At 72.6% G+C, this 57,671-nt stretch carries 37 protein-coding genes; 10 read left to right on the forward strand and 27 right to left on the reverse strand.

Going from position 1 to position 57,671, the window contains the following annotated elements; all coding sequences use genetic code 11:
- The first annotated feature begins 99 nt into the window (after positions 1-99).
- From ADK36_RS31710 to ADK36_RS31725, 4 genes are read left to right on the forward strand one after another with little or no spacing between them, the layout of a single operon-like run.
- Positions 100-1,059, forward strand: a complete 960-nt coding sequence (locus tag ADK36_RS31710; RefSeq protein ID WP_048580747.1) for a TIM barrel protein — start codon at positions 100-102, stop codon at positions 1,057-1,059.
- A gap of 11 nt (positions 1,060-1,070) precedes the next feature.
- The gene (locus tag ADK36_RS31715) at positions 1,071-2,498 is read left to right on the forward strand and encodes a sugar porter family MFS transporter (RefSeq protein ID WP_048580746.1); all 1,428 of its coding nucleotides are present in this window, start codon (positions 1,071-1,073) and stop codon (positions 2,496-2,498) included.
- Between the two features lie 15 nt (positions 2,499-2,513).
- Positions 2,514-3,530, forward strand: coding sequence for a Gfo/Idh/MocA family protein (locus ADK36_RS31720; protein ID WP_053199957.1), 1,017 nt, complete (start codon positions 2,514-2,516; stop codon positions 3,528-3,530).
- The gene (locus ADK36_RS31725; RefSeq protein ID WP_053199959.1) at positions 3,527-4,393 is read left to right on the forward strand and encodes a sugar phosphate isomerase/epimerase family protein; all 867 of its coding nucleotides are present in this window, start codon (positions 3,527-3,529) and stop codon (positions 4,391-4,393) included. Before ADK36_RS31720 ends, ADK36_RS31725 begins: the two co-directional genes overlap by 4 nt.
- 43 nt (positions 4,394-4,436) lie before the next feature.
- Here ADK36_RS31725 and ADK36_RS31730 read toward each other — a convergent pair whose 3' ends face one another.
- Genes ADK36_RS31730 through ADK36_RS31755 form a run of 6 tightly spaced genes read right to left on the reverse strand, consistent with a single transcriptional unit; the run spans position 4,437 to position 26,612 of the window.
- Positions 4,437-5,663, reverse strand: coding sequence for a cytochrome P450 (locus ADK36_RS31730; RefSeq protein ID WP_048580743.1), 1,227 nt, complete (start codon positions 5,661-5,663; stop codon positions 4,437-4,439).
- A 28-nt stretch (positions 5,664-5,691) separates the two neighbouring features.
- Positions 5,692-5,904 (reverse strand): MbtH family protein, encoded by a 213-nt coding sequence (locus tag ADK36_RS31735; RefSeq protein ID WP_048580742.1) that lies wholly within the window; start codon positions 5,902-5,904, stop codon positions 5,692-5,694.
- Positions 5,901-9,830 carry a non-ribosomal peptide synthetase gene (locus ADK36_RS31740; RefSeq protein ID WP_053199961.1) on the reverse strand — a complete coding sequence of 1,310 codons (3,930 nt, stop codon included), beginning with the start codon at positions 9,828-9,830 and terminating at the stop codon, positions 5,901-5,903. Before ADK36_RS31740 ends, ADK36_RS31735 begins: the two co-directional genes overlap by 4 nt.
- A 25-nt stretch (positions 9,831-9,855) precedes the next feature.
- Entirely contained in the window at positions 9,856-17,592 is a 7,737-nt protein-coding gene (locus ADK36_RS31745; RefSeq protein ID WP_053199963.1) for a non-ribosomal peptide synthetase, read from the reverse strand.
- Between the two features lie 6 nt (positions 17,593-17,598).
- The gene (locus ADK36_RS31750; RefSeq protein WP_053199965.1) at positions 17,599-25,320 is read right to left on the reverse strand and encodes a non-ribosomal peptide synthetase; all 7,722 of its coding nucleotides are present in this window, start codon (positions 25,318-25,320) and stop codon (positions 17,599-17,601) included.
- Positions 25,317-26,612, reverse strand: coding sequence for a cysteate synthase (locus ADK36_RS31755; RefSeq protein ID WP_048580862.1), 1,296 nt, complete (start codon positions 26,610-26,612; stop codon positions 25,317-25,319). The genes ADK36_RS31750 and ADK36_RS31755 overlap by 4 nt, the downstream gene beginning before the upstream one ends.
- A 251-nt stretch (positions 26,613-26,863) precedes the next feature.
- Between ADK36_RS31755 and pdhA the strand changes: the two genes are divergently transcribed.
- The gene (gene pdhA / locus ADK36_RS31760) at positions 26,864-27,985 is read left to right on the forward strand and encodes a pyruvate dehydrogenase (acetyl-transferring) E1 component subunit alpha (RefSeq protein ID WP_048580738.1); all 1,122 of its coding nucleotides are present in this window, start codon (positions 26,864-26,866) and stop codon (positions 27,983-27,985) included.
- A 1-nt stretch (position 27,986) separates the two neighbouring features.
- On the forward strand, positions 27,987-30,083 hold the full coding sequence (locus tag ADK36_RS51605) for a 2-oxo acid dehydrogenase subunit E2 (protein WP_048580737.1): 2,097 nt from the start codon (positions 27,987-27,989) through the stop codon (positions 30,081-30,083).
- A 13-nt stretch (positions 30,084-30,096) separates the two neighbouring features.
- On the opposite strand, the gene ADK36_RS31770 is transcribed toward ADK36_RS51605, so the two are convergent.
- Both ADK36_RS31770 and tgmA read right to left on the reverse strand, forming a co-directional pair.
- On the reverse strand, positions 30,097-31,053 hold the full coding sequence (locus ADK36_RS31770; protein ID WP_053199967.1) for an MvdC/MvdD family ATP grasp protein: 957 nt from the start codon (positions 31,051-31,053) through the stop codon (positions 30,097-30,099).
- Positions 31,054-31,067: 14 nt separating this feature from the next.
- Positions 31,068-31,259, reverse strand: a complete 192-nt coding sequence (tgmA, locus tag ADK36_RS31775) for a putative ATP-grasp-modified RiPP (RefSeq protein WP_048580735.1) — start codon at positions 31,257-31,259, stop codon at positions 31,068-31,070.
- Positions 31,260-31,478: 219 nt separating this feature from the next.
- On the opposite strand from tgmA, the gene ADK36_RS31780 reads away from it, so the two are divergent.
- Positions 31,479-33,473 carry a GDSL-type esterase/lipase family protein gene (locus ADK36_RS31780; protein ID WP_048580734.1) on the forward strand — a complete coding sequence of 665 codons (1,995 nt, stop codon included), beginning with the start codon at positions 31,479-31,481 and terminating at the stop codon, positions 33,471-33,473.
- A gap of 9 nt (positions 33,474-33,482) precedes the next feature.
- Here ADK36_RS31780 and ADK36_RS31785 read toward each other — a convergent pair whose 3' ends face one another.
- The 5 genes from ADK36_RS31785 to ADK36_RS31805 all read right to left on the reverse strand — a co-directional run bounded on the left by ADK36_RS31785 (position 33,483) and on the right by ADK36_RS31805 (position 39,554).
- Entirely contained in the window at positions 33,483-33,917 is a 435-nt protein-coding gene (locus ADK36_RS31785; protein WP_048580733.1) for a hypothetical protein, read from the reverse strand.
- A gap of 39 nt (positions 33,918-33,956) precedes the next feature.
- Positions 33,957-35,435, reverse strand: coding sequence for an MFS transporter (locus ADK36_RS31790; protein WP_048580732.1), 1,479 nt, complete (start codon positions 35,433-35,435; stop codon positions 33,957-33,959).
- A 199-nt stretch (positions 35,436-35,634) separates the two neighbouring features.
- Positions 35,635-37,047 (reverse strand): cytochrome P450, encoded by a 1,413-nt coding sequence (locus ADK36_RS31795; RefSeq protein WP_053199970.1) that lies wholly within the window; start codon positions 37,045-37,047, stop codon positions 35,635-35,637.
- A 131-nt stretch (positions 37,048-37,178) separates the two neighbouring features.
- Positions 37,179-38,576 (reverse strand): FAD-binding oxidoreductase, encoded by a 1,398-nt coding sequence (locus tag ADK36_RS31800; RefSeq protein ID WP_199830287.1) that lies wholly within the window; start codon positions 38,574-38,576, stop codon positions 37,179-37,181.
- 252 nt (positions 38,577-38,828) lie between these two features.
- A complete protein-coding gene (locus ADK36_RS31805) occupies positions 38,829-39,554 on the reverse strand; it encodes an ankyrin repeat domain-containing protein (protein WP_048580730.1) in 726 nt (241 codons plus the stop codon).
- Between the two features lie 354 nt (positions 39,555-39,908).
- Between ADK36_RS31805 and ADK36_RS31810 the strand changes: the two genes are divergently transcribed.
- From ADK36_RS31810 to ADK36_RS31820, 3 genes are read left to right on the forward strand one after another with little or no spacing between them, the layout of a single operon-like run.
- Positions 39,909-40,931 (forward strand): FecCD family ABC transporter permease, encoded by a 1,023-nt coding sequence (locus ADK36_RS31810; RefSeq protein ID WP_048580860.1) that lies wholly within the window; start codon positions 39,909-39,911, stop codon positions 40,929-40,931.
- Position 40,932: 1 nt separating this feature from the next.
- Positions 40,933-41,715, forward strand: coding sequence for an ABC transporter ATP-binding protein (locus ADK36_RS31815; RefSeq protein WP_048580729.1), 783 nt, complete (start codon positions 40,933-40,935; stop codon positions 41,713-41,715).
- Positions 41,700-42,707 carry an ABC transporter substrate-binding protein gene (locus tag ADK36_RS31820; protein ID WP_053199971.1) on the forward strand — a complete coding sequence of 336 codons (1,008 nt, stop codon included), beginning with the start codon at positions 41,700-41,702 and terminating at the stop codon, positions 42,705-42,707. The genes ADK36_RS31815 and ADK36_RS31820 overlap by 16 nt, the downstream gene beginning before the upstream one ends.
- A gap of 11 nt (positions 42,708-42,718) precedes the next feature.
- Here ADK36_RS31820 and ADK36_RS31825 read toward each other — a convergent pair whose 3' ends face one another.
- The 14 genes from ADK36_RS31825 to ADK36_RS31890 all read right to left on the reverse strand — a co-directional run bounded on the left by ADK36_RS31825 (position 42,719) and on the right by ADK36_RS31890 (position 57,553).
- Positions 42,719-43,678 (reverse strand): L-tyrosine/L-tryptophan isonitrile synthase family protein, encoded by a 960-nt coding sequence (locus tag ADK36_RS31825; protein ID WP_053199974.1) that lies wholly within the window; start codon positions 43,676-43,678, stop codon positions 42,719-42,721.
- 126 nt (positions 43,679-43,804) lie between these two features.
- A complete protein-coding gene (locus ADK36_RS31830; RefSeq protein ID WP_053199976.1) occupies positions 43,805-45,070 on the reverse strand; it encodes a cytochrome P450 family protein in 1,266 nt (421 codons plus the stop codon).
- A gap of 12 nt (positions 45,071-45,082) precedes the next feature.
- On the reverse strand, positions 45,083-46,909 hold the full coding sequence (gene asnB, locus ADK36_RS31835) for an asparagine synthase (glutamine-hydrolyzing) (protein WP_053199978.1): 1,827 nt from the start codon (positions 46,907-46,909) through the stop codon (positions 45,083-45,085).
- A gap of 22 nt (positions 46,910-46,931) precedes the next feature.
- The gene (locus tag ADK36_RS31840; RefSeq protein WP_234329951.1) at positions 46,932-48,287 is read right to left on the reverse strand and encodes an MFS transporter; all 1,356 of its coding nucleotides are present in this window, start codon (positions 48,285-48,287) and stop codon (positions 46,932-46,934) included.
- 130 nt (positions 48,288-48,417) lie between these two features.
- The gene (locus tag ADK36_RS31845; protein WP_048580724.1) at positions 48,418-48,642 is read right to left on the reverse strand and encodes a hypothetical protein; all 225 of its coding nucleotides are present in this window, start codon (positions 48,640-48,642) and stop codon (positions 48,418-48,420) included.
- Between the two features lie 29 nt (positions 48,643-48,671).
- Complete coding sequence (locus tag ADK36_RS31850; protein ID WP_053199981.1) at positions 48,672-49,523, reverse strand: ABC transporter ATP-binding protein; 852 nt, start codon at positions 49,521-49,523, stop codon at positions 48,672-48,674.
- Complete coding sequence (locus ADK36_RS31855) at positions 49,520-50,605, reverse strand: FecCD family ABC transporter permease (protein ID WP_048580722.1); 1,086 nt, start codon at positions 50,603-50,605, stop codon at positions 49,520-49,522. Before ADK36_RS31855 ends, ADK36_RS31850 begins: the two co-directional genes overlap by 4 nt.
- A complete protein-coding gene (locus ADK36_RS31860; protein WP_053199982.1) occupies positions 50,602-51,699 on the reverse strand; it encodes an ABC transporter substrate-binding protein in 1,098 nt (365 codons plus the stop codon). Before ADK36_RS31860 ends, ADK36_RS31855 begins: the two co-directional genes overlap by 4 nt.
- 113 nt (positions 51,700-51,812) lie before the next feature.
- Positions 51,813-52,523 carry a sigma-70 family RNA polymerase sigma factor gene (locus ADK36_RS31865; protein ID WP_199830288.1) on the reverse strand — a complete coding sequence of 237 codons (711 nt, stop codon included), beginning with the start codon at positions 52,521-52,523 and terminating at the stop codon, positions 51,813-51,815.
- A 278-nt stretch (positions 52,524-52,801) separates the two neighbouring features.
- On the reverse strand, positions 52,802-53,524 hold the full coding sequence (locus tag ADK36_RS31870) for a hypothetical protein (protein ID WP_053199994.1): 723 nt from the start codon (positions 53,522-53,524) through the stop codon (positions 52,802-52,804).
- A gap of 159 nt (positions 53,525-53,683) precedes the next feature.
- Positions 53,684-54,274 carry a copper chaperone PCu(A)C gene (locus ADK36_RS31875; protein ID WP_078942767.1) on the reverse strand — a complete coding sequence of 197 codons (591 nt, stop codon included), beginning with the start codon at positions 54,272-54,274 and terminating at the stop codon, positions 53,684-53,686.
- Positions 54,271-56,649, reverse strand: a complete 2,379-nt coding sequence (locus tag ADK36_RS31880; protein ID WP_053199984.1) for a heavy metal translocating P-type ATPase — start codon at positions 56,647-56,649, stop codon at positions 54,271-54,273. The genes ADK36_RS31875 and ADK36_RS31880 overlap by 4 nt, the downstream gene beginning before the upstream one ends.
- Positions 56,649-56,867, reverse strand: coding sequence for a hypothetical protein (locus ADK36_RS31885; protein WP_053199986.1), 219 nt, complete (start codon positions 56,865-56,867; stop codon positions 56,649-56,651). Before ADK36_RS31885 ends, ADK36_RS31880 begins: the two co-directional genes overlap by 1 nt.
- Before the next feature lie 86 nt (positions 56,868-56,953).
- Positions 56,954-57,553 carry a DUF998 domain-containing protein gene (locus ADK36_RS31890; protein WP_048580718.1) on the reverse strand — a complete coding sequence of 200 codons (600 nt, stop codon included), beginning with the start codon at positions 57,551-57,553 and terminating at the stop codon, positions 56,954-56,956.
- Positions 57,554-57,671: the final 118 nt, after the last annotated feature.

Here is a 57,671-nt window from a genome sequence, read left to right on the forward strand (position 1 = left end):
CAGCACATCCGTGAACACGTTCGCCGGCATCCGTCCCTCCCCTACCCTCCCCTCCCCTCCCGTCCCGTCTTCTCCCGTCTTCTCCCCGAAGGACTTGTCATGGCAACGGTGCCAACCTCGCTCCGCACCATCGCGGGCAACCTGTGCCTGGGCTCGGCCCCCGACTCCTGGGGCGTCTGGTTCCCCGAGGACGACCAGCAGGTCCCGTACACGCGCTTCCTCGACGAGCTGGCCGCGGCGGGGTACGAGTGGCTGGAGCTCGGCCCGTACGGCTACCTCCCCACCGACCCGCAGCGGCTGGCGGAGGAACTCCGGGCGCGCGGCCTCAAGGTCTCCGGCGGCACCGCCTTCGGCGCGCTGCACCGGCCCGGCGCATGGGACGGGATGCTCGCGCACGTCCGGCAGGTGGCGGAGCTGACCGCCGCCGCGGGCGCCCAGCACCTGGTCCTCATCCCGCCCATGTACCGGGACGAGAAGACCGGCGCGTTCACCGAGTCGCCGGAGCTGACCGCCGAGCAGTGGGCCGGCTTCGGCAAGGCCGCCGACCGGCTCGGCAAGCTGCTGCTCGACGAGTACGACATACGGCTCGTGATCCATCCGCACGCCGACAGCCACGTACAGACCCAGCCGGAGATCGAGCGGCTGCTCAACGAGTCCGACTCCCGCTGGACGAACCTCTGCCTGGACACCGGGCACGTCGCCTACGGCGGCGGCGACAACGTCGACCTGATCCGGCGCTTCGGCGAGCGTGTCGGGTACGTCCACATCAAGCAGATGGACCCCGGGATCCTCGGCCAGGTCGCCGCGGAGAACCTGTCGTTCGGCGAGGCCGTCAAGCGAGGCGTGTGCGTGTCACCGCCCGCCGGCGTGCCGAATCCGGCCGACGTGGTGGCCGAACTCGCGCAGCTGGACGCCGAGTTGTTCGTGATCGTCGAGCAGGACCTGTACCCCTGCGCACCCGACGTACCGCTCCCGATCGCCGTGAGTACCCGTGAGCACCTGGCGGGCTGCGGCCTGTCGGGTACCCGGCGCCCGGCGCCCACGACTCTCGACCGGTGAGGAGAGCGCCCATGGACGTCAGGGACGACGACGCGACGCAGACCCCCGCCCCTCTCACGGACGACGCTCCGCCCGCGGTGTCCCGCAGGCTGCGGCTCATCACCGTCATCGCCACCTTCGGCGGACTGCTCTTCGGCTACGACACCGGTGTCATCAACGGCGCCCTGCCGTACATGACCGAAGACCTCGGCCTGACCGCGGTCACCGAGGGCATGGTCACCAGCTCGCTGCTCCTCGGTGCCGCGCTCGGCGCGGTGGCCGGCGGCCGGCTGTCGGACGCGCGCGGACGGCGCCGTACGATCCTCACCCTCGCGGTGCTGTTCTTCGTCGGCGCGCTCGGCTGCACGCTGGCACCCACGACCGCCGTCATGGTCGTCGCCCGGTTCGTACTCGGCCTCGCTGTGGGCGGTGCCTCGGTGACGGTGCCGGTCTACCTCGCGGAGGTCTCCCCCGCCGAGCGGCGCGGCGCGCTGGTCACCCGTAACGAACTCATGATCGTCAGCGGCCAGTTGCTGGCGTTCACCTCCAACGCGATCATCGCGCGGGTGGGCGGGGAGTCCGGCGGGGTGTGGCGCTGGATGCTGGTGATCGCCACCCTCCCGGCCGTCGTGCTCTGGTTCGGCATGCTCGTCATGCCGGAGAGCCCGCGCTGGCTCGCCTCCCGGACCCGCTTCGGCGAGGCCCTGGAGGTTCTCAAGCAGGTCAGGTCCCGGCAACGGGCCGAGGCGGAACTCGCGGAGGTGTCCGCGCTCGCCGTCAAGGAGGAGCAGGAGAAGCTCGGCGGCTGGCAGGACATGAAGGCCACGCCGTGGATCCGCAAGCTGATGTTCGTCGGCTTCGGCATCGCGATCGTGCAGCAGATCACCGGCGTCAACACGATCATGTACTACGGCACCCAGATCCTCACCGACGCCGGATTCGCCGCCGACAGCGCGCTGACCGCCAACATCGCCAACGGCGTGATCTCGGTGCTGGCCACCTTCGTCGGCATCTGGCTGCTCGGCCGGGTCAACCGCCGGCCCATGCTGATGGCCGGTCAGATGGGTACCACCGCCGCCCTGTTGCTGATCGGCGTCTGCTCCCTCGCGCTGCCCTCCGGCGACGGCCGCGCCTATGCCGTGCTCGCCATGACCGTCACCTTCCTCGCCTTCCAGCAGGGCGCGATCTCACCGGTGACCTGGCTGATGCTGTCGGAGATCTTCCCGATGCGGATGCGCGGCTTCGGTATGGGTGTCGCGGCCGTGGTGCTGTGGCTGACCAACTTCGTGATCGGGCTGGTCTTCCCGTCGCTGGTCTCCGGCATCGGGATCTCCAACACCTTCTTCCTGTTCGTGGTGGCGGGTCTCTTCTCGCTCACCTTCGTCAAGCTCTACGTCCCCGAGACGAAGGGCCGCTCGCTCGAAACCCTCGAAGCCGAACTCCGGGCGCGCTACTCCTAGTTAGGACAGAGAACCATGACTGTACGTGTAGGCGTCATCGGCGCCGGCTGGATCGGCAAGGAGCACATCCGGCGCCTGACCGACACCGTCACCGGCGCCCGTGTCACCGCGGTCACCGACATCGACGCCGTACGCGCCGAGGAGGCGGCGGCACCGGTCGGCGCCCGAGTGCTGCCCGACGGCGCAGCCGTGGTCGCGGCCGAGGACGTGGACGCCGTCCTCGTGACGTCCTGGGGCCCGACCCACGCCGAGCACGTGCTGAACGCGATCGCCGCCGGAAAGCCGGTGTTCTGCGAGAAGCCCCTGGCCACCAACGCCGAGGACTGCCTCAGGATCGTCGAGGCCGAGACCGCCCACGGCCGCCGCCTGGTCCAGGTCGGCTTCATGCGCCGCTACGACACCGGTTACCGGCAGATGAAGCAGGTCGTCGACTCCGGCCGGATCGGCGAGCCCCTGATCGTGCACTGCGCCCACCGCAACCCGACCGTCCCGGAGTCCTACACCTCCGGCATGGCCGCCCTGGACACGGCCGTGCACGAGGTGGATGTGCTGCGCTGGCTACTGGACGACGAGATCGTCTCCACGCAGGTGGTCACCCCGCGTGCCACGAGCAAGCGGTTCGCGCACCTCAAGGACCCGCAGATCATGCTCTTCGAGACCGCCAAGGGCGTCCGCATCGACCTGGAGGTCTTCGTCAACTGCCAGTACGGCTACGACATCCAGTGCGAGGCGGTGGGTGAGGACGGCCTCGTCCGGCTCCCCGACCCCGCCGCGGTCGGCGTGCGCACCGCCGCTCAGCACAGCACCGAGGTGCTCACGGACTGGGTGGGCCGCTTCTCCGCGGCCTTCGACACCGAGTTCCGCGAGTGGATCGCGGGCATCGCCGCGGGCGACGAGCCCACCGGGCCCTCCGCCTGGGACGGCTACGCCGCCACCGTCATCACCGCCGCGACCGTCGAGGCCCTGGAGTCGGGCCGCGTCGTCGCCACCGACCTCAAGCCCCGTCCCGCCTTCTACGGAGGTGCCGCGTGAAAATCGCCCTCGACCCGTACATGCTCCGCACGCTTCCCATCGACGAGATGGTGCGCACGGTCGCCGAACTCGGCTACGAACACATCGAGTTGTCGCCCCGCGACGACTTCATGCCGTTCTTCCTGCATCCGCGCGCCGACGACGAGCGGATCGCCGGGCTGAAGAACTCCCTGCGCACCCACGGCGTCCAGCTGTCCTCCGTGCTGCCGCTGTACAAGTGGTCCTCGCCCGACGAGACCGAGCGACAGGCCGCCGTCCGCTACTGGAAGCGGATGATCGAGATCACCGCCGAGCTCGAATGTCCGCTGATGAACTCGGAGTTCAACGGCCGCCCGGAGCGCGCCGCCGAGAGCGAGGCGGCCTTCTGGCGCTCGCTGGAGGAACTGCTCCCGGTGTTCGAGCGCGAAGGCATCGCTCTGAACCTGGAGGCGCACCCGGACGACTTCTGCGAGGAGAACATCCCCGCGGTCGACCTGGTCCGCGCGATCAACAAGCCCTGGGTGAACTACCTCTACTGCGCCCCGCACTCCTTCCACCTCTCGGGCGCGGACCCGACGGCGGACATCGCGGCGATGATGCGCTACGCCGGCGACAAGCTCCAGCATGTGCACATCGCGGACTCCTTCAACCACAAGGGCTCGTCCGGCCTGCGCTACATCCTCAACCCGCCCGGCACCCCGGCCCGGATCCACCAGCACCTGGACATCGGGCAGGGCGAGGTCGACTGGGACGCGTTCTTCGGCACACTGCGCGAGCTGAACTTCGACGGCGTGGCCACGGCCTGCGTCTTCGCCTGGGAAGAGCGGGCCGTGGAGTCCTCGGCGTTCATGCTGGACCGCATCCGCAAGGAGCTTGCCGCGTAAGCGGTACAGGAGTCAGCGGTGCAGAAGTCGGCGGCGCAGGGGTTCAGGCCGCCTTGAGCGCGAGCGGCAAGGCGCTGAGGCCGCTGAGGAAGTTGGAGTAGACGGGCTTCGCGGGGCCGGTCTGCTCCAGCTCCGCCACCAGATCGCGCAGGCCGGTCAGTACGGCGCCGATCTCCGCCCGTGCCAGATAGGCGCCGAGGCAGAAGTGGGGGCCGTAGGCGAAGGTCACGTGCTTGTTGGGCGTGCGGTCCAGGCGCAGTTCGCCGGGGGTGTCGAAAATCCGCTCGTCGCGGTTGGCGGAGGCGTTCCAGACGGTCACGATCTCTCCCGCCCGCACCGCATGCCCGCCGACCTCGGCGTCGGTCGTGGCGGTGCGTCCGGAGTGCAGGGCGGGGGTGGTCCAGCGCAGGATCTCCTCGACGGCGGTGTCGATGCCGGCGTCGCCCCGTTTGAGGGCCTGCCACTGGTCGGGGTGGTCCAGCAGGGCGAGGGCGGCGCCGACCATGGACAGGCGGGCCGTCTCGTCTCCGCCGAGGATCAGGCTGTAGCAGTTGAGCATGATCTCGTCGTCGTCCAGCGGCAGCCCGTTCACCTCGCTGCCCGCGAGCAGCGCGATGACGTCCGCGTGGCCGCTGTCGCGCCGGTCGCGGGCGAGGTTGGCGAAGTAGAGCAGGATCTCGTTCTTGGCGATCCAGGCGTCCGCCGCCGTACTGTCCGCCTCGTGCGAGCCCAACGCGGAGGACGTCAGGCTCAGCACGTAGGCCCGGTCCCGGTCGGGCACGCCTAGCAGGTCGCAGATCGCGCCGAGGGGTATGCCCGCCGCCACGTCGGCGGCGAAGTCGCAGGTGCCCCTCTCCAGCGCGTCCTCCAGCAGCCGTGTCACGGTGCGCCGCACGCTCTCCACGATCGGCTCCAGGGCCCGTGGCGAGAACGCGGACATCAGGAGGCGGCGCAGCCCCGTGTGCTTCGCCCCGTCGGTGATGGCGAGCATGCGCCCGGCCGCGGTGTCGCCGCCGGCGAGCAGGGTCTCCAGGACGTTGCCGCCCTCGGAGGTGAAGCGTGTGCTGTCCCGGTACACGGAGGTGACGTCGGCATGCCGGGACACCACCCAGAAGCCCGGGGCGGTGTCGGTCGCCGGGTTCCAGTGGACCGGCCGATGCTCCCTCAAGTGGCGCCACACGGCGGACAGGTCACTCTCGGCGTGCAGCCGCGGATCGGCCAGATTCAGCGTGTCGAGCTCTTCCGGCGCGATCGTCCGCCGTGTGGTCATCCCGTTTTCCTCCCGTTTCCGCTGTTCCCTATGCGCCCATGGCCCGGATGAGGCTCTTGGGACGCATGTCGGTCCAGTGCTCCTCAACGTAGTCCAGGCAGGACTGCCGGCTCGCGGCACCGTGCACGACGGTCCAGCCGGCCGGTACGTCGGCGAAGGCGGGCCACAGGGAGTGCTGGCCCTCGTCGTTGACGAGGACGTAGTGCTCAAGCGTGTCGTCGTCGAAGGGGTTGGTGCTCATGCGGGGTTCCTCCTGTGGGTGGGGTCGGGTGCGGCGGTGCGCAGTTGTCGGGCGAGCCGGGGGCCGATCAGGTCCAGCGGTCCCGGGCGGGTCATCTCACCATGGGTGCAGGGGATGTCGTGAGAGTGGACGCGCCCTCGCACGTACGGCTGCCAGGCCGTGTGCCGGTCCGGGTGCGCGTCGGGATCCCGGGCGGCGGAGAAGAGCAGCAGGTCGCCGTCGTACGGCAGGGGGTCGAACTCCTCCAGCAGGCGCCGGTTGTTCGCCGTCACCTCGACCAGGGCCGCGAGTTCGGCATCGTCGAGGCTGCCGGGGAGGTCGGGTACGCGGCGCACGAGCTCGGCGAACCGACGGTCCGTCAGTTCGTCGTCCTGCGCGGGGACTTCTCGTCCGAGGATGGCGAGGAGACCTCGGAGCACCGCGGGCCGGTCGGTGGGGCGCGGGCCCTGACTCGTCCACGCGCCGGGGAAGGAGTCGAGCAGGGCCAGCAGCGCGACCCGCTCCCCCGCCGCCTGCAGCGTCGTGGCGACGGCGTGGGCGACGAGGCCGCCCATGGAGTAGCCGAGCAGGTGGTACGGGCCCGCGGGCTGGATCTCGCGGATCCGCGCCGTGTGTGCGGCGACCGTCTCGGCGAGGCTCTCCGACCGCTTCTCCCCCGGCACCAGACCACGGGACTGAAGTCCGTACAGCGGGCGGTCGGTGTCGAGATGCCGGGTCAGCCCGGCGAAGCCCCAGGCCAGGCCGGAGGCCGGCGGGAGGCAGAAGAGCGGCTCGCGGTCGCCGCGGGTGCGCAGGGGCAGCAGAGGGCCGAGAGCGGCCGTTCCGCCGCCGGTGCCCGTCTCCCGGTCCGGGCCGCCGGTCGTCCGGCGGGCCAGCGCGGCCACGGTCGGTGTCTCGAACACGGCCGGCACGGGGAGTTCGACGGCGAGCTCGGTCCGGATCCGGGTGGTCAGCCTGGGGACCAGGAGGGAGTGTCCGCCGAGGTCGAAGAAGCTGTCGTGGACGCCGACCCGGGCCGGGTCGAGGCCGAGGACGTCGGCGACGAGCGCGCGCAGCTTCTCCTCGCGCTCGGTGCGCGGGGCGCTGCGGGCGGGGGCCGGGGTGCCGGGGGCGGGCAGGGCGGTGCGGTCCAGTTTGCCGCTGGCGGTGAGCGGCAGTGCGTCGAGGACGACGATCGCCGAGGGGACCATGTGGGCGGGCAGGTGCCGGGCCAGGTGCGCCTTCAGTACGTCCGTCTCGGCGGCCCCTCGCGCGGCCGGTACGGCGTACGCGATCAGTTGCTTCTCGCCGCGCGCGTCCTCGTGCACGGTCGCCGCCGCCTTGGTCACGGACGGATGGGCGGCCAACTCCGCTTCGATCTCGCCGAGTTCGACGCGGAAGCCGCGGACCTTCACCTGGTGGTCGGCCCGGCCCAGGAAACGCAGCTGTCCGTCGGGGTCGCGCACCGCCAGATCGCCCGTGCGGTACATGCGCTCCCCCGGCCCGCCGTACGGGTCGGCCACGAAGCGCTGCCCGGTCAGGCCGGGTCGGCCGAGGTAGCCGCGGGCGGGTCCGCCGCCCGCGATGTACAGCTCCCCCGTCATTCCGTCGGGCACCGGCTGAAGGGCCTGGTCAAGGAGGCGGAGGCGGTTGCGGGCGAGCGGGCCGCCCAGGGGCGGCGAACCGTTCTTGGGGTGGGGGTCGAGGTCGGACTGCCAGGCGGTCGCGTAGATGGTGGCTTCGGTGGGTCCGTAGAAGTTGACGATCCGGGCCTCGGGGAAGGCTCTTTGAAGGTCGGCGAGGAGTCGTTCGGGGATGGGCTCGCCGCCGAGCGCGACGACTCGGGGAGAGATGGCGGGCCGGTCGGCGACGACCGTGGCCATGACCGAGGGCACCCCGCTGACGAGGGTCGCGTCCCGGCCGCCCGACGTGGTGAGCGCCAGCAGGTTCTCGACGATCTCGATACGGCCCCCGCACAGCAGCGGGGAGAAGATCTCGAACACGGACACGTCGAAGTTGAGCGAGGTGGAGAGCAGCACCCTGGACAGCCGCTCGGGTCCGAACGCGTCGTGCGTCCACTCGACGAACTCGACGATGCCGCCGTGGGTCTCCGCGACGCCTTTGGGGCGACCGGTGGAGCCGGAGGTGTAGATGACGCAGGCCAGGGCGTCGGGGGACAACGCCGGTGAGGCGGAAGGCATTTGATGGTGCGTTGCGTCGCCCGTGAAGACGGGCGTTTCCCCGGGCAGTACCCCGGCTGTCTCCTCCGTGGCGAGGACGACCACCGGCCGGGCGTCCCCGACGATGTACGCGAGGCGCTCGCGCGGATAGGCGGGGTCGAGCGGGAGATAGGCGGCTCCGGACTTCAGGACGCCGAGGACGGCGACGACCAGGTCCGCCGTGCGGGGCAGCGCGATACCGACGACCCGCTCGGGCCCGGCGCCCAGGGCCGCCAACCGCCGGGCCAACCGTGCCGCCCGGTCGTCGAGTTCGCGGTACGTCAGCCGGACCTCGCCGTCCAGCACGGCCTCCGCGTCCGGCGTGGCCGCGACCTGGGCCGCCCACAGGTCGGTGAGGGTGCGGGTCGCCGGGGCGGGGGACGGGCCGGGGTGCTCCTCGTGCCGCGCGAGTGCGACGCGACCGAGCGGGAGGTCGGGGTCGGCCGCCATGGCCTCCAGGAGGCGTACGAGACGGTCGAGGGTGGCGTGGGCCCAGTCGGCGTCGAAGAGGTCGGGGCGGTAGGCGAGTCGGAAGCGCGGGCGGGGCCCCGGCACCGCCACCAGGGTCACGGGGTAGTGGGTCGCGTCGCGTCCGCCCGTGCCCACGACCCGCATACGGCCGGCGTCGTCCGACTGCTGCCGGTCCATCGGGTAGTTCTCGAACACGACGAGTGTGTCGAAGAGTTCGGACGTGCCGGCCGCGCGCTGGATGTCGGCGAGGCCGAGGTGGTGGTGGTCGAGCAGGCGGACGTATCCCTCCTGGACCCGGCGCAGCAGTCCGGCCAGGGGTTCGTCGGGGCGGAGGCGTATCCGCGTGGGAATGGTGTTGATGAACAGGCCGACCATCGACTCGACGCCCGGCAGTTCGGCGGGGCGCCCGGAGACGGTGGCGCCGAACACGATGTCGTCGCGGCCTGTCATCCGGCTGAGCAGGATCGCCCAGGCACTCTGGACCAGGGTGTTCACGGTGACGCCGAGGCGGGCGGCCAGCGCGGAGAGGGCCGTGCCGGTCTCCTGGGAGAGCTCGGTGCGGGCCTGTGCCAGGTCGCCGGAACCCCGGCCGTCCGGGGCGTGCGGGGCGAGGCGGGTGGGTTCCGTGACTCCGGCCAGCGCCTCCCGCCAGGCGGTCTCGGCGGCCGTACGGTCCCGGGCGGCCAGCCAGTCCAGGAAGGTGCGGTAGGGCGGGGCGGGCGGCAGCGCGGTGGGGTCGCCGTCGGCCTCGTACAGGGCGAGGAGTTCGCGCAGCAGGACGGAGACCGACCAGCCGTCGAGCAGGATGTGGTGGTGGGTGAGGAGCAGGCGGTGCCGTCGCTCGCCGGTGCGGGCCAGGGTGCAGCGGATCAGCGGGGGCGTGGCCGGGTCGAAGCCGCGGGCCAGGTCCTCGTCCAGCAGGTGGGCCCACTCCTGCTCGGTGTCGATGCCGGGGCCGGTCAGTTCGGCCTCGGTCCATGGCAGGGTCGCCCGGCGCGGCACGACCTGGACCGGCTGGCCTGCGCGGCGGCGCCGGAAGGCCGCCCGGAGCGTGGGGTGTCGGTCCAGCAGGGCCTGGGCGGCTGTGCGGAGCCGGTCGGGGTCCACGGTGCCGTCGAGTTCGAAGACCAACTGGACCAGGTAGACGTCCCGGGCGTCTCGGGCGTTCCGCTCGTGCTCGTACAGGGCGTGGAAGAGCAGACCTTCCTGGAGGGGGGTCAGGGGGAGGACGTCGATCTGCGCGGGCTGGGTGGTCATGTGCTGTGCTGTCCTTCTGGTCGGGCTAGCCGTCGAGGCCCGCGGCGAGTTCGTCGAGTTCGTCCAGCGAGAGCTCGTCGTCGGTCGGCGGCACGGCCCGCGCGCCGGAGGCGGCCCGCTCGGCGAGCGCGGCGAGCGCCACGAACCAGGCGTCCGCCAGGTCCCGTACCTCCGCCTCGGTCAGCACCCCGTCGGCCCAGGACCAGTCGGCCACCAGCCGGGGCCCGTCGTCGGAGTCCTGGACGACGGCGTTGAGGTCGAGGGCGTGCGCGGCGCCGAGGCCGGGGTCGACGCCGCCGCCGAGCGCGGACGACTCGGGGGCGAAGGTCCACTCGCCCGTGTTGTCGGGTGCGGTGAACCGGCCCAGGTAGTTGAAGCCGATCTCCGGGGCGGGGTGTTCGGCGAGGCCGGGTGCCGTCTCGGGGTTGAGGTGGCGCAGGAGGCCGAACCCGGCGCCGTGGTCGGGCAGTTCGCGCAGCCGCTCACCGATGCGCCGGGCCGCCGTCTCGGCGGCGGGGCCCGCGGTGAGGGCGTCGGGGAGATCGATGCCGTCCAGGTCGAGGTGGACCGGGTAGAGGGAGGTGAACCAGCCGACGGTGCGCGACAGGTCGAGGCCGGGCGCCAGTTCCTCGCGTCCGTGTCCCTCGATGTCGACGAGGACGTGCGGGGCGCCCTGCCGGTCGGCGACGGCCAGGGCGAGGCCGGTGAGCAGGACGTCCTGGGTGCCGGTGCCGAACGCGGACGGGACGGTCGTGAGCAGCGGCGCGGTCGCCTCGGGTGGCAGGGTGCGGCGCAGCGAGCGGGTGGTCGCGGCGGTGTCCCGGGCGGGGTCGAGCGGACGGGTGCCGAGCGCGGTGCGAGGGGCGGCGAGCATGCGGCGCCACAGCGCGGCCTCGGCGACCCGGGCGGGCCTGCGCGCCTCCTCGCCGAGGAGCGCGGACCAGCGGCGGAACGACGTGCCGACCGGCGGCAGCTTCGGCACCCGCCCCGCGGATACCGCCGACCACGCGGCTTCGAGGTCGGGTACGAGGATCCGCCAGGACACCCCGTCCACGGCCAGGTGATGCACGACGAGCAGCAGGCGCCCGGCGCGCTCCGGTCCGGGGTCGAACCACACCGCCCGCGCCATCGCCCCGGCAGCCGGATCGAGCAGCCCCACGGCCCGCTCGAACTCCTCCCTCACCGCCGAGTCGAGGTCACCACCGGCGCCGTCCCGCGCGTCCCGCACGTCCCGTCGGTCGAGCAGCTCGGCGGCGCGCAGGCGGCCGGCCGGGCCGACGTCGAGTTCACCGGACGCGGTGAGACGGGACCGCAGCATGTCGTGGTGGTCGATCAGGGCCTGCAACGCCTCGGTCAGGCGCGGCAGTTCGGCGCCCGCCGGGACGGTCAGGAGGACGGACTGGCTGAGCCGGTCGATGGGCCCGCCGCGCTCCAGCAGCCACCGCATCACGGGGGTGAGCGGCAGGGCGCCGACTCCGTCGTCCTCGGCGCGGGCTGCCCCCACCGGGCCCCGGGCCACCGCCGCGAGCCCGCTGACGGTCTGATGCTCGAAGACGTCCCGCGGGCTGATCACCACACCCGCCTCAGCCGCCCGGCTCACCAACCGAATCGACGAGATGCTGTCCCCGCCCAGCGCGAAGAAGCCCCGGTCGAACGGAACTTCCGACAGCTTCAGCAGATCACGGAAGAGCTCGGCGAGTACCTGCTCGGCAGGTGACGCGGCGGACTTGCCGGTGGGCGGCGCGGCCGGCGCGGGGACGGGCAGGGGCAGGGCCTTGCGGTCGAGCTTGCCGTTGGGGGTCAGCGGCAGTGCGTCGAGGACGACCACGGCCGACGGCACCATGTAGTCGGGCAGTGCCTGCTCGGCGTGCTGCCGCAGCGTCGCCGGTTCCGGGGGCGATGCGGGGGCTTCCGGTACGACGTACGCGACCAGGCGTCGCTCTCCGGGCTCGTCCTCCCGTACGACGACGGCGACGTGCCCGACCTGCGGGTGCCGGGACAGTACGGCCTCGATCTCGCCCGGCTCGATGCGGAAGCCGCGGATCTTGACCTGGTCGTCGGCCCGGCCCGCGTACTCCAGCTCCCCGTCGGCCGACCAGCGCGCCAAGTCGCCCGTGCGGTACATGCGTTCACCCGGGCCAGCGAACGGGTCCGCCACGAACCGCCCGGCCGTCAGGCCCGGCCGGCCCAGATAGCCGCGCGCCACACCCACGCCCGCGAGATACAACTCGCCCACCACACCCGGCGGGACCGGTCGCAGCCAGGCGTCCAGCACATGGGCTCGGGTCCCGGTGACCGGGCGGCCGATGGGCGGCGCCTCGTCGCCGGAGAGGGGCACGCTGATCGTGGCGCACACCGTCGACTCGGTCGGACCGTAGGCGTTGGCCATGCGCCGGCCCGGGGACCAGCGGGCGACCAGCTCTCCCGGGCATGCTTCGGCACCGACGACCAGGGTGCGCAGTTCGGGGAGGTCGCTCGCGGGCAGTGTCGCGAGGGCGGCGGGCGGGATGAGGGCGTGGGTGATCGACTCGTCCGTCAGGATCCGCTGGAGCGGCGCGCCGACCAGTGGGCCGGCCTCGGGCGGGACCACCAGCGTCCCGCCCGAAGCGAACGCCATGAGCAGTTCCATCACCGAGGCGTCGAATCCGGGCGCGGAGAACTGCAGCACCCGGGACGCCGCGTCGAGGCCGAAGCGCTCGATCTGGGTCCGGGCGAGGGCGGCGAGGCCCCGGTTCCCGACGACGACGCCCTTCGGCACACCCGTCGAGCCGGAGGTGTAGATGACGTACGCGGCCTGGTCCGGGTGATACGTGTCCGGAATCTCGCCCGGTGCGCCGTCCGGGGCGATGTCGTCGAGGACATACGCCGGCCGGGCGTCGTCGAGCATGAAGTCGATGCGCTCACGCGGCAGCCCGGGGTCCACCGGCAGAAACGCGGCACCGGTCAGCGCCACGGCCAGGATCGCGACGATCCGGTCCACGGAGCGCGGCAGCACCACCGCCACCACGTCACCCGGGCCGATGCCGCGCCCGGTGAGCAGGCGGGCCAACCGATCGGCACGCGCGTCCAGTTCGGCGTACGACAGCTGGTTGAGGGCGGGGGCTTCGGGCGTCCGGCGCACCTGCTGACGGAACAGCTCGGCCACGGACGCGGCAGGCGGCTCGGTCTGCGTACCGTTTCCCTCGGTCCGCGTACCGTTCCACTCGTCGAGGCGCCGCACTTCCTCGGCGTCCAGGAGGTCGATGTCGCCGAGGCGCCGGTCGGGGTGCGCGGCGACGGTGGACAGGACCCGGACGAGTCGGTGGACGAGGTGCTGGGCGGTGCCGGGGTCGAACAGGTCGGTGCTGTACTCGGCGACGCCGTCGATGCCCGCCGCGGAGCCGTCGGCGTGGCGGTGCTCGGTGAGGTACAGGGACAGGTCGAAGCGGGCGGCACCCGTCTCGACCGGCTCGCGGGCGACGCGGAGTCCGGGCAAGGAGAGGGCGGGCTCGGTGGTGTGGCCGGTGAAAGCCAGCATGACCTGGAAGAGGGGGTGGCGGGCGAGGGAGCGTTCGGGGCTGATCGCGTCCACGAGGAGGTCGAACGGCACGTCCTGGTGGGCGTAGGCGGACAGGTCGAAGTCCCGGGTGCGGTTCAGGAGTTCGCGGAAGGTGGGGTTGCCGGAGGTGTCGGTACGCAGGGTGAGGCTGTTGACGAAGAAGCCGACGAGGTCGTCGAGCCTGTCGTCGGTCCGTCCCGCGACGGGCGTGCCGACGGGGATGTCGGTGCCAGAGCCGAGCCGGGTCAGCAGCGCGGCGAGCCCGGCCTGGAGCACCATGAACAGGGTGACGCGTGAGGAGGCGGCGAGATCGGCGAGGCCGGCGTGCAGGTCGGCGTCGAGGGTGAGGGCGACACGGCCGCCTCGGCCGCTGGGTTCGGCGGGCCTGGGACGGTCGGCGGGGAGGGGGAGTTCCTCCGGAGCACCGCTCAACGACTGCTTCCAGAACTCGATCTGACGCGACATCAGGCTGTCCGCCGCGCCCTCCGGTCCGAGCAGGTCACGCTGCCAGCAGGCGAAGTCGGCGTAGCTGACCGGCAGTTGGGGCCATTGCGGGGCGTGACCCGCGCACCGTGCCGCATACGCCGTCTCCAGGTCGCGCATCAGCGGTGCCATGGACCAGCCGTCCACCGCGATGTGGTGGGCGAGGAGCAGCAGGACGTGGGTGTCGGGTGCGAGGCGGTACAGGGTCGCGCGCAGGGGGAGGTCGGTGGCGAGGGCGAAGCGGTGTCCGGCCGACCCGGTGAGCAGGGCGGGGAGTTCGGCCTCGGTGGCGGGGACGACCGGCAGGGGCGGCCGTGTCCCGTCCGGGGGCAGGATCCGCTGGTGCGGGGTGCCCTGGACGTCCGGGTACAGCGTGCGCAGCGGCTCGTGGCGGGCCACGACGTCACCGAGGGCCGCCCGCAGTGCCTCGTGGTCGAGCGGGCCGGTGACGCGCAGCGCCCATGGCACGGTGTAGGTGGTGTGTCCGCCGTCGAGGCGGCTCATGAACCACAGGCGCTGCTGGGCGTACGACAGCGGCAGCGGGCCGGGACGCCGGTCCCGGCGGGCGAGTTCGGGGCGTCGCTCGTCCTGGACGTCGCTCGCACGGGCCGCGAGTCCGGCGGGGCTCGGGGCCTCGAAGACCGCCCGTACGGGCAGTGCGGTGCCGAGCACGGCCCTGATCCGGTCGACCAGTCGCATGGCGAGCAGGGAGTCACCGCCGAGGGCGAAGAAGCCGTCGTCGGCGCCGACCTGGTGCGGGTCGAGGCCGAGGACGTCCGCGAACAGACCGCACAGGATCTCCTGCTGCGGGGTGCGCGGCGCGCGCCCGGCCCCCGTCGCGGAACCCGACGCGGGGGTGGGGGCGGGCAGGGCGGCGCGGTCGAGCTTGCCGTTGGCGGTCAGCGGCAGTCGGTCCAGGACGACGACGGCCGAGGGCACCATGTGGTCCGGCAGCGACCGGGCCGCGTGCCGGCGCAGTTCCGTGGGGTCGAGGACGGTGGGGTCGGTGTCGGCGACGACGTGGGCGACCAGGCGCCCGTCCCGGACGAGAACGACCGCCTGTGCGACGTCGGGGTGATCGGCGAGCGCCGCCTCCACCTCACCGAGTTCGATGCGGAAGCCGCGGATCTTGACCTGGTCGTCGGCCCGGCCCGCGTACTCCAGGTCCCCGTCGGCCGACCAGCGCGCCAAGTCGCCCGTGCGGTACATGCGTTCACCCGGGCCAGCGAACGGGTCCGCCACGAACCGCCCGGCCGTCAAGCCCGGCCGGCCGAGATAGCCGCGCGCCACACCCGCGCCGGCCACGTACAACTCGCCTGTCACGCCCGGCGGTACGAGGCGCAGGGCACCGTCCAGGACGTAGGCGCGCAGGTCGGGAATGGTCCGGCCGATCCCGTCCGGCCTGCCCGGCGTCAGCGGGAGTCCGGTGACATGGACGGTGGTCTCCGTGATCCCGTACATGTTCACCAGGACGGGGGCGCCGTGCGGGTGCCGTGTGTACCACTCGGCCACCAGGGCGGGGTCGAGTGCCTCGCCGCCGAAGACGACGTACCGCAGGGTCAGGTCGTCGGGGACGCCGACGCGCAGCAGTTCCCCGAAGGCCGACGGCGTCTGGTTCAGCACCGTGACCCGTTCGCGGGCGAGCAGCCGCAGGAACGCCTCCGGTTCACGGCTGACCTCGAACGGCACGACCACGAGCGTGCCGCCGTGCAGCAGCGCTCCCCACAGCTCCCAGACGGAGAAGTCGAAGGCGTAGGAGTGGAACAGCGTCCACACGTCGTCGGGACCGAAGTCGAACCAGTGCCGGGTCGACTCGAACAGTCGGACCACGTTCCGGTGCGGTACGGCGACGCCCTTGGGCTGTCCCGTGGAGCCGGACGTGTAGATGACGTAGGCGAGGTGATCGCCCGTCACGTGCGGGGTGACGGGGACCGCTTCGGGGATCGGTTCGTCGAGTGTGAGCACCGGGACCTGCGAGGCGGGCAGGTCGGCCGCCCTCTCGCCGGTCGTCAGGAGCAGGACCGGTGCCGCGTCGGCCAACATGAAGGCCAGGCGGTCCGCCGGATACTCGGGGTCCATCGGCAGGTACGCGGCGCCGGTCCGGAGCACCGCGAGGATGGCCACCACCAGCTCGGCGGAGCGGGGCAGCGCGAGCGCCACCAGTCGTTCGGGGCCCGCGCCGTGTGCCGCGAGCACCCGGGCCAGGCGCTCGGCACGGGCGTCGAGTTCGGCGTAGGTGAGGCGGGTGCCGTCGTGCACCACGGCGGTGGCACCCGGGGTGCGGGCAGCCTGGCGCGCGAACAGCTCGGGCAGGGTGGCGGCCTCCCCGGTCTCCCTGGCCGGAACCGGATCCGGAACGGGGACCGCCGCCGGATCCGGAGCCTCGCCGAGCAGTCGCTCCCGCTCCCCCGGCAGCAGGACCTCCACGTCGCTCAGGCGCCGGGACGGGTCCGTGGCCAGGGTTTCGAGGGTGAGGGCGAAGCGGTCGAGGAGGGTGCGCGCGCCGGTCTCGTCGTACAGGTCGGGGCGGTACGACAGCCGCAGGGCGAGGCGTCGGGCGGGCAGGACGGCGAGGGTCAGCGGGTAGTGGGTGGCGTCGCGGCCGGGCAGCTGGGTGACCGGGGAGGAGGCGGCTTTGGGGCTCGCGGCGCCGGGGTGGTTCTCGAAGGCGAGCAGGGTGTCGAAGAGTTCGCCGCCGGTACCGGTGGCCCGCCGGATGTCGGCGAGACCCAGGTGCTGGTGCGTGAGCAGGCCCGTCTGCCGGTCTTGGAGGGCGGTGAGGAGGTCGGCGACGGTTCCGCTGTCGTTCCAGCTCACCCGGGTGGCGACGGTGTTGATGCAGAAGCCGACCATCGTGGCGATGTTCCGCAGCTCGGGCGGGCGGACGGACACCGTCTGCCCGAAGACGACGTCGGTGCGGCCGGTGAGGCGGCCGACCAGCACACCCCAGGCGCCCTGGACGAGAGTGTTGAGGGTGATCCCGAGGGAGCGCGCCGTGGTCTCGGCGGCCCGGGTCAGCTCTTCGGGGAGTTCGACGACGAGTTCGGCCGGCAGGAGGGTCGCGGGGTTGGCGACATCAGCGGTGGCCGGGGCATGTGCGGCGGGAGCGAGGAGGCTGGGCTCGGTCACGCCGTCCAAGGCGTCACGCCAGGCCGCCTCCGCCGCGTCCCGGTCCTGCCGGGCCAGCCAGGCGAGGTAGTCGCGGTAGGCGGGCGCAGCGGGCAGGGACGTCGGGTGCTCGCCCGCGTACAGGGCGCTGAACTCACGTACCAGCAGTTGCTTCGACCAGCCGTCCAGCAGGATGTGATGGTTGGTGACGGCGAGGCGGTACCGGTCGGCGTCGAAGCGGACCAGCAGGTATCGGATGAGCGGGGGTTTCGCCAGGTCGAAACGGCGGGTGCGCTCCTCGTCCAGCAACCGCTCCCATTCCTTGTCCCGCTCGTCCTCGCCGAGCTCCGACAAGTCCGCCTCGGCCCAGGGGAGTTCGACGTCCGTCGGCACGATCTGCACGGGCGCCCCGGTCTCCCGGCGGCGGAAGCAGGCGCGCAGGTTGGGGTGCCGGTCGAGCAGGGCCTGCCCGGCGGCGCGGACGGCCGCCGGGTCCACGGGGCCGGTCAGCTCCAGGATCTGCTGGGCGGCGTAGACATCCGGGCCGTGCTCGTCGTCGTACAGCGCGTGGAAGAGCAGGCCTTCCTGTAGCGGCGACAGGGGCAGGATGTCGGCGATTCCGGACCGCGTCACCGTGGGTTACCTCCACTCGCTTCCGAACTCGGCTTCGAGTTCGTCGATCTCTGCTTGGGACAGGGCCACCAGGGGCAGGTCGGACGGGGTGTGCCCGCCCGCCGGACGGCCGTCGGCCTGAGCGGCCAGTTCCGCGCACCACAGGTCGGCGAGGGCACTGACGTCGCCCTCGGACCAGATGCCGGGGGCCCACGACCAGGTGGCGGTGAGCCTGCCGTCGCCGGTGGTCACGGCGGTGATCTCCAGGCCGTGGGCGACGGGCAGGGCGGGGTCGTGGGCCGCGCCCAGGCCCGGGGGTGTCTCGGGGGCCACCGACCAGTCGGCACCGGCCTCCCGGTTCGTACGGCCCAGATAGTTGAAGCCGATCTCGGGCGCCGGGAGCGCGGCCAGGACCGGGCCGGTGTCGGGGTTGAGGTGCCGGAGCAGTCCGTGTCCGATCCCGTGGTCGGGTACGGACCGCAGCTGCTCCTTGACGCTCTTCAGGACCTGGGCCCGATCGTCCAGGTCCACGTCGGCGAGGTCGAGCCGGGCCGGCACGACGCTGGTGAACCACCCCACCGTGCGTGACAGGTCCACGCCGTCGGTGATCTCCTCCCGACCGTGCCGCTCGATGTCGAGCAGGACGGCCCGGTGGCTCGTCCGGCGGGCGAAGGCGGCGGCCAGCGCGGCGAGCAGCACGTCCTCGGGGCCCGCGTGGAAGGCGGCCGGGACGGTGGTGAGCAGCTCGGCGGTGACGTCGGCGGGGAGTTCCCGGGAGAGGTGGCGCATGGCGCCGACCGTGTCCACCGCCGGGTCGGGCCGTCGGCTGCCGAGGAGTCGCCCGGCGTGCGCGTCAGGGGTGCCCAACCCCCGTTGCCATAGGTCGAGTTCGGCCGCCCGCTCCAGTGCCGCGCGCTCCAGCAGCAGGGCCCACTGCCGGAAGGACGTACCGGGCGGGGGCGGCTCCTCCGCGCGCCAGGCGGCCACCAGGTCGGTGCGGAGGATGTTCCAGGAGACGCCGTCCACGGCGAGGTGATGGATCGTCAGCAGGAGGCGTCCGGATCGGGCGGGTCCGGCGTCGAACCACACGGCTCGCAGCAACTGGCCCTCAGTCGGGTTCAGTTGAGGACCGACCCCGGGGCCGGGCATGGCGTCGGACGAGGGAACCCGCTCCAACAGCGCGCCCGCGTCGACACTGCCCGGCGGCATGATCTCGGCCGTCCAGTCATCAGCGCTCAACCGCGTCCCTGTCCGCATACGTATCCGCATCCGCAGGGCGTCGTGGCGGTCCACGAGGGCCTGGAGCACGCGTGTCAGTCGCTGCTCGTCGGCGTCGGCGGGCGTGACGAGCAGGACGGACTGGCTGAACGAGCCGATCGGACCGCCGCGTTCACGCAACCGGTGCAGGGCCGGGGTGAGGGGCAGCTCACCGAACGCCGGTTCCCGGTCCGGGGGCGGAGTGCCGGGCGCGGGGCGGGCCGCCGCCAGCGCCGCGAGCGCGGCCACGGTCCGCTGCTCGAACACATCACGTGGGGTGAGGCGCAGCCCCGCGGCGAGCGCGCGGCTCACCAGATGGATCGAGGTGATGCTGTCGCCGCCGAGGTCGAAGAAGCCGTCCTCGACGCCCACGTCCGCCACGCCGAGGACCTCGGCGAAGAGTTCCCGGAGCGCCCTCTCCTCCGGGGTGTGCGGCGCGCGGCCCGTACCCGCCGCCGCCGAGGCACGGGCGGGCTCGGGCAGGGCCGCGCGGTCCAGTTTCCCGTTGCCGGTCATCGGCAGGGCGGCCAGCGGCACCAGCGCCTCGGGCAGCATGTGGGCGGGCAGGTGGCGGGCGCAGTGAGCGCTCACGGCCGGGAGGTCGGCCTCGCCGGCGCCGACGACGTACCCGACGAGACGCCGGACACGGCCCGCGTCCTCCTCCCGCACGACCACTGCGGCCTGGATGACGGCCGGATGGGCGGTCAGCACACCCTCGATCTCCCCGGGCTCGATCCTCAGCCCCCGGATCTTGAGCTGGCCGTCGGCACGCCCCCGCAGCTCCAGGGTTCCGTCGGGGCGACGCACGGCGAGGTCGCCGGTGCGGTACATGCGCTCACCGGCGGGCCCGAAGGGGGCGGCGACGAAACGCTCGGCGGTCAGGCCCGGACGATTCCAGTAGCCGCGCGCCACATGGTCGCCGGCCACATACAACTCGCCCTCGACGCCGGCCGGTACCGGGTTCAGGTGTGTGTCGAGCACGTAGGCGCGGGTGTTCCACATGGGCCGGCCGATCGGCACGGGTCCCGTCGGGAGGTCGTCGCCGGGTTCGATGCGGTGATCGGTGCAGCCGACGGTGAGTTCGGTGGGACCGTAGTGGTTGATCAGCCGTACATGCGGGTGCGCACGGCGCCACTCGCGCAGGGCCTCTCCCACGAGTGCCTCGCCACCGAGCATGAACTCCTCGCCGGGCGACAGGTCGTGCGGGAGCGCGGAGAGCAGGGGGAGGTGGCTGGGCGTGGCCTTGAGAAAGCCGTAGCCGCCGGGCAGGGGCGCGGCACCGGCCTCGTGGAAGGCGGCGATGTGCACGCGCCCGCCGGCCGCGAGTGCCCCGTGCAGGGTGGTCACGGTCGCGTCGAACGACATGGTGGCGTGCAGGAGCGAGGCGCCCCGCAGACTCGGGTACGCCTCGACGCACCGGGCCACGTAGGTGGTGAGGTTGCGGTGCTCGACGACGACACCTTTGGGGCGCCCGGTGGTGCCGGAGGTGTAGATCAGGTAGGCGGGGTCGGCGGGCCGGGCGTCGACGAGGGGCAGGCCCGCGTCGGCGTCCTCCGGTACGGCGTCCGGGGATACGACGGGACAGTCCACGGAGTGCGGCCGGTCCCGGGTGATCAGGCACACCGGGGCGGCGTCGGAGAGCACGTAGGCGGTGCGCTCGGCCGGGTGCTCGGGATCCAGCGGCAGATAGGCGGCGCCCGCCTTGAGGACGGCCAGCACGGCGACCGCGAGGTCGACCGAGCGAGGCAGCGAGAAGGCGACGAATCGCCCCGGCCCGGCACCGCACGAGGTCAGCACCCGCGCCAACCGCTCGGCCCGCTCGGCCAATTGCCGATACGTCAGGCGAACGCCGGCGTCCTCGACCGCCACCGCGTCCGGCGTCCGTGCGGCCTGCTCCTCGAACATCCGGGGGAAGGTGGTGTCCGGGATCTCCCGTGCCGTGTCGTTGCACTCGGCGAGCAGCCGGTGCCGTTCGCCGACCGCGAGGATGTCGAGCGCGCCGATCGCCCGGTCCGGGTCGTCGACGGCGGCCCGCAGCAGCCGCTCCAGACGGGCGGCCAGCTCCTCGGCCGTACGGCGGTCGAAGAGGTCGGCGCTGTACTGGAGGACGCCGTCGATGCCATCCGGGGATCCGTCGGCGGTGCGCCGCTCGCCGAGGTTGAAGGTCAGGTCGACCTTCGTCGCTCCGGTCTCGACCGACAGGTTCCGAGCGCGCAGACCCGGCAGGTCGAGGCCCGGGTCGGTGGAGGGCCGGAAGGCGAGCATCACCTGGAAGAGCGGGTGCCGGGCGAGCGAGCGCGGCGGGTTGAGGGCTTCCACCAGGTGCTCGAACGGCAGGTCCTGGTGGGCATAGGCGGCCAGGTCGGTCTCCCGGACCCGGTCCAGCAGCTGGCGGAAGGTCGGGTCGCCGGAGGTGTCGGTGCGCAGCACCAGGTTGTTGAGGAAGCAGCCGACCAGGTCGTCGAGCGTCTCGTCGGCCCGTCCCGCGACCGGGGTGCCGAGCGGGATGTCGGTGCCCGCGCCGAGGCGGGTGAGCAGGGCGGCGAGCCCTGCCTGCACGGCCATGAACACGGTCGTTCCGGTGGCTGCGGCCAGCCCGCGCAGGCGCCGGTGCAGGTCGGCGTCGAGACGCACCGGGATGTCGCCGCCCCGGTGGGTGGCGCGGGCCGGACGGGGGCGGTCGGCGGGGAGGACGAGTTCGTCGGGGAGTCCGGCGAGCGCCTCATGCCAGTGGGCGAGCTGACGGTCCTGGTCGTGTCCCAGGAGGTCCTGTTGCCAGGCGCCGTAGTCGGCGTACTGGAAGGGCAGTGGAGCCCAGTCCGGCTCCCGCCCCGCGGCCCGGGCCCGGTACGCGGTCGCCAGGTCCCGGAGCAGCGGGTCCAGGGACCATCCGTCCGCGGCGATGTGGTGCAGCACGAGGAGGAGTACATGGTCCTCGGGGCCGAGGACGAGGAGGTGCGCGCGGAGCGGGGTCTCGTCGGCGATCCGGAATCCCGCCGACGCCAACTCCAGTAGTGCCTGTGGCAGTTCGGGCTCAAGGACGGCGCCGGTGTGCAGCTCGGGCCGCACGGCATCCAGCACCCGCTGACAGGGGAGCCCGTCCGCGTCGGGGTACACGGTACGCAGGATCTCGTGCCGGGCGACCAGGTCGGCGAGCGCGGCGCGCAGGGCGTCCGCGTCGAGCGGCCCGCCGGTCAGCCGTACGGCGAGGGGGATGTTGTAGGCGGCGCCGGGCCCTTCCAGCCGGTGCAGGAACCACAGCCGCCGCTGGGCGGAGGACAGCGGCGCCTCGGCGTGTGCCGTCCTTCGAGGTCCGGGTCGTGGTCGTACGGCCGTCCCCGCGTGGACCAGCCGGGCGAGCCCGGCCGGTGTGGGTGACCGGAACACGTCGCGCAGGGTCAGCTCGGCGCCGAGCGCGGCGCGGACACGGCCGAGGAGCCGCAGCGCGAGCAGCGAGTGGCCGCCGAGGGCGAAGAAGCCGTCACCGGCTCCCACCTCGGGCAGGCCCAGCACGTCGGCGAACAGTCCGCACAGGACCTCTTCGCAGGGCGTGCGGGCGGCGGCAGCGTCCGCGGGTGCCGAGGCGGCCGTCACGGCCCGCGGGGCCGGCAGCGCGGCCCGGTCGAGTTTCCCGTTGGCCGTCAGCGGCAGTCGCTCCAGGACGACGACGGCCGACGGGACCATGTGGTCGGGCAGCCGGGCGGCGAGGCGGTCACGCAGGGCGTCCGGTGTCGGTGCCGCGCCCTCGGCGGGGACGGCGTACGCCACCATGCGCCGGTCGCCGGGCCGGTCCTCGCGGATGACGGCGACCGCCTGGGCGACGCCGGGGTGTTCGGCCAGGGCCGTCTCGATCTCGCCGAGCTCGATGCGGAAGCCGCGCAGCTTGATCTGTCCGTCGGCGCGGCCGTGGAACTCGAGTTCGCCGTCGGGCGTGAGGCGGACACGGTCGCCGGTGCGGTACATGCGGGCGCCGGGCGGGCCGAGGGGGTCGGGGACGAAGCGCTCGGCGGTCGCGGCCGGTCGGTGCAGGTAGCCGCGCGCCACACCGGGGCCGGCGACGTACAACTCCCCCACCGTGCCCGTGGGGACCGGCCGGAGGGCGCCGTCGAGGACGTGGGCGCGCATGCCGTCCAGCGGACGGCCGACGGGGAGCGGGTCGGGCACGGGAACGCCCGGCGGGCACGGTCGGTACGTGGCGAAGGTGGTCGTCTCGGTCGGGCCGTAGCCGTCGGTGACGGTCAGCCCCGGGCAGGCGGCGAGCACCCGGCGTACGGCGGCGGCCGGGACCGGCTCGCCGCCCGTCCACACCTGACGCAGTCCCGTGAAGCAGCCCGGGTCCTCCTCGGCGGCGAGCCGGAACAGCCCGGCCGTGAGCCACAGCGCCGTCAGTCCGTGCCGTCCCGTCAGGCGCGCCACAGCCACGGCGTCCACGTCCTGCTCAGGGTCGGCGACCACGGCGGTGCCGCCGGTCAGCAGCGGCACCCACAGCTCGTAGGTGGACGCGTCGAAGGCGGTCGGCGAGTGCACCAGCACGCGCGCGTGGGCGCCTCCCTCGAACGCCGCGTCGGTGGCGAGGGCGGTGACGTCGCGGTGGGTGACGGCGACACCCTTCGGGGTGCCGGTGGAGCCGGATGTGTAGCTGACGTAGGCCAGTTGAGCCGGGTGTATCGGAAGTCCGGGGTCGGTGTCCGGCTCGGTGGCGAGCGACGGGTCGGTGACGGTGACGAGGACGGGGCCGTCGTAGGCGTCCGCGGTCGACTCGGCCTCCGCCGGAGCGCCCGCCCCCGCCCCTGCCTCCGTCTCCGGCTCCGTCAGCAGGACCGCCGCACGTGTCTCGGCGAGGATCCGCCGGGTGCGGGCGCCCGGGGCCCGTGGATCGAGGCCGACGTACGCGCCGCCCGCCTTGAGGACGGCCAGCAGCGCGACGACCAGGTGGTCCGAACGGCCCATCAGCACCGCGACGCGGTCCTCCGGGCGGACACCGAGGCCGATCAGCCGGTGGGCGAGGCGGTTGGCGCGGGCGTTCAACTCCCCGTAGGTGATGTCGTGTTCACTCTGGCCGAGGGCGGATCGCAGCGCCGTGCCCGTCGGGTCTGCGGTGACGCGGGCCGCGAACAGGGCGGGCACGCTCACCTCGCCCCGGCTCGGGTCTGCGCCGACAAGTCGTGAGTGCTCTCCGGCAAGGGCCGTCTCGACGCGGCCGACCGGGGTGCCGGGACCGAGCACGGCCCCGGCGAACTGTTCCAGGAAGTGCGTGAACCGCCGGTGGTGGGAGGTGAGTTCGGCGTCCGTGTAGTGCGCGGGGCTCGCGTCGAGGTCGACGCGGATGCCGTGGCCGTCCGCGCGGTCGTACACGTTGAAGGCCAGGTCCTCGATCGGGCCCGTGGAGAGGTTGTGGCGGGTGGTCGGGTGCCCGGCGAAGCGCAACTCCGGCCCGAACGCCATGATGTTGACGACGGGCCCGAAGAACCGCCGCCCGCCCTGTGGCCAGTCCAGCTCCCGCCGCAGGTCCTCGCCGCGCAGCCGCTGGTGGGCCAGCAGTTCGCGGGTGGCCGTCGCGGTCTGGCGTACGAGGTGGAAGGCGGCCGTGTCGGGGCGTACGGACACTCGCAGCGGGAGCACGTTGGATGCCATGCCGGGGGTGGCGAGTTCGGTCTCGCTCTCGCGGGCGGTGACGGCGAGGCCCAGCACGATGTCGCGGGCTCCGGTGAGCCGGTGCAGATAGGCGGCGGTCGCGGCGAGGACGACGCGCGACCAGCGGGTGCCCGCACGCCGGGCGGCGGCGTGGACCAGGTCCCCTGCCGCTTCGGGGAGATGACCCGTGCGGCGCAGGAAGCGGGCGGCGACCTGGGGTGGGCGTGCGGACAGGCCCACGGTGTCGGGGCGGTCGGTGAGAGCGCGGGTCCAGTAGGTCTGGTCCTCGGTGTGTCGTTCACCGGACCGGTAGGCCCCGTCGGCGGCGACCAGTGGGGCGAGCGGCGCGGCGGGCGGGGTGTGCGGGGTGCCGGCGAGCCGGGCGGTGTAGGCGTCGGCGACACGGGCGGCGATGAGGGAGCAGCTGTAGCCGTCGACGGCGATGTGGTGGTAGCGCTGGTACCAGATCCAGTGGGCGTCCCCGAGCTTCAGCAGCGCGTACCGGAAGAGCGGGGGCCGGTCGAGGTCGAACGGCGTGGCGAAGTCGGCGGCCATCCACGACCGGGCGGCCGTCCGGGCGTCGGGCTCGTCCGTGAGGTCGATGACGGGCAGGTCCCAGTCGGGCTCGGCTTCGACGCGCTGGCGCACGGTGTCGTCGTCGGCCGTGAAGCGGACCCGCAGCGTCTCGGTGGCGTCCACGACCTGACCTGTCGCGGCCCGGAAGTGCCGGGGGTCGAGGGGCCCGTGGATCTCGGTGTACTCGCCCACGTTGTAGGCGGCGCCCGCCGGGTCCAGCCGGTGGCCGAACCACATCGAGCGCTGCGCGGCGGAAAGGTCCAGGTCCGGTGCGTCGGTCATCGGCCCTCCGCCACGGCGACGGCGCCGGTCAGCAGGAGGCGCACCTGCTCGGCGACGGACAGGGGACCCGTGTCACGGCCCGGCCAGGGGACGCGCAGCCAGGGTTCGGCGGGGGTCAGCGTGAGGTCGTGGGCCTGGCGGGCGCGGCCGCCGCCGGTGATGTTGAGGAGCACGAGTTCGTCCCGGCGGACCTGTCCGTCCCGGACCGCGTCGGCCAGGGCGGCGAGGGCGACTCCGGCGCCGGGCTCGATGTCGATGCCCTCGATCTCCTCGAAGAGCGCCATGGCGGCGAGCGCGGACTCGTTGTCGGTACATCGGATGGCGCCGCCGCTCTCGGCGAGCACGTCCCGGACGCCGCCGCGGACGGTGAACGGCGGGCGGCGGTTGGTCAGTTCGCGGGCCAGCGGCTCGTGTTCGCGGTGGGCCGGGGCCGGGCCCGCGTCCCGCCAGGCGTCGTACAGCGGCGTGAAGGGGGTGTTCTGGCACATCAGCAGGCGCGGCAGCGGCTCGCCGTCCGCGCGGACGCGGCGCGCCGCCTCATGGGCGCCGATGGCCCCGGTGCCGCTGCCCACGGCCTGGACGTACGTCTCCGGCAGCCGGCCCAGCGCCTCGGCGGCGGCCAGCATGACGGTGCCGAGGCCGTCGCGGCGGCCGACGTTGCGGCAGCCGCCCTCGGCGTGGTGGCCGGGGAGTCGCGCGAGGAGGTCGGCGCAGGCGATGGCGTCGCTGTAGGTGGCGGCGCCGTCGAGGACGACGAGCCGGACGCAGGGGTCGAGCGGGGCCGGGAAGCGCATCCGCTCCAGGGCGGGGGCGGGCACGACGAGCAGACAGGGCACCCGGTGCCGGGTGGCGGCCCAGGCGAAGGCGGCGGCGGTGTTGCCGGCGGAGGGGATCACCAGGACGGGCGGATCGACGGGCAGCCGGCCCAGCACCGTGTACGCCTCCAGGTCCTTGAACGTGCAGGTGGGCAGCTGCGCGCCGCGCTCCGGCCAGTACCCGTTGAAGGCGACCCAGAGCCGGTCGAGGCCGATACGGCGGCCGAGGCGTTCGGCGCGGTGGACGACCGGGCCGGGCACACCGGGGAAGGTCTCCGCCACCGGCAGCAGCGGGGCGTGCCGGAACAGCCCCGTGCTTTCGCCGACACGCGTTCCGGTTCTCTCGTACTCGGTGCGCAAGAATGCCGGTTCGTGCCGACGGGAGCAGTCGAGGAGGAGGCCGTCGTCCTCGTATCGGGTTCCGCATGAGGAACAGACGAGTGTGTAGTGACGTGTTCCCGGGCGTACTCCGGACATGTTCACTTGCCTTCCGCAGTGCCGCGTTTCGCTGATCAATTTGACCCGGCGCTTCGGGAAGGGCGAGCGACGTACGAATTACCTTTTCACGACGCCCGGTTGACAGATAGGAAGCGCTTACCAACCTCTTACCGAGAACGTCGGAGTGTTCAGTTCCGCTTCACTTTCCCTTATCTGCCGGACAGTTGAGAAAGCACATGCCCTGGAGATCATCCGAGCGCCACAAGCCGTGAGGAAGGGGTGGCGGAAACATGGGTCATACGCCGACGCATACGACTCCGGGGAATGGGGTGGAGCTCTCGCCCTGGCTCCCGTCCCAGGTTCCGGTTTCCCTTCTGTCACCGCAAGACAGAACAGCGAACGAAGCGAACCGGACGTACCGGGAGCCGTCGTCCGAGACCCTGCTGACGGCGTACCGGAGGATGGTCCTCGGGCGCCGCTTCGACGAGCAGGCGACCGCGCTCGCCCGGCAGGGCAGGCTGGCGGTCCACCCGTCCAGCCTCGGTCAGGAGGCCTGCCAGGTCGGCGCCGCGCTCGCGTTGCGCGACACGGACTGGCTGTTCCCCACCTACCGGGACTGCGTCGCGCTGATCAGCCGCGGGATCGACCCGGTCGAGGCGCTGACGCTGCTGCGCGGCGACGCCCACTGCGGCTACGACCCGCTGCACCACCGCACCGCGCCGCAGTGCACCCCGCTCGCCACCCACGCCGCGCACGCCACCGGACTGGCCCACGCGGAGCGGCTCAAGGGCACGGACACCGTCGCCCTCGCGCTCGTCGGCGACGGCGCCACCAGCGAGGGCGACTTCCACGAGGCGCTCAACCTGGCGGGCGTGCTGCGCGCGCCGGTGGTCTTCCTCGTGCAGAACAACCGGTACGCCATCTCCGTCCCGCTGTCCGCCCAGTGCGCGGCCCCGGGCCTGGCCTACAAGGGCATCGGCTACGGCGTCCGCTCGGAACAGGTGGACGGCAACGACGCCGCGGCCGTCCTCGCCGTGCTGAGTACGGCGGTCGAGGAGGCGCGGGCGGGCGGCGGACCGTGGCTGGTGGAGGCGCACACCTACCGCCTGGGCCCGCACACCAGCGCCGACGACCCGTCCCGCTACCGCCCGGCCGAGGAGGCCGAGCACTGGCGCCGGCGCGACCCGATCACCCGCCTGGAGTCAGCCCTGCGCGAGCGGGGCGTGCTGACCGCCGCGGACGCCGACGCCGCGGCCGCCGAGGCGGAGGCGTACGCCGCCGACCTGCGCGCACGACTCGCCGCCGACCCCGAGCTCAACCCCGAGACCCTGTTCGACCACGTCTTCGCCGAGCCGCCCCCGCACCTGACCGAACAACGCGCCGCCCTACGGGCCGAGTCGGAGGGCCGCTGACATGACGACCAGCGTGACGATGGCGCAGGCCCTCAACGCCGCCCTGCGGGACGCGCTCGGCGCGGACGAACGCGTCGTGGTCTTCGGCGAGGACGTCGGCCGCCTCGGCGGCGTCTTCCGGGTCACCGACGGACTCACCGACGAGTTCGGGGACCGGCGCTGCTTCGACACCCCGGTCAGCGAGGCCGGCATCGCGGGCCTCGCGGTCGGGATGGCGATGGCCGGGTTCCGGCCGGTGGTGGAGATGCAGTTCGACGCGTTCGCCTACCCGGGGTTCGAGCAGATCGCCTCCCACATGGCCAAGATGCGCAACCGCACCCGGGGCATGCTCCCGCTGCCCCTGGTCGTCCGCATCCCGTACGGCGGCGGCATCGGGGGCGTGGAGCACCACAGCGACTCCAGCGAGGCGTACTACGCGCACACGGCGGGGCTGAAGGTGGTGACACCTGCGACGGCCGAGGACGCCTACTCCCTGCTGCGCGAGGCGATAGACGACCCGGACCCGGTGATCTTCCTGGAGCCGAAGCGCCACTACTGGACCAAGAAGACGGTCCAACTCCCCATCCGCACCGAGCCGTTCGGCACGGCCGCGATACGCCGCCCCGGGAGCGACGCGACGCTGGTGACGTACGGCCCGTCGGTCGCCGTCGCCCTGGAGGCGGCCCGCGAGGCCGCGGCCGAGGGCCTGGACGTGGAGGTGCTGGACCTGCGCAGCCTCGTCCCGCTGGACGACCGTACGCTCACCGCGTCGGTCCGCCGCACCGGCCGCTGTCTGGTGGTGCACGAGGCGCAGGGCTTCGCCGGGGTCGGCGCCGAGATCGCGGCCCGGGTGCAGGAGCGGTGCTTCGACGCGCTGGTCGCGCCGGTGCTGCGGGTCACGGGGTTCGACATCCCGTATCCGCCCCCGCTGCTGGAGGGCGCGCATCTGCCGGGTACCGGGCGGGTGCTGGAGGCGCTGCGTCGGCTGCTGCCCGAGCTCGACGGAACGGAGCGGTCGGCCCGTCAAGTCGTCCCCACCGCAACCGAGTCGACCGAACGGACCTTCCATCTGCCCGATCTGGGCGAGGGGTTGGCGGACGCCGAAGTGCTTGAGTGGACGGTCGCGGTAGGTGACACGGTCGAGCAGGACCAGGTCGTCGCCGAGGTGGAGACCGCCAAGTCGGTGGTGACACTGCCGAGTCCGTACGCCGGGACGGTGACGGCCCTGCACTGCCGGGCGGGCGAGGTCGTGCGGGTGGGGGCGGCGCTGCTGACGGTGGCGGACCCCGCGTCGGAGGAACCGGCATCCGGGGCCGTACTCACGGGCTACGGGACGACCGGGGCACGCCGGTCCTCACAGGCGCCTTCACCGGCCGCCTCAGGGACGTCCTCACCGGCCCCCTCGGGGGCGCCCTCAGGGGCGTTCTCGCAAACCTCCTCACGAGCCTCCGCAGCGCCCCGCCAGCCGGATCCGGGCACCCGCACCCCGCTCGACGCCACCGCCGAGAAATACCTCCGCGGTCACCGCGACACCCCCGCCGTGACCATCTGGGCGGACGCCGACGCCACCGGCCTCCTCGCCGCCCGTGCCACCCGCGGCACCAGCCTGCTGCCGCTGCTCGCGCGGGCGTGTCTGGCGGGGCTCGCCGCCTTTCCCGACCTCAACTCCCGTGTCGACACGGGCCGCAGGGAGATCGTGCGCCTGCCCGAGGTGCATCTCGGCTTCGCCGCGCAGACCCCCCGCGGTCTGGTCGTCCCCGTGGTCCGGGACGCGCACCGCCTGGGCCCCGACGAGCTCGCGGCCGAGCTGGGCCGCCTGACCGGCCTGGCCCGTGAGGACGCCCTCCCCCTGGAGCACCGGACCGGCGGCACCTTCACGCTGAACAACTACGGCCCGCTCGACGTCGACGGGGCCACACCGATCCTCAACCACCCCCAGTCCGCGATGCTCGGGGTGGGCCGCATCACCGACCGCCCCTGGGCGGTGAACGGCCGCGTGGAGGTGCGCAAGGTCGTCACGCTCTCGCTCACCTTCGACCACCGGGTGTGCGACGGCGGCACCGCGGCAGGATTCCTACGCCATGTCACCGACCGTCTCGTGGGCGACTCCGGGACCTGACCCACCGCCCGACTCACCCGCGGCCGTCCGACGTGCGGCGGTCCGCCCTGCCCTGGGCCAGCCACAGCGCGACCGCCTCCGCGATCGGCTGCCCGGTCTCCAGCTCGACGAAGCCGAACTGGCCGCCCTGGTTGCACTCCAGGAACCACCAGATGCCGTCCTCGTCCTCGGCGAAGTCGAAGGCGGCGTACGCCAGTCCGGCCAGACCGACGTACTCGTGCACCGACTTGCCGATGCGTTCGGGGACCGGAACCGGTTCCCAGCCGTGTCCCGTGTCCCCGTAACGCCCGTCGACCTGGTCGGGTTCGGCGGTCTTCCGCGCGGCGAACAGCCGGGAGCCGACGCAGGTCAGCCGGATGTCGGCCCGCTTGGGGATGTACTTCTGGAGCAACGCCGGCCCGGCGGCCACGGCGCCGAAGTCGGCGTCGGGGCCGATGAGGGTGGTGGGCAGGGCCAGCGCGGGGTCACCGGGCGGCGGCCCCGAGGCGGACTTCACCACCACGTCCCGGTACTCCTCGGCGAAATCACGCGCCAGCCGGGGTGCCGTGGTGATGACCGTCGGCGGCACGGCGAAGCCGCTGAGGTGGGCGACCCTCAACTGCCAGGGCTTCAGCCGGGCCTGGTCGGCGTTGCGCGGATGGTTCATCCACCGTGCGGCGGCGGAGTGGAGCATCCCGTACAGCGCCTGCCTGGTCTCGGCGGTCAGCCACGGTGAGGGGTCGACCGCGTGCGCGGCCGGTTCGCCGGGCCTGCGCACCCAGATGGAGCGCAGGCCGCCCATGCTGAGTACATGCCCGTTGACCGACAGGTGCCCGTCGAAGTCGCCGTAGGCGTAGTCGGCGGACAGTACGGCCTTGCCCGGCAGGTCGGCGGGATCCAGTCGCATCACGGGCGTCCCCGTCCGGTGCAGCCCGGCCACCACCATGTCGGCGGTCACGTCCTCCTCGGACGTCAGGATCAGTACGGTCATGCGCGCACGGATCGTCAGTCGTCGAAGTGGGTCGCGGATCCGGCGGTCGACGTCGTCGTGCCGACCGCGAGCAGAAGGTCCGGATCACTGACGGCCGGACGGCCGTCGGGCAGCACGTTGAGTTGGCGGGCCGGGTCGAAGTGATACGGCGTCACCGCGTTGGAAAGCCCTCTGGGAAAGGCGTAGTTGAGGGTGAACGGTCGCACGGTGAACCTCCGGTGTAGTGCGTGTGAATTACCGTCACTTACGCACTGCTTGCGTAAGGAATTCATCACTTTCCGCCACATCGACGTGAACGTCGTCACACCCTTCACCGGATCCCCTGACTCCGCGCAGGAGTCCTTGACGCTGAACCGTTTCATTGCTTCCCTCGAAACGCAGTTCTACATGGGAGCGCTCCCAACCCCCCACGTGAAAGGGACCCCGTGCAGACATCCCCTCACCCCAGACGCACCCTTCCCCTCCTCCTCACCGCGGCGCTCGTCGCCTGCCTTCTGTCGCTGTCCTGGGCGGGCGGTTCGCCGGCGCGGGCAGCGGCGGGCGACGGCTCGGTGTCCGACCCGAACATCGTCTACGTCGGCCGCTGGGACACGAGTTCGGGCACCGCGGCCGTGCCCCAGTGGTCCGGCGCGTACCTTCAGACGGCCTTCACCGGCACCACCGTCAAGGTCAGGGCCAGGGACGCCGTCAACTTCTACACGAGCGTCGACGGCGGACCGGACGTCTTCCACGCGGGCGTACGCGGGACGGTGAACCTCACTCCCCAGCCCCTCTCCCCCGGCACCCACACCCTACGGATCTCCTACCGGTCGGGCGACACGGTCTTCCAGGGCCTTGTCCTGGACTCCGGCGCGCGCACGGTCAGTCCGGCCGTGCCGTCCGGGCTGGTCGAGTTCGTCGGCGACTCCATCACCGCCGGCGCCCTCACGGACCGGCTGGCGCTCGACTCGTACGCCTGGAAGACCGGCGAGCGGCTGGGGATGCGGCACACCCGGATCGCCCGCGCCGGCTACTGCCTGGTCGCCCAGTCCGGTTGCACGGGCCTGAGCGGCCAGTACTTCCGGGCCGGCAGCACCGGCGGCCAGAACTGGGACTTCTCCCGCTACCGGGCGAACGCGGTCGTCATCAACCTCGGCACCAACGACATCGGCCACGGCGTCTCCGGCTCCGCGTTCCAGGCGGCGTACACCAAGTTCCTGAGCGACGTGCGCGCCAGGCACCCCGAAGCCCAGCTCTTCGCCGTCCAGACGCTCAAGAAGCGCTACGTCACCGAGACCAGGGCCGCCGTCAGCGCCCGCAACGCCGCCGGTGACACCAAGGTGCACTACGTCGACACCACGGGCTGGCTCACCGACGGCGCCGACTACGAGGACGGCAACGGCCACCCCAACGAGGCGGGCCACACCAAGTTCGCCGGCCGTCTGGCACCCGTCGTCGCGGCCCGGCTGGGCAGCGCCGCCGAGGTGTCCGCCAAGGCCGCCGCTCCCGGACAGCCCGGCGACCCCAACATCAAGTTCGTCGGCCGCTGGGACACCCGGAGCTCCAGCACCCTCTACACGCCGTACTGGGCCGGGGCGTACTACCGCGTCGGCTTCACCGGCCGGACGGTCAAGCTCAAGCAGCGCAACACGATCGACTTCTGGGCGCGTATCGACAACGGGCCGGTGAAGTTCTACGACGACGTCAAGGGCACCGTGAACCTGACCCCGACGCCGCTGTCGGCCGGCAACCACACGCTCCAGGTCAACTACCAGGTGGTCGCGGGCTCCTATCGCGGTGACGCCGTGTTCCAGGGGCTGGCCCTCGACAGCGGGGCGACGACGTTCGCTCCGCCGGCCCCCGCCAAGCTGGTCGAGTTCGTCGGCGATTCGATCACGGTGGGCACGACCACGTCGCAGAACGCCCGTACGGCATATGGCTGGTTGATAGGTGAACGGCTGGGTGTCGAGCACACGCAGGTGGCCCAGGGCGGTGCCTGTCTGGTCGCGACGGCCGACGGATGCGTCGGCCTGGAGCAGCAGTTCGGCAGGCTCAACCCCAACTCCACCACGCCCGACTGGGACTTCGGCCGCTACCAGGCGGACGCCGTCGTCATCAACCTGGGCACCAACGACGTGGGCCACGGGGTGAGTTCGACACAGTTCCAGTCGTCGTACGGCAGCCTGCTGCGCAAGGTCAGGGCCGCCTATCCACGGGCCTGGATCTTCGCGCTGGAGACCTTCCGAGGCCGCTACGTCCCGCAGACCGAGGCGGCCGTCCAGGCGGCCGTGGCCGGCGGCGACACCCGGCTCTCCTTCGTCGACACGACGGGCTGGCTGGGCTCCGGCCACCTGACGGACTCCGTCCACCCCAACGACCAGGGCCACCGTGTCATCGCCGACCGCCTGGCACCGATCATCGCGGCGCGCATCGGCGGCTGACCGCGCCGCTCACCCCTGGGAGGCGCCCGACCGCAGCTCGCGCAGGAAAGGCGGCGCCGCCTCGATCAGTTGATCCACCTGGCTCTCGATCAACGGAAGGTATTCGCCGAGCGAGCCGGCGAATGCCTCCGGGATCTCCAGCAGGTAGCGATATCCGCCGTTCTCCTCGTCCTCCGGGGCGTCCACCCCGATGTCCGCCTCGACGGAGAAGGCCTCCGGTGACATGCGCACGGTGATACCGCAGAACATGGCGCGGCCGTCCCCGAGGTCGAGGCTCACGCCGAGGACCTGCATGCCGGGCGTCGCACCGTACTTGGCGAACTCACGCCAGGTGATGTGCGGTTGGTGCTCCAGGAACAGTGCGTACGCCATCTCGCTGAGCCGTCCGGCGGCGCTCCACAGGGCGACGGGCAGGCGCTGGGCGTCTCGGTCGGCTGTGTCCACGCGCCGATCATAGAGGCCCGCCCTGTCGCCGTCCCGGGGTCAGGCCGGCGGCATTCCCCCGCCCTGGAGGCGTTCCAGGTCGGAGGGGCGGACCTGGATGACGAGGAGGGCGATCACCGCGGCGATGGCGGTGAAGATCGCGGCCATGATGAAGGCTGCGGAGACTCCGGCGGTGAGGATCTCATCGCCCCAGGGTGACGGGAGCTGCCCAGTGCGCCGGTAGCTCAGCCGCTCCGCGGGGGTCGCCTGCTCCTGGAAGGCGGCCATCTGCTTCTCTGCCTCGTTTCTGCTCGCCGTACCGTACATGGTGACCAGGATGGACAGCCCCAGGGAGCCGCCGACCTGCTGGGTGGCGTTGAGGAGCCCGGAGGCGGCGCCCGTCTCCTGGGTCGCCACGTTGGACAGCGCCATCAGGGTCAGGGACACGAACTCCATGCCCATGCCGAGGCTGAAGACGAGCATCGGGCCGAGGATGCTGCCCGCGTAGGTGGAGTGGACGTCGGTCAGGGTCAGCCAGGCGAGGCCCGCGGCGGCCAGGATCGCACCCGTCACCATGAAGGGTTTGGGCCCGTACTTCGGCAGGAGTTGGGAGGCGAGCCCCGCGCCGATCGCGATGACGACGCTCACCGGGAGGAAGGCCAGTCCGGCTTCGAGCGGGCTGAAGTCCATTACGTTCTGCACGAAGAGCGTGAGGAAGAAGAACATGCCGAAGATCGCGGCGGCAAGGCTCAGCATCATGCCGTAGGTGCCCGCCCGGTTACGGTCGGCGAACATGTGCAGGGGCGTGATCGGCTGCCGGGAGCGCTGCTCGACCAGGATGAACAGCAGCAGGAAGACGACGGCCGCCCCGAACGCGGCCAGGGTCAGTGCGTCCCGCCAGCCGTCCTGCGCGGCCCGGATGAACCCGTAGACCAGCAGCACCATGCCGATGGTGGAGGTCATCGCGCCCAGCACGTCGAAGTGCCCGGCATGCCGCTCGGACTCCCGGATCCAGCGCGGGGTGGCGAGCACGATGAGCAGTCCGATGGGCACGTTGACGAACAGCACCCAGCGCCAATTGAGCCACTCGACGAGCATCCCGCCCGCCAGCAGCCCGATCGCGCCGCCGCCCGCCGAGACCGCCGCGAAGACGCCGAACGCCCTGTTGCGTTCGGGCCCTTCGGGGAAGGTCGTGCTGATCAGGGCGAGGGAGGTGGGGGAGGCGATGGCCCCGCCGACGCCCTGGAGGGCACGGGCGGCCAGGAGTTGCCACTCGTTCTGGGACAGTCCGCCGAGCAGCGAGGCGAGGACGAACAGCAGGACGCCGAAGACGAACACGCGCCGTCTGCCGAGGATGTCGCCCATCCTGCCGCCGAGCAGCAGCAGTCCGCCGAAGGTGAGCGTGTACGCGTTGACCACCCAGGACAGGCTGGTCGTGGAGAAGCCGAGCGAGCGCTGGATGTCCGGCAGGGCGATGTTCACGATGGTGATGTCGAGCACCACCATCAGCTGACAGGACGCGATGACCAGCAGCGCCATACCGCTGCCACGGCTCTCGCTCCGCTCCGTTTCCTGCGGGGTGGTCCGTGCTTCGGGTGCCGGCTCGGGGTTGCTCATGGCGGTGTGCCGTGGGCGGGGTTTCGGTGGCTGGTTCCCGCCACCATTCGACCGTACGCCGGTGCCGTACGGCGCTCCACTCGATCACCGCAGCGAGCCGAGCCGATGCCGGACGTCCAGGTCAGCGAGCGCTGCGGATCAGGCCCGTCAGATAGCGCCAGAGCGACGACCGCTGCCGGGCGGAGCGGTCGGGCAGCACCACGTCGGCCGTCTCCGGTGCCGGATCGGGCGCCGTCTGCGGTGGCGCGGTCCGCTCGGGCGGCGAAGCGAGTTCGTACCGTACGGGCAGCGAGCGCAGGCCGCGCATGAACGGCGAGGAGCGCCAGGGCAGTTGGTCGGCGGGCAGGGCGAGGTCCAGATGGGAGAACCGTTCGAAGAGACGGCCCACCCCGACCGCCGCGACCGTCGAGGCGAGCTCGCGTGCCGGGCACTGGCGGCGCCCTGCTCCCCAGGACAGGTGTGCCCGGGTGCTGATCGTGCTGCTCGGGGCCACATGGTCGGCGAAGAGCGGGTCGGCGTGCGCGGCGGCGGAGGAGACCCAGACGGGGTCGCCCGCGCGGATCGTGTAGTTGCCGAGCGGTGTGTCCTCGGCGGCGAAGCGCGGGACGAAGTTCACCAGCGGCGGCTTGCGCATGACCACCCGGTTCATGGTCTCCCTGATCATCCCGGCGGAGAGGCTGGCCCGCGCCCCGCCGTCGCCGGAGATGACCTCGACCACGGTGTTGGACATGAGGATGCCGACGTGGTCGGAGGTCATGCCGAGCAGCATGAACAGCTCACGGGCGAGCTCGTCGAGCGACAAGCCGGGATGCGCGGCGAGCAGGTACGAGGGGAAGTCGTCGCCCGGCTCCTTGAGCTTCACGGCCGCCAGTTCCGCGAGCGTGGCGAGCAGTCGTTCCAGGGCGGGCTCCGCGTCCGGACCGGCGTCCAGCACGCGCCACATGTCCATCAGGGCGTCGTCGCCCTGGGATCCGGGGAAGCCGAGCAGATGGCTGGCCACCATCAGCGGCAGCGGCCGGGAGAACTGCGCGGACAGGTCCGCCACGCCCGTGCCGCCGCCCTGTCCCACCAAGGTGATCAGGTCGTCGGCGTAGGCGGTGACGGCCGCCTTCAGACGCTTGGCCTGCGGGTGGCCGGGGTCCTGGAACGGCTTGAGTGCCGCGTCCCACGCCGTGCGCAGCGACGGGTATCCGGGACCGCCCTGGATCAGCACGTGGTTGACCTCGAGGGAGGGCCCGAGCGGCCAGTCGGCGGGCACTTCGCCCGCGGTGCGGGCCCGCCAGTTCTCCAGCCCCTTCGGCCAGGCGTCGTCGTCCTGGAGGACCTCAAGCGCCTCGCGGTACCCGAGGACCAGCCAGGCGGGCACGCCGAGCAGGTCGACCGGCGCGACGGCCCCGTGTCGCTGGCGCAGCCGCTCGTACACGAGGGAGGGGCGTGTCTCGTAGTCGCGGGTCAGCAGTGGTTCGGGTGTCAGTTCTTCCAAGCGGGTGCCGTCGACGTCCACGGATCCGCTCTCGCCCACCTGGGATTCCATCGCCCTGCCGCTCCTCCGACACTCCCCGCACCGGCGCACTACCAGTCAGTAGCCGGCGACGCCGGTGACCCTACCCCAGACGGCCTCTCGGGTGAACGACGGGTGCGGTTCGGACGGGTGCGGCTCGGACGTCAGCCGGCCGTCGGCGGGATGTTCTGGTTGGCGTGGAAGAAGTTGTCCGGGTCGTAGGTGTGCTTGGTCGCGGCGAGTCGGTCGTAGTGGCCGCGGTAGGTCGCCCGGACCCGGTCGGCGCTCTCCGCCTCGCCGAGGAAGTTGATGTAGGAGCCGCCCATGGAGTGCGGGTGCAGATCGGTCCAGTAGTCGACGCTCCACTGCCGGATCAGCTCGGCGTTGGCGGGGTCCGGGTCGACGCCGGCGATCACGCCGGACCAGACGGCGTCGCGGTAGGCCCAGGCCGTGTCGTCGGCACCGACCTGGTGGGCCGCGGCGTCCACGGGATAAAGGTGCATCAGGGACAGGTCCGTGGGGAGGTTCTCGCCGTACTTGTGGTGCACTTCGATCGCGGCGTCGGAGATGGTGTCGAAGAAGTCACCGCGCCAGTACCACTGGTAGCCCTTCGGGATCAGTGTGTCGAACATGCCCTGCAGGGCGGGGTAGGGCATGGGCGTGGTGAAGTGGAAGGCGGACGGCGCCGGTTCGTCGACCGCGGTCAGCGCCTGCTCCAGGCGGTCGCCCGCCAGGTCGCCGGTGTAGCACCAGACGACGCCGCACACCTTCTGCCCGTGGATCGGCTCGGGGAACGGCGGCCCGGGTGGGATGGTGAAGACGGTGAAGAAGCCATAGAGGTCCTGCGGCGCGGCGGGCAGGAACTCCCGGTACCAGCGCAGCACTTCCGGAGTGCGGTCGACCGGCCACGCCGTCACCGCGACCCCGACCGTGTCCACCGGGTGCAGCCCGAACGTGAACGACGTGACGACGCCGAAGTTCCCGCCGCCGCCGCGCAGCGCCCAGAACAGGTCCGGGTGCTCCTCCTCGGAGGCGGTGACGAACGATCCGTCGGCGAGGACGACGTCGGCGGACCGGAGGCTGTCGATGGTCAGGCCGTACTTGCGGGTGAGGTAGCCGTGGCCGCCGCCGAGGGTGAGGCCGCCCACGCCCGTCATCGAGATGATGCCGGCCGGTACGCCCAGGCCGAACGTGTGGGCCGCGTGGTCCAGGTCGCCCAGTTGTGCGCCGCCGGCGACCTGAGCGGTCCCCGCGCGCGGGTCCACGTGCACCCCGCGCATGGTCGACAGGTCGAGGACGAGCCCGTCGTCGACCAGGCACAGTCCGGGTCCGCTGTGGCCGCCGCCGCGCACCGAGAGCTCCACTCCGGTGTCCCTCGCGAAGGAGAGCACTGCCCGCACGTCCGCCACGTCCACGCACTGCGCGAAGGCCGCGGGGTGCCGGTCGATCATGGCGTTGTAGATGCTGCGGGCCTCGTCGTAGCCCGGGTCCTGTGCGGTGATGACTGGTCCGCGCAGCGTCTCGCGCAGGCCTTCGAGTGCCGTTCCGTTGATGCCGCCCATGGCCGGGCCCCTCTGTGTGAAGACGGTGAACCGCGAACAAATAACGGCGCCTGACGTCCGGGCGGGCAGCGGGGGCGTGGTGCGCGGATCCGTTCGCACCTCGTATCGATGTATCGATGTAACGGTGTGTCGATGTGTCGATGTCGGCAGGACGGACCGGCCCCGCCACAGCCCAGTCTTCACCTCGCCGGCGGCGGTCGCACGTCGACCAAGGGCGTCGCCCGGCCGGACCGCCGGGGCGCTGCTGCGGCGTCAGACCAACTCCGCGGCGGACCGCGCCCCCTGTTCGCGCAGCCATGCGACCAGCGTGGGGTGCCCTGAGCGGTCGGCGGCGTCCAGCGCGGTCAACCGGTCGTGACCGACCCAGTTGATGTCACCGCCGCGTCGCAGCAGGTATTCGGCCATCTCGTGCTGTCCGCCGTGGCAGGCGCACCACAGCGCGTTGGTGATGTCCTCGGCGCTGGGCGGGGCCGCCTCGGACGTGCAGCAGGCGGCGACCCGATCGGTTTCGCCGAGGGCTGCCGCCTGCCACAGGTTGGCGCGGGCGCCGCGTTCCACCAGTCGTCGTGCGCACTTCCACTGCCCGAAGGCCACCGCGTCCGCCAAGGGCGTGCCGTCGCCGATGACCGCGCCGTCGGCCTCGATGTCCGCGCCCAGATCGAGCAGGGCGTCCAGGACGGGCACGTCGTCGGTGCTGGCCGCCCAGTGCAGCGGTGTTTCGCGGTGCGCGCCGGTGAACCGGGCGTTGACGTCCGCGCCCGCGGCGACCAGCGCGGTCACCGTCGCGGGGCCGTCGGGCAGGTGGCCGGGCCAGTCGGTGGCGAGGTGCAACAGGGTTCGCGCGCACTTGATGTTGCCCACCCGCGCCGTGGCCAGCCCCGGATGCGCGGTGAGCAGGTCCTGCAACGCCGCCACGTTGCCGCTCCGGATGGCCTCGCCCACGGCACGGGCGAGTGGAGCGGTCGTATCGATCAACATCGGGCCTCCTCCCGGGTCCCTTCTGGATAACACGGCCCACTGACAACGCCGAACCCCTGTCTGTTACGCTCCCCGGGCCTCCCGCGGGGGAAGTCCGGTGAGAGTCCGGCGCTGACCCGCAACGGTGTGCGTGGGGACCCTGTGGTCCGTCGCGTGAGCCCGATCGCCCGTGGTGGGTGCGACCCGATGACTGCTCGCCGTGGACTGCGAGAGGGGACCGCGCGGCCGGCACGGTCGTACGGGCTGCCTCCTTGATCGACGTTCACCGGCGGCCCCAGGCGAAGGACCCGCCCGCCCGTGCACCGAAGCAAGACACGGATCCCGACACCGGTATCCGCCGCCGCCCGCGTATCCGTGCCACTGCTCGTCCTCGGGCTGGGGCTGCTCCTGCTCGTCTCCCTCGTGTGCGGCGTGGGGCTGGGAGCCGCCGGGATCGGGTGGGCGGATGTGTTCCGGCTGCTCGGGGCCGGGCTGACCGGCGGGACCATCGACGCCCGGGATGTCGCCGCGTACACCATCGTCTGGGAGATCCGGCTGCCGCGCGTCGTACTCGGTGCCGTCGTCGGGGCCGGGCTCGCGGCCGTCGGTGTGGCCGTGCAGGCGATGGTGCGCAACGCGCTCGCCGACCCGTTCGTGCTGGGCATCTCCTCGGGTGCCGCGGTGGGGGCCAACGCCGTGATCCTGCTGGGCGCGTTCGCGGGGCTCGGCGTCTGGGCGCTGTCCCTGTCCGCCTTCGCCTCGGCGCTCGCGGCGATGGTGCTGGTGTACGCGGTGTCCCGGTCGCCGCACGGCCTCACCCCGCTGCGGCTGATCCTGACCGGGACCGCGCTGGCGTACGGCTTCGAGGCCGTCACCACCGTCATGGTGTTCGGCGCGGCCCGGGGCGAGGCGGCCCGCTCGGCGATGATGTGGCTGCTGGGGAGTCTGGGCGGCGCGACCTGGGCCCAGGTGCCGCTCGCCGCGGTGACCGTGGCGGCCGGGTGGTCGTGGCTGCGGTGGCGGGCGGAAGCCCTCAACGCCCTCGCGATGGGTGACGAGACGTCCGCCGCACTGGGCGTCCAACCGGCTCGGCTGCGCCGGGAGTTGTTCCTCGTCACCGCCGCCGTGACCGGGACGGTGGTCGCGGTCAGCGGGGCCATCGGGTTCGTCGGGCTGATGGTGCCGCATGTCGTACGGATGCTGGTGGGCGCCGATCACCGGCGGGTGCTGGCCGTGGCGCCGCTCGCCGGGGCCGTGCTGCTGGTGTGGGCCGACCTGCTGTCCCGGCTCCTGCTGGCCCCGGCCGAACTGCCGGTCGGGGTGATCACCGCCGTGGTCGGGGTGCCCGCGTTCCTGCTGCTGATGCGGCGCGGCGGCTACGCGTTCGGAGGTCGGTGACATGCGGCTCGACATCAAGGGCGTCACGGTCGAGGCCGCCGGGGCCCGGCTGGTGGACGACGTTCGACTCGCCGTGGACAGCGGGGCGTTCGTCGGGCTGATCGGCCCGAACGGCAGCGGCAAGTCCACGCTGCTGCGGTGCGTGTACCGGGCGCTGCGTCCGGCCGGCGGGGTGGTGCGGCTCGACGGGGACGACGTGCACGCCATGCCGCCCCGCGCCGCCGCCCGGGTGCTGGCCGCGCTGCCGCAGGAGTCGTCGGCCGAGTTCGACTTCACCGTCGCCGAGGTCGTGGCCATGGGGCGGCTGCCGCACCGGGACCGTACGGCCGCCGCCGACCGGGAGATCTGCGCCGCGGCCATGGAGCGCACCGGTGTCACGCACCTCGCCGACCGCGGGTTCCTCGCCCTGTCCGGCGGTGAGAAGCAGCGCGTGCTCATCGCCCGCGCACTCGCCCAGCAGCCGAAGGTGCTCGTCCTGGACGAGCCCACCAACCACCTCGACATCGCCCACCAGTTGGACGTGCTGTCCCTGGTGCGGGCCAGCGGCCTGAGCGTGCTGGCCGCCCTGCACGACCTCAACCTGGCCGCCGCGCACTGCGACGTCCTGTACGTCATCGCCGGGGGCCGGATCGTCGCCTCGGGCCCGCCGCACGAAGTCCTCCGACCCGCCCTGCTCGCCGAGGTGTTCGGCGTCCGCGCACATCCGGTACGGCATCCGGAGACCGGCGCGGTCCAGCTCCTGTTCGACCTCCTCCCCCAAGGAACCACATGCGCAAGCTCATAGCCACCGCCCTCTGCCTCGCCGCGACCGCCACCGCGACCGGCTGCGGAGCCACGGTGGACAAGCCGGCCTCGAACGCCGAGTCCTCCGCGGTCACCCTCACCAACTGCGGCCGCGAGGTCACCTACGACAAGGTCCCCGAGCGCGTGGTCACCAACGACGTCGGCATCACCGAGCTGATGTTCGCCCTCGGCCTGGAGGACCGCATGGCCGGGTTCGCGATGCCCGACGACAAGGGCGATCTGAGCGGCGTGCCGTGGAAGGACGGCTACGGGAAAGTGAAGTGGCTGTCGAAGGACCAGCTCACCAAGGAGAACGTCCTCGACGCCCGCGCCGACCTCGTCTTCGCCGGCTGGAACTACGGCTTCCGCGAAAACAGCGGCTTCACTCCCGACGCCCTGAACAAGCTCGGCATCCCCTCGTACGTCCTCACCGAGTCCTGCCACAACGGCCGTACCGAGTCCTCGCGCGGCATCATGCCGCCGCTGGACGCCCTGTACGCCGACCTCACCAACCTCGGGAAGCTGTTCGGTGTGGAGAAGCGGGCCGCCGCGCTGGTCGCCGACTTCAAGAAGCAGGTCGCGCAGGTACGCGCGAAGGCGCCCGCGGCTGCCGACCGGCCGAAGGTGTTCCTGTACGACAGCGGGCAGGACCAGCCGTTCACGTCCGGCCGCTACGCCGCCCCCGAGCAGATCATCAGCGAGGCCGGCGGCGTCAACGTCATGCACGACGTCCAGGACTCCTGGACCACCGTCGGCTGGGAGAGCGTCGTGCAGCGCGACCCGGACGTCATCGTGATCTGCGACTACGGTGACGTGAGCGCCGAGCAGAAGAAGAAGTTCCTGCTCTCCTACCCGCCGCTGCGCAACGTCTCCGCCGTCCAGCACAAGCGGATCTTCGTCCTCGACTACGTCGACCTGGTGGAGAGCCCCCGCAACCCGTCGGCCGTCGCCCGGCTCGGCACGTATCTGCGGACGGTGGCCGAGGAGCGGTAGCCACTGGATGGTCACCGCTCGAAATGGCTCGGTCTGCCGTCACGGTGCACGAGCCGGCCGAGCCGCTGCGCCCTGGCGCGGGGCATGAGGGTCCAGGTGCCGTCGAGTCCGCGCAGGGCGGTGGAGTGCCAGGGGGTGGTCCAGGCGTCGGGAGCGTCCAGGAGCCGGATGCCGAACTTGGCGGCGCCGACGGGCTGGGGGTGGATCGACAGACGTACGGCGCGCGGGTGATGGTCGGCGATCAGCTCACCCCAGGCACGGCTGCGCTGGATCACGCCGTACGCCCGTCTGCGGCACTCGCGTTGGAGCGCGGAGCGGGTGCCGGTGAACCCGGCGGTGTCCTCGACCAGGAAGCGGGTGATGCCGCGATACAGGGCGAGGGTCGGGGCGTCGGTGCGGACCTCGGCGCGCAGGGCCTCCAGGGTGGGGGCGTGGCGGTCGTGGACGTGGGCGCGTTTGGTGTCGTGGGGGAGGTCGCCGAGGACGTCGCGCAGGTCGAAGACGGAGAGATGCCTCAGGTCCGACTCCCTTATGAGCGCGCGCAGTTCGTCCGCGTAGGCGTCGATGTGGTCGTCGGGGACGCGGATCAGGTCGCCGAAGACGTGGCCGTCGGAGCAGATGACGACGTGGGCGCCGGGCGGGTAGATCCTCTCGATCTCCTGGCACAGGGTGTCGAGGAAGGCGAGGGAGAGGCGTTCACCCATGTCGGGGAGGTGGCCCAGGGCCTTGGCCGGGTTGGGTGACTTGCAGGGGAAGGCGGGGAGGGTGAAGGCGATGGGGGCGCCCTCGCGCACGAAGTCGGCGATCCGGCGCAGTTGACGGGGGAAGGCCTCGGCCGGGAGACGGGCCTGGCCGGTCGGGGGCTGGAAGGCCGGGAGGCGGCCGGTCGTGCGGTGGTGCGGCAGGAGCAGGTTCAGGATCTCTACCCCGGTGGTCTCGGGGAGGGTGTCCGGTGCGGTCGTCAGCAGCATGTCGTTCCTCCGGGGGCATGCGGGCAGGGCGGCATGGCGCCATGGCGGGCCAGGCACTGTGGGGCAGGCGGGTGGGTCAGGCGGGTGGGGTCAGGCGGGCTGAGGCAGCCGGCGGGCGGACGTCGGTCACAGCCGTCGGTCGTAGCGGACCGGCAGACGATGGGCGCCGCGTCCCAGGACGGACGGGATCCATTCGATGTCCTCGTCGCTGATGGCGAGACGCAGGCCGGGCAGTCGCGGGAGCAACGTGCCGAGCGCGACCTGGAGTTCGGCGCGGGCGAGGGCGGCTCCGGGGCAGAAGTGGATGCCGTGGCCGAAGGCCAGATGAGGGTTGGGCGAGCGGTCCAGGTCGAGACCGTCGGGGTCCTCGAAGCGACGCGGATCGCGGTTGGCGGCGCACAGGGAGACGATCACGGAGTCGCCGGCCGGGATCTCGGTGCCGTGCAGGTCGCTGTCCTGGTCGAAGAAGCGCCAGGTGGTCAGCTCGAAGGCGCTGTCGTGGCGCAGGAGTTCCTCGACCGCGCGGGGCAGGAGGCCGCGGTCGTCGCGCAGCCGGGCGAGCTGGTCGGGGTGGCGGAACAGGGCGATCAGGGCCGTCGTGATCTGGTTCGTGACCGGTTCCTGACCGGCGACCAGCAGCTGGAAGATCATCGAGTCCAGCTCCTCCCGCGACAGTTCGCCCTGGTCACGGGCGGCGACGAGGCGGCTGAGCAGGTCGTCGCCCCCGTACTCCCGCCTGTGGGCGACGACGTCCGCGATGTAGCTCTGCAACCCGTGCAGCCGGGCCTCGTACAACGGCCGCCCGGGGTCCGTCGGCCCGACGGGCTGGACGACCTTGCCCCAGTCGCGGTCGAAGCGCGCGGCCAACTCCCCAGGCAGCCCGATGACTTCGGCGAGGACCTGGAGGGGAAAGCGGGCGGCGAAGCCGGCGACGAGGTCGGCGGGTCCGGCCGCCGGGAGGGCATCGACCAGCGCGTGCGCCGACTCCTGGAACCGGGGCCTCAGTTGCTCGATGCGGCGCGGCGCGAAGGCGTCCGTCAGGTAGCGCCGCATATGCGTGTGGATCGGCGGGTCCTGGTGGAGGAGATGGGCCTGGAGCCGGGAGTGCTGGGGCTCGGGCATGATCGAGGCGCGGGCCCGCCAGCGGTCGTTTCCCCGGTCGTGGTTCTTGCCGAGGCGGTCGTCGTTCAGGGCGGCGTGGGCGGCGTCGTGTCCGGTGACGAGCCAGGCCTGTACGCCGCTGGGGAAGAGGACGCGGTGGACCGGTCCGGCCTCGCGCATCCGCTCGTAGAGGGGGTAGGGGTTGCTCTTGTACGGGCAGCCCATCAGCGGGACCGGGTCGGGGAGCGGCTGCCGTGGGTCCACGGCCGGGAGGGGTTCTCGGAGGGTCATGCGCGAGGTCTCCTAGAGGGCGAGTTCGGGCCGGTGGTGGTCCAGCCACAGGGCGAGGTCGACGACGCGTTCGAGGCGGAGGCGGTGACCCCACTCCAACTGGTCGGGCGGGGTGTCGAGGCAGGGCTTGACGCGGGTCTCGTCGGCCAGCGCCCGGACCTGTTCGAGGGAAAGGGCGTCGCGGGCCAGGTCCTGCAGGCCGCGGTTGTAGTCGGGGTGGTGGGTGGCCGGGTAGTGGTTCTTGGGGCGGTGCAGCACCGAGTCGGGAGCCAGCCCCGCTCCGGCGGCCCGCAGCAGGCTCTTCTCCCGCCCGTCGAAGCTCTTCAGCGCCCAGGGCGCGTCGAAGGCGTACTGGGCGAGCCGGTGGTCGCAGTACGGCACGCGGACCTCCAGCCCCCGCGCCATGCTCAACCGGTCCTTGCGGTGAAGCAGTTGGCGCAGCCACCGGGTCAGGGACAGGTGCTGCATCTCGCGTTGCCGGTGCTCGACGGGGCTCTCGCCGTCGAGGTGAGGGACGGCGGCCAGGGCGGTGCGGTAGGTGTCGTCGCGGAACTCGCCGATGCGCAGGTCGAGTTCGGGGTTGAGCGGCATGGCGGCCTCGTCGCCGGTGACCAGCAGCCAGGGGAAGGTGTCGGCGGCGAGCGCCCTGGGGCTGTGGAACCAGGGGTAGCCGCCGAAGACCTCGTCCGCGGCCTCGCCGGACAGGGCGACGGTGGAGTGTCGTCGTATCTCCCCGAACAGCAGGTACAGCGAGGTGTCCATGTCGCCGACGCCGATCGGTGAGTCGCGGGCCACGACCACGGCCTTGCGGTGCTCCGGGTCGAGCAGCGCACGCGGGTCCAGTACGACCGTGCTGTGGTCGGTGCCGATGAACGCGCCCGCCTCGGTGGCGTACGGGGTGTCGTGGCCGGTGCGCAGGATGTCGCCGGTGAACCGCTCGGCCTGGTCGCTGTAGTCGACGGCGTAGGACCGGATCCGGGCGTCCGGGCCCTCACTCAGCCGCAGTTCGTCGGCGAGCAGGGCGGTCAGGACGGTGGAGTCGATGCCGCCGGACAGCAGGCTGCACACCGGGACGTCGGCCTCCAGCTGGCTGCGGGCGGCCGTGCCGATGAGGCCGCCGATCCGCTCCACGGTGACGTCCCGGTCGTCGTCGTGCGTGCCGGCCTCCAACTGCCAGTAGCGGCGTTCGCGGATGCCGTCGCGGTCCAGGACCAGCAGGCCGCCGGGCTCGACCTCCCGCACTCCGGACCAGACCGTCGGCCCGGTGTTGAACAGCAGGCTGTACGCCTCCCGGAGTCCGTCCGCGTCCACCCGGGGCCGTATCCCGGGGTGCCGGAAGAGCGCCTTGGGCTCGGAGGCGAAGGCCAGACCTCCGTCGACCGCCGCCCAGAACAGCGGTTTGACGCCGAGCCGGTCGCGCACGAGGAGCAGCCGCTGGGCGCGCTCGTCCCAGACGGCGAACGCGAACATGCCGTCCAGGTGGTCGGCGAGTCCTTCGCCCCACTCGGCGTAGGCGCGCAGCACGACCTCGGTGTCGCTGCGGGTGCTGAACCGGTGTCCCCTGGTGCGGAGTTCGGCCCGTAGCGCGCGGTGGTTGTAGACCTCTCCGCTGTAGCTGAGCACGGTCGTGGGCTCGTCCGGGCGGTCGGTCATGGGTTGGGTGCCGCCCGCGAGGTCGATGACGGCCAGACGGCGGTGGCCGATCGCGGCCCGCTCGCCCAGCCACACGCCTGCGGCGTCGGGACCGCGCGGGGAGAGCTCGGCGGTCATGGCCTCGATGACCGGGGCCTGGGTGCGGGCGTCGTCGCGGAAGGACGCCCAGCCGGTGATTCCGCACATGGGAACTCCACTCCTGGATGGATCAGGTCGAGACGGTGTCGGTGGTCCGCTCGGGCGCGGCGGCCACGCGTCGGCCGGGCCGGGCGAGCAGGGGTACGGCCAGGCAGGCGGCCCCGGCGGCGAGGGCCAGCCCGGCCCGCGCGCCGTCGCCGCCGGAACCGGCCAGGGTCCAGGCCGCGGTGGCGAGCGCGGGGCCGAGGGTGAAGCCGAGGCTGCGGGCGACCTGCACCGTCGAGCCGACGGTGGCGGCCCGGTCCGGTGGGGCGGCGCCCATGAGCAGGGCCTGGGTCGGGCCTCCGCCCAGGCCCATGCCGAGACCGGCCAGCGCGAGCCGCCAGGCCACGTCGGGCGGGGACCAGACGTCGCCCAGGGGGATCAGCAGGAACAGTCCGGCGGCGGTGAGGGCGGCCCCGGTGGTCGCGATCCGCCGGGAGCCGTACCTGTCGGCGAGCCGGCCGCCGAGCGGACCGGCCAGCGCCATGCCGAGGGGGAAGGCGAGCACGGTCAGCCCGGTCGCGGTGGCGCTGACGCCCTCGTCCTGCTGGAGGTGCAGGGCGACGACGTAGTGCATGGCGGCGAACCCGGCCCCCAGCGCCAGCACCGCGCCGTGTGCCCGGAACAGTCCCGTCGCCCGCAGTACACCGGTCACCGGACGGCCGCCCGGTCCGCGCAGCCACCACCACAGCGGCGGTACGGCGGCGGCCGCGAGCAGGAACCACGCCGCTTCCTCGGCTCCCAGTGTCAGGGCGAGCAGCAGCGCGGCCAGGCCGCCGGCCACCGACAGTGCGTCAGCCAGTGCCCGTCGGCCGGGTGGGCGCGACGCACCGTCGTCGGGCATCGCCTTCCAGGCTACGGCCAAAACCAGCAGACAGAACGGGATCTTGACCAGGAAGACCCAGCGCCAGCCCAGGTGGTCCAGCAGCAGGCCGCCCACCGCCGGGCCGGTCACGGCGCCCAGTGGGCCGAGCGTCGCGGGCACGCTCATGGCCCGGCCGCGCACCGCGGGCCGTACGGCGCGGATCACCAGCACCGGCATCAGCACGAACAGCACCGCCGCGCACGCGCCCTGCCCGATCCGGGCCGCGATCAGCCAGGCGGCCCAGGGAGAGAGGGCGGCCAGGGCACCGCACAGCGCGAAGCCGGCGGTCGCCGCCAGCAGCGCGGGCCGGGCGCCCGTGCCGTCCAGCCATCGACCGAGGGGCAACAGCAGGGCGACGACCGGGAGTTGGTATCCCAGCGCCGCCCACTGGGCCGTGGCCGACGGGATGTGCAGGGCGGCGGAGATGTCGGCCAGCGCCACGTTGACGATGTTCATGTCGAGCATCGCCACGAACGACAGCGCGCCCGCCACGGCCACGAGAACCCAGCGGTCCCTCACTCTCGCGTCCCCTCCCCCTCACGGCCGGCTGCCGTACAGCAGCCTCGTTCCAGAGGTCGGGGACGCCGAGGGCTGAGTTCCCGGGCGTGACCGAAAATGTGATCGACGCGGGAACGGCCCGGCTACGGCGTCAGGCCGTGGCGATGCCGTCCAGCTTGCCGGACTTGGCCTCCGCGACCAGCGACGAGAACTGGTCCGCGCTCATCTGCACCCGCTGCCCGAAGTCGTCCGTGAGGACCACCCGCCGCTCGGCCGGGGCGGCGGGGTCCACGAACAGCTGCGGACAGCCGCAGTCGCAGTTGCCGCAGAACGTCGCCACCGGGTCCAGGCCGTCCATCCCGTGGATGTCGCTCATAGTTCACAACCTTTCTCGATCGTGGGCGCTCACCGGTGTGACCGCCCGGCACCGGCCCCCGTGGCACTGCTCGGGGCCGACAGTGGGATACCCCTGTCGGGCGGTCCGTCCACCGGGGCACGGTGATCGAAGGCGATCAGCGGCTCACCGGTCAGCGGATGGTCCACCACCGTCGCCCGTACGCCGAACACCTCGGCCAGCAGGGCCGGTCGCAGCACCTCCCGCGGCGGCCCCGAGGCGACCACCCGGCCGTCGTGCAGGACGTGCAGCCGGTCGCAGACGGAGGCGGCGGCGTTGAGGTCGTGCAGCGACACCAGGGTCGTACGGCGTCCTGCCCTGAGCAGGGCGAGGAGTTCCACCTGGTGGCGGATGTCGAGGTGGTTGGTGGGCTCGTCCAGGACCAGGACGTCCGGCTGCTGGGCGAAGGCACGGGCCAGCAGGACGCGTTGGCGTTCGCCGCCGGACAGTTCGGTGAACCGGCGCTCGGTGTGCTGCTCCATGCCGACGTCCGCGAGGGCGCGGGCGACGACATCCCGGTCGGTGGCGTCCTCGCCGGCGAAGGCCCGCTTGTAGGGCGTACGGCCCATGGCGACGACCTCGCGGACGGTCAGCTCGAAGTCGCCGCCCCGCTCCTGCGGGAGGGCCGCGACATGCCGGGCCGCCTCGCCGGGGCTGAGCCGGCGCAGATCGGTGCCGGACAGCAGGACCCGGCCGCTGACCGGCTTCAGATGCCGGTAGACGGTGCGCAGAAGCGTGGACTTGCCGCTGCCGTTCGGCCCGACGAGGCCGGTGATCTCACCCTCGGCCGCGATCAGCCGGGCGCCGGAGACGACGGTGCGGCCGGCGTACGCGATGTGCAGATCCTCGGTCTCGATTCTCAACTTCCGCTCCCCAGGCGCCGGTCCAGCAAATACAGCAGTGCCGGTGCCCCGACCAGCGAGGTGACGACACCGACCGGCAGTTCCTGCGTGTCCATGGCCGTACGGCACACGAGGTCGACCACGACGAGGAGCAGCGCGCCGAACAGTGCCGAGACGGGCAGGAGGCGGCGGTGGTCGCCGCCGACGACCAGACGGCAGGCGTGCGGCACCATGAGCGCGACGAAGGCGATGGCACCGGAGACGGCGACGAGTACGCCGGTCAGCAGGCTGGTGAGCGTGAACAGTTCCCTGCGCAGCCGGGTGGCGTCGACGCCGAGTCCGGCCGCCGTCTCATCCCCCATGAGCAGCGCGTTGAGCGCCCGGCCGCGCGCCAGGAGGCACAGCAGGGTGAGCGGTACGGCGACGGCCGGGGCGGCGAGCAGTGGCCAACTCGCGCCGCTCAGGCTGCCCATGAGCCAGAACAGCACACTGTGGGTCTGCTGCTCGTCGCCCGCCCGGAGCACGAGATAGCTGGTGAACCCGGACAGGAACTGCCCGATCGCCACCCCGGCCAGCACCAGCCGCAGCGGTGCGAATCCCCCTCGGCGTCGGGCCACCGCCCACACCAGCGCGAAGGTGGCGAGGGCGCCCGCGAAGGCGGCGCCGGAGAGTCCGAGCCCGAGCGCGCCGCCCGCACCGGCGCCGAGCACGATCGCGGCGACCGCCCCGAGGGAGGCGCCGTTGGAGACGCCCAGGAAGTACGGGTCGGCCAGCGGGTTGCGCACCAGGGCCTGCATCGCCGTACCGACGAGGCCGAGCCCCGCGCCGACGAGGGCCGCCAACAGGGCTCGGGGGAGGCGGAGTTGCCAGACGATGAGGTCGTCGGTGCCGGGGCGTGGCGCCGCGCCGGACAGGCGGCGCCAGATCACACCCCACACCTCGCCGGCCGGGATGGACGTGGAGCCCCAGGACACCGCCGCGGTGAGGGCGGCGAGCAGGGCCAGGGCGAGGACCAGCGCCAGCGGCAGGGCGGGCACGGAGCGCGTCCGCGTGCCCTCCTCCGGATTCGCCGCTTCCCTCCGGCGCACCAGGGTGTCGATCACGGCCGGCCGGCCTTGCCCGGGTACAGGGTCTTCGCGATCTCCTCGACGGTGTCGGCGTTGGTGACGCCGGCGATGGTGGTCCGCTCGGAGCCGATGCGCAGGAAGTGGCCCTCCTCGACGGCCTTCAGGCCCTTGGTGGCGGAGTTCGTCTCCAGCCACTTCCGCGCCTCGTCGAAGGCCTTGTCGTTCGCGGCCTCGCTGCCCCGGTCGCGTACGCCGAGCTGGATCCAGTCCGGGTCCTTGGCGACGACGTCCTCCCAGCCGACCTGCCGGTAGTCGCCGTCGCAGTCGGCGAAGACGTTGCGGGCCCCGGCGAGGGTGATCACGGCGTGGGCGATCTGGCGGTTGCAGACGGCCATGGGCTGCTTGGTACCGGCGTCGTAGTCGAAGAAGAAGTACGTGGGCCGCTCGCCCTCGGGCGTGCCGCCGACGGCCTCGCGGACGGCGTCCACCTTGCTCTTCATGCCGTCGACGAGGGCCTTCGCCTTCGCGCTCGTGCCCGTGACGGCGCCGAGGGAGGTGATGTCGTCCTCGACGGCGGACAGGTCGGTGACGGGACTCTTGCTCGTGGCGGCGCAGGCCGTGGACTTCAGGAAGGTGTGCTTGATACCGGCCGCCTCGAACTCCTTCTCGGTCGGCGCGTCGCCCATGCCCCCGCCCATGTTCATCGAGGCGAAGGTGTCGATGTACAGGTCGGCGCCGGAGCCGAGAAGCCTCTCCTTGGGGATCACGGTCTCGCCGAGCACCTTGACCTGTTGTGCCTGTGCGTCGAGTCGGCCCGGCAGGGTGCCCTTGCCGGGCGGGAAGCCGGTGCCGATCACCTGGTCCCCGGCGCCCAGGCGCAGCAGCAGTTCGAGGCTGGAGGCGTTGCTGGTGACGATGTTCTTCGGGGCTGAGGTGAAGGTGGTCTCGGCGCCCATGCAGTCGGTGACGGTGACCGGGTAACCGTCCGTGGAGGCGCCCTTGTCGGCGGCGGAGCTCTCTGTCTCGCTGTTCCCACCGCCACTGCCACTGCCGCTGCTACTGCCGCAGCCCGCCGCCAGCAGGCCGCCGAGCACCGCGGCCGTCGTGGCCCGCCCCACACGAGAACGCATCGAAACTCCCCTGGATCCACTGGATGCACGGGCGGGTCTGCGCCGCCCGATCCAGTAGTCGGGGCGAACCCGGTGTCAGTTCCCGGCAGGGGGAACCGACACCGGGTTCCCGGTCACGCGGCCACGACGGCCGGTTCGGCCAGGACCACGGCGTCGGCCGTGACCTCGACTCCGGCTCCGACCCCGACCCCGGCCCCGGCCTGGGACTCGGACTCGGTCAGCAGGTCGACGAGGGTCGCCCGGGCTCGGGCCACGCGTGAGCGGACCGTCCCGACCGGGCAGTCGCTCATCGCGGCCGCCTCCGCGTAGGGCAGGCCCACCAGCTGGGTCAGGACGAACGCCTCGCGCCGCTCGTCGGGCAGCGCGTCCAGCAGGTCGAGCAGCGCGATGCCGTCGTCGAAGCCGGGCAGGCCGGTCGGCTGGGCGCGTTCCGCCATCAGCGTCCAGTCGTCGGTGTCGCACAGCCGCGGCCGGGCGGCGGCGTACCGGTGACTGTCGATCACCGCGCGACGCGCGATGGACAGCAGCCACGCGCGCGCCGAGGAGCGGCCCTCGAACCGGTGCAGGCTGCCGAGCGCCCGCAGGAACGTGTCCTGCGCGAGGTCGTCGGCGGCCTGCGGATCGGCGGACAGATGTGCCACGTACCGCACGACGTCGCGGTGCAGCGAGCGGACGAAACGGTCGGTCGCGTCCGGGTCACCGCCGCGGGCGGCCAGCGCCCACGCGGTCGTCGACTCGTCGCCGCCGACCGTGCGGGAGGTGGTGTCCGCCTTCGTGTGCCTCACGCGGGTCGCGCGTGAGGAGGGCAGGGCAGGAGTGATCACCTGGTTCCTTCTCGGGTAGTCCGGACACCGGCTCGGCGACCGGTACGTCGGCGGGCGCGAAGGCGTCACCGCCGGGTACGGGGCACCGGGGCACGTGTACGTGAGACGTACGCGCACGCTGTACCGGAGGAGTCCGGGGATACGGGGGATACGGCCGTACGGCAGGTACGGCCGGGGCCCGAGGCACGGTCGTCGTCGTCGACGACGGACATCAACGAACATCGACGGCGTCGACTGGTCGACGTCCGTGTCCGTACGGCCTCGGGAAACCAGCTGTCTCAGACGACAGCGATCCCCGCCGGAGGCCCCCGAGAAGTGATCGTGTGAACGAGCGGCAGCAGCCGCGGTGCCCGGTCGGAACGGCCGCGCCGCGGACGCAGACGCGGCCGGTGCGGCGGTACGGGCAGGTCGAGCGACACCCGCAGCGGGGCGGCCAGCCAGCCGGCGACGGCCCGCAGGATTCGGAACGCGGCACGCTCACCGTGGCCCAGCCACAGGCCACACAGCAGCGCGGCGAGGGTGTGGGCGGCGAACATGCCGAAGGAGGACGAGCCGGCCATGTCGTGGCCCAAGCCCATGTGGCCGATGCCCGTGTGGCTCACGCCCATGTGGCCCATGCCCATGTGCTCCACGGACATAGAGCCCATGGAATCCATGGGCATCGAGCCCATGTGCTCCATGGACATGGGATCCGCGGAGCCCGCATGTGTGGGCATGGAGCCCATGTCGTGCGCGGTGGTGGCGGAGGAGGACTGCGCGAACTCGAAGGCCGCGTGCAGCCCGCCCTGGGCGACGACCACGACGGACACGACCAGCGGGAGTCCCCGCTCCCGGCCCGCCAGGCACCAGCCCGCGCCGCCCGTCAGGACGGCACCGGCCGCCAACGTCCACCACGGGACGCCCACGCCCGACATCAGAACGTGGCCGAGGGCAGCGAGCAGCACACAGACGGACGCGAACACCGCGGCCCGTATCGTGCGCACACCCCACCCAGCAGTCATGACGGCCCTCATCCTCGCATCCTGGGCCCAGTCGTCACGGGTGGGTACGCACGACACCCCCGTCCCGCACTCAAGCCCAGAAGAGTGATACAGGACACATCGACAGGAGGGAACTGGGCACGCACGCCAACCGACAAGTTGAGGGTGTGAGCGCTGTCCTCAGTCGATCTCGCCGGGACGGACCACCATCGCCTGTACGTCGATCCGCCCTCCGCGCTCGAAGTGGAGTGTGAACGGCACATAGGTGCCCGTCTGCCACTCCGGTTCGGCCCGTAGCGTCACGTCGAGGCCGTACGGGGACATGGCGAGGCCGCCGTCGGCCGGGACGCGGGCCGAGTCCACCGTCTGTGCCGACGCCGCGTTGCCGCTGGTCATGCGGTGGCGGCTGAGCGTCATGTCACCCGCGACGGCGGACGACGTCACCTTCAGCAGCCGGTCGTCCGCACCCCCGGAGTTGGTGATCCGGAAGAACGCGGCGGTGTCCCGGACGTCGCCGTACGGCAGGAAGACCCGTCCGTCGGCTACCGCGATCCGCGCGGGGCTGCCCGCGCTGCCGGAGCCCACCCAGGTGGTCAGGCCGCCCAGGGCGACACCGCATGCGGCGATCGGGGCGAGCGCGGCGAACAGGCTCTCGGCGATCCGGCGGCGGGTCGGCCGCCAGGCCCGGGGGTCGGCCGTTCGCTCGGCCCGTCCCTCGGTCGCTCGTTCGGCGGTGGGTCCGGCAGTGGACGCTGCAGTGGGTGCGGTCATCGGGTACCTCCCTCGGTCGGAGCGGGCTTCGGGCCCCGGACACCGGCCTGCTCACGGCCGCGCCCCGCCGCCGTTGCCGGTGCCGGCTGCCAGGCCCGTAGCCGCAGGCTGTTGCCCACCACGAGGACGGAGCTCGCCGACATGGCCACCGCGGCGACCATCGGGTTGAGCAGCCCGACCATGGCGAGGGGCACGGTCACCAGGTTGTAGCCGAAGGCCCACAGCAGGTTCGCGCGGATCGTGCCCAGGGCGCGCCGGGCGAGCCGGACCGCGTCCCCGAGGGCTTCGATGTCACCGCGCACCAGGGTGACGTCGGCGGCCCCGATCGCGACGTCCGTGCCCGCGCCCATGGCGATGCCGAGATCGGCGCAGGCCAGCGCCGCGGCGTCGTTCACGCCGTCGCCGACGACCGCGACCCGGCGGCCCTGTTCCCTCAGCTCCCGTACGAGGGCGGCCTTGTCCTCGGGGCTGCGGCGGGCGTACACCTCGTCGATGCCGAGCGCGGACGCGACCGCCCGGGCCGGTTCCTCCCGGTCGCCGGTGGCGAGCACCGGGTGCACTCCGAGGCGCCGCAGGCGGTCCACGGCCCGGTAGCTGCCGGGGCGTACGACGTCCCCGATCTCGATCAGCGCCTCCGTCGCCCCGTCGACGCGGACGACGACCGGCGTGTGCGCGGCCGACTCCGCCGCCGGGAGCGCGTCCGCCAGGGCCGAGGGCAAGTCGTCGTCCGGAGCGAGGACTTCGACCAGCCGGCCCTCGACCAGGCCGCGCACGCCCCGCCCCGCCTGCGCCCGGAAGTCGCGCACCTCGGGCGGCGGCCCCTGCTCGGGCAGGGCCCTTCGGGCATACGCGACGATCGCGCGGCCCAGCGGGTGTTCCGAGCCCTGCTCCACCGCACCGGCCAGCCGCAGCACGGCTTCCTTGCCGAGCCCACCGGGCACGGCCGTGACGCGGGCGACGCTCATGTGCCCGGAAGTGAGGGTGCCGGTCTTGTCGAGGACGACGGTGTCGATGTGCCGGAGCCCCTCCAGGGCCTGCGGGCCCCGGACCAGAACGCCGAGTTGGGCACCGCGTCCGGTGGCGGCCATCAACGCGGTCGGGGTCGCCAGACCCAGCGCGCAGGGGCACGCCACGACGAGGACGGCCACGCAGGCGGTGATCGCCGCCTGCGGATCGGCTCCGGCCCCGAGCCAGAACCCGAGCACGGTGACGGCCAGCGCCAGCACCACCGGCACGAACACCCCGGCCACGGCGTCGGCGAGGCGCTGCGCCCGTGCCTTCCCGGCCTGCGCCTCCGTCACCAGCCGTGTGATCCGCGCGAGTTGGGTGTCCACGCCCACGGCCGTGGCCCGCACCAGCAGCAGCCCGCCCGCGTTGACGGCACCGCCCACCACCGCCGAGCCGGGCCCGGTCTCGACGGGCTCGCTCTCTCCGGTGACGAGCGACAGGTCCACGGCGGAGTTGCCCTCCACCACGGCACCGTCGGTGGCGACGCGCTCGCCGGGGCGTACGAGGAAGACCTGCCCGACCGCCAACTCCTCGACCGGGATGAGGCGTTCGGTACGGTCGTCGTCACGTACCGACACCTCCTTGGCGGCGAGCCGGGCGAGTGAGCGCAACGCCGCCCCGGTGCCGTGGCGGGCCCGTGCCTCCAGGAACCGGCCGGCCAGCACGAACAGCGGGACGCCGACGGCCGCTTCGAGGTAGACGTGCGCGCTGCCCACATCAGCGGCTCCGCCGGGGGCGCCCATGGCGGAGGGCAGCAGGCTGAACGGCATCCGCATGCCGGGCGTGCCCGCGCCGCCGAGGAACAGGGCGTACGCCGACCAGGAGAAGGACGCCACGACACCCAGGGAGACCAGCGTGTCCATGGTCGCGGTCGAGTGGCGCAGCCCGCGCAGTGCGCGCACGTGGAAAGGCCAGGCACTCCACACGGCGACCGGCGCGGCCAGGACGAAGCACAGCCACTGCCAGTTGCGGAACTGCCAGCCGGGCACCATGGAGAGCACGAGCACCGGCACCGCGAGCAGCGCGGTGATCAACAGCCGCTCACGCTCCTGCCGTACGCCCTCGCCCTGCCGGGCATCCGCGGACTCCCGTACGCCGGGCTCCCGGGCGCCCTTGGACTCCCGTTTCCGCGGCGGCTCCGGCAACGCTGCCGTGTATCCGGCCTGTTCGACGGTCGCGACGAGTTCCTCGGGGCGGACGTCGGGCGGGTGGCTCACCCGGGCACGACCGGTGGCCAGGTTGACCGTCGCGGTCACGCCCGCCAGCTTGGCGAGCTTCTTCTCCACGCGCCGGACGCAGGCCGCGCAGGTCATCCCGCCGACGGTCAGGTCCGTGGTGGTCATCGGGGGTGCCGGTTCGATGGCCATCAGCCGCCGCTCCCGTGCCGCATGTCCATGTCCCCCATGTCCCCCATGTCCCCGTCCCCGGTGTCCGTGCCGCCGCCGTAGTCACTCCCACCGGAGCGGTGCATGCCGGGCGCGACGGGCCCGGCGGCGGCTCCGACGGCGTACGACACCGTGAAGATCAGGGCGAGCAGCAGCAGAAACCCGCAGAGGGCGGGCGGCACAAGTGGGGGTGGTTTCATCGACGGCCTCCTGACGCACGTACCGCTTCAGGAGTCGGACGCGGAGGGCCGGGAGTTCCCGGCCGCCGTAAACGCGGGGTAATACCTCAAGGCGAGGGGTCCTCGGGACCGGGGTGGCGGAGGCAGGAGGCGACGACCACGAAGGGCCACAGGGACTGGAGGGCCGTCACCAGGCGTTCGGCGACGCCGTCGGCGCCACCCTGGTTCATTTCGAACATGAACCAGACGGCGCTGACGAGCATCAGCACGGTCGCCGTGAGGGAGGGCCCGGGCCGGAGCCCCCATGGTGCGGCCCGGCGCCGGTCGGCGGCCAGAACCGGCCATACGGCAAGGAGCGTGAAGCCGACCGCGACCGCCGAGCCATGGCGCAGGGAACCGCCGCTGCTCGGCGGCGGGAGGAGCGCCACGGCGCACGCGGCCACTCCCCCGGCGCCCAGCGCCACCCGTCCGGGGAGTGCGGCCGGGCGCAGCCCCAGGGCGGTGATCAGGTGGCAGACGCCCAGGGCGGCCAGCGCCCCGGTCATCACCCAGAAGCCCGCGGCGCCGTAGGCCGCGAGGACGCTGATCGTCTGTGTGGCGGGGTCGTAGGCGGGCCCTTCGAGCAGCGCCGCGATCGTCCAGCCGCCGATCAGCACGACAGGCGCGCATCCCGACGAAAGCAGAGCCCATCTTGGGATAGATCGCATCAAGTCACCGTAGATCGGCCACTCGGTCCCTCGGCTCTTCCGTCACCGGCACGCGCACGCCGTGTCGTCGGCCGGCGTCTCGGTGCCGTTCCAGGCGATGGACGGCGGGGCGGAACCC

Source organism: Streptomyces viridochromogenes, assembly GCF_001270495.1.
Lineage (GTDB): Bacteria > Actinomycetota > Actinomycetes > Streptomycetales > Streptomycetaceae > Streptomyces > Streptomyces viridochromogenes_A.

Bases quoted from the DNA above. Each gene is read 5' to 3' on its own strand.
- ADK36_RS31830 (WP_053199976.1), bottom strand. From the start codon at position 45,070: ATGACCCTCCGAGAACCCCTCCCGGCCGTGGACCCACGGCAGCCGCTC.
- ADK36_RS31820 (WP_053199971.1), top strand. From the start codon at position 41,700: ATGCGCAAGCTCATAGCCACCGCCCTCTGCCTCGCCGCGACCGCCACC.
- ADK36_RS31805 (WP_048580730.1), bottom strand. From the start codon at position 39,554: ATGTTGATCGATACGACCGCTCCACTCGCCCGTGCCGTGGGCGAGGCC.
- asnB (WP_053199978.1), bottom strand. From the start codon at position 46,909: ATGTGCGGAATCACCGGCTGGGCGTCCTTCCGCGACGACGCCCGCACC.
- ADK36_RS31735 (WP_048580742.1), bottom strand. From the start codon at position 5,904: ATGAGCACCAACCCCTTCGACGACGACACGCTTGAGCACTACGTCCTC.
- ADK36_RS31755 (WP_048580862.1), bottom strand. From the start codon at position 26,612: ATGTCCGGAGTACGCCCGGGAACACGTCACTACACACTCGTCTGTTCC.
- ADK36_RS31825 (WP_053199974.1), bottom strand. From the start codon at position 43,678: ATGCTGCTGACGACCGCACCGGACACCCTCCCCGAGACCACCGGGGTA.
- ADK36_RS31890 (WP_048580718.1), bottom strand. From the start codon at position 57,553: ATGCGATCTATCCCAAGATGGGCTCTGCTTTCGTCGGGATGCGCGCCT.
- ADK36_RS31885 (WP_053199986.1), bottom strand. From the start codon at position 56,867: ATGAAACCACCCCCACTTGTGCCGCCCGCCCTCTGCGGGTTTCTGCTG.
- ADK36_RS31795 (WP_053199970.1), bottom strand. From the start codon at position 37,047: ATGGAATCCCAGGTGGGCGAGAGCGGATCCGTGGACGTCGACGGCACC.
- ADK36_RS31730 (WP_048580743.1), bottom strand. From the start codon at position 5,663: ATGACCACACGGCGGACGATCGCGCCGGAAGAGCTCGACACGCTGAAT.
- ADK36_RS31710 (WP_048580747.1), top strand. From the start codon at position 100: ATGGCAACGGTGCCAACCTCGCTCCGCACCATCGCGGGCAACCTGTGC.
- ADK36_RS31790 (WP_048580732.1), bottom strand. From the start codon at position 35,435: ATGGCGCTGCTGGTCATCGCGTCCTGTCAGCTGATGGTGGTGCTCGAC.
- ADK36_RS31870 (WP_053199994.1), bottom strand. From the start codon at position 53,524: ATGACTGCTGGGTGGGGTGTGCGCACGATACGGGCCGCGGTGTTCGCG.
- ADK36_RS31845 (WP_048580724.1), bottom strand. From the start codon at position 48,642: ATGAGCGACATCCACGGGATGGACGGCCTGGACCCGGTGGCGACGTTC.
- ADK36_RS31750 (WP_053199965.1), bottom strand. From the start codon at position 25,320: ATGACCGACGCACCGGACCTGGACCTTTCCGCCGCGCAGCGCTCGATG.
- ADK36_RS31720 (WP_053199957.1), top strand. From the start codon at position 2,514: ATGACTGTACGTGTAGGCGTCATCGGCGCCGGCTGGATCGGCAAGGAG.
- ADK36_RS31800 (WP_199830287.1), bottom strand. From the start codon at position 38,576: ATGGGCGGCATCAACGGAACGGCACTCGAAGGCCTGCGCGAGACGCTG.
- ADK36_RS51605 (WP_048580737.1), top strand. From the start codon at position 27,987: ATGACGACCAGCGTGACGATGGCGCAGGCCCTCAACGCCGCCCTGCGG.
- ADK36_RS31770 (WP_053199967.1), bottom strand. From the start codon at position 31,053: ATGACCGTACTGATCCTGACGTCCGAGGAGGACGTGACCGCCGACATG.
- ADK36_RS31860 (WP_053199982.1), bottom strand. From the start codon at position 51,699: ATGCGTTCTCGTGTGGGGCGGGCCACGACGGCCGCGGTGCTCGGCGGC.
- ADK36_RS31740 (WP_053199961.1), bottom strand. From the start codon at position 9,830: ATGACCACCCAGCCCGCGCAGATCGACGTCCTCCCCCTGACCCCCCTC.
- ADK36_RS31875 (WP_078942767.1), bottom strand. From the start codon at position 54,274: ATGACCGCACCCACTGCAGCGTCCACTGCCGGACCCACCGCCGAACGA.
- pdhA (WP_048580738.1), top strand. From the start codon at position 26,864: ATGGGTCATACGCCGACGCATACGACTCCGGGGAATGGGGTGGAGCTC.
- ADK36_RS31880 (WP_053199984.1), bottom strand. From the start codon at position 56,649: ATGGCCATCGAACCGGCACCCCCGATGACCACCACGGACCTGACCGTC.
- ADK36_RS31715 (WP_048580746.1), top strand. From the start codon at position 1,071: ATGGACGTCAGGGACGACGACGCGACGCAGACCCCCGCCCCTCTCACG.
- ADK36_RS31815 (WP_048580729.1), top strand. From the start codon at position 40,933: ATGCGGCTCGACATCAAGGGCGTCACGGTCGAGGCCGCCGGGGCCCGG.